The sequence below is a fragment of the Paenibacillus sp. SEL3 genome (genome assembly GCF_054602585.1).
Window position 1 is genome coordinate 4,213,647 of the sequence record NZ_CM137725.1, and the last position, 57,671, is coordinate 4,271,317.

General features: G+C 45.0%; 52 protein-coding genes, 1 pseudogene and 2 riboswitches (2 of these 55 cut by a window edge). Of the genes and pseudogenes, 36 read left to right on the forward strand and 17 right to left on the reverse strand.

Going from position 1 to position 57,671, the window contains the following annotated elements; translation table 11 throughout:
• The 3 genes from ACYCS5_RS19430 to ACYCS5_RS19440 form a co-directional block, all read right to left on the reverse strand.
• Nucleotides 1–924: the 5' portion of a phage baseplate assembly protein V gene (locus ACYCS5_RS19430; RefSeq protein WP_340884435.1), read on the reverse strand. Its footprint begins 492 nt before the window's first position; 924 of the gene's 1,416 nt are visible here — the first part of the coding sequence; it begins with the start codon at nt 922–924; its stop codon lies off the left edge, out of view.
• On the reverse strand, nt 921–1,601 hold the full coding sequence (locus ACYCS5_RS19435) for a hypothetical protein (RefSeq protein ID WP_029517099.1): 681 nt from the start codon (nt 1,599–1,601) through the stop codon (nt 921–923). The genes ACYCS5_RS19430 and ACYCS5_RS19435 overlap by 4 nt, the downstream gene beginning before the upstream one ends.
• A 165-nt stretch (nt 1,602–1,766) precedes the next feature.
• Nucleotides 1,767–2,642, reverse strand: coding sequence for an SDR family NAD(P)-dependent oxidoreductase (locus tag ACYCS5_RS19440; protein WP_459760002.1), 876 nt, complete (start codon nt 2,640–2,642; stop codon nt 1,767–1,769).
• A 197-nt stretch (nt 2,643–2,839) separates the two neighbouring features.
• On the opposite strand from ACYCS5_RS19440, the gene ACYCS5_RS19445 reads away from it, so the two are divergent.
• The 3 genes from ACYCS5_RS19445 to ACYCS5_RS19455 all read left to right on the forward strand — a co-directional run bounded on the left by ACYCS5_RS19445 (nt 2,840) and on the right by ACYCS5_RS19455 (nt 5,563).
• Nucleotides 2,840–3,307 (forward strand): MarR family winged helix-turn-helix transcriptional regulator, encoded by a 468-nt coding sequence (locus ACYCS5_RS19445; RefSeq protein ID WP_029517097.1) that lies wholly within the window; start codon nt 2,840–2,842, stop codon nt 3,305–3,307.
• A 48-nt stretch (nt 3,308–3,355) separates the two neighbouring features.
• Nucleotides 3,356–3,787, forward strand: a complete 432-nt coding sequence (locus ACYCS5_RS19450; RefSeq protein WP_459760003.1) for a GNAT family N-acetyltransferase — start codon at nt 3,356–3,358, stop codon at nt 3,785–3,787.
• 396 nt (nt 3,788–4,183) lie between these two features.
• Nucleotides 4,184–5,563, forward strand: coding sequence for an amino acid permease (locus ACYCS5_RS19455; protein ID WP_459760004.1), 1,380 nt, complete (start codon nt 4,184–4,186; stop codon nt 5,561–5,563).
• A gap of 125 nt (nt 5,564–5,688) precedes the next feature.
• Here ACYCS5_RS19455 and ACYCS5_RS19460 read toward each other — a convergent pair whose 3' ends face one another.
• Nucleotides 5,689–5,952 (reverse strand): DUF3953 domain-containing protein, encoded by a 264-nt coding sequence (locus tag ACYCS5_RS19460; protein ID WP_342428087.1) that lies wholly within the window; start codon nt 5,950–5,952, stop codon nt 5,689–5,691.
• 192 nt (nt 5,953–6,144) lie between these two features.
• The gene (locus ACYCS5_RS19465; protein WP_459760005.1) at nt 6,145–7,185 is read right to left on the reverse strand and encodes an NAD(P)-dependent alcohol dehydrogenase; all 1,041 of its coding nucleotides are present in this window, start codon (nt 7,183–7,185) and stop codon (nt 6,145–6,147) included.
• A 340-nt stretch (nt 7,186–7,525) separates the two neighbouring features.
• On the opposite strand from ACYCS5_RS19465, the gene ACYCS5_RS19470 reads away from it, so the two are divergent.
• The 4 genes from ACYCS5_RS19470 to ACYCS5_RS19485 all read left to right on the forward strand — a co-directional run bounded on the left by ACYCS5_RS19470 (nt 7,526) and on the right by ACYCS5_RS19485 (nt 13,372).
• Nucleotides 7,526–7,942: a MerR family transcriptional regulator gene (locus ACYCS5_RS19470; RefSeq protein WP_023987117.1), complete on the forward strand. Its 417-nt coding sequence runs from the start codon at nt 7,526–7,528 to the stop codon at nt 7,940–7,942.
• A gap of 381 nt (nt 7,943–8,323) precedes the next feature.
• Nucleotides 8,324–9,250, forward strand: a complete 927-nt coding sequence (locus tag ACYCS5_RS19475) for a hypothetical protein (RefSeq protein ID WP_029517091.1) — start codon at nt 8,324–8,326, stop codon at nt 9,248–9,250.
• A 136-nt stretch (nt 9,251–9,386) separates the two neighbouring features.
• Entirely contained in the window at nt 9,387–10,094 is a 708-nt protein-coding gene (locus ACYCS5_RS19480) for a hypothetical protein (protein WP_029517090.1), read from the forward strand.
• 422 nt (nt 10,095–10,516) lie between these two features.
• Nucleotides 10,517–13,372: an S-layer homology domain-containing protein gene (locus tag ACYCS5_RS19485; protein ID WP_459760006.1), complete on the forward strand. Its 2,856-nt coding sequence runs from the start codon at nt 10,517–10,519 to the stop codon at nt 13,370–13,372.
• A gap of 101 nt (nt 13,373–13,473) precedes the next feature.
• On the opposite strand, the gene ACYCS5_RS19490 is transcribed toward ACYCS5_RS19485, so the two are convergent.
• Nucleotides 13,474–14,148 carry an NAD(P)H-dependent oxidoreductase gene (locus ACYCS5_RS19490; RefSeq protein WP_340954352.1) on the reverse strand — a complete coding sequence of 225 codons (675 nt, stop codon included), beginning with the start codon at nt 14,146–14,148 and terminating at the stop codon, nt 13,474–13,476.
• A gap of 143 nt (nt 14,149–14,291) precedes the next feature.
• On the opposite strand from ACYCS5_RS19490, the gene ACYCS5_RS19495 reads away from it, so the two are divergent.
• Together ACYCS5_RS19495 and ACYCS5_RS19500 are read left to right on the forward strand one after the other, a co-directional pair.
• Nucleotides 14,292–14,684 (forward strand): winged helix-turn-helix transcriptional regulator, encoded by a 393-nt coding sequence (locus ACYCS5_RS19495; protein WP_068938572.1) that lies wholly within the window; start codon nt 14,292–14,294, stop codon nt 14,682–14,684.
• Nucleotides 14,685–14,877: 193 nt separating this feature from the next.
• On the forward strand, nt 14,878–15,870 hold the full coding sequence (locus ACYCS5_RS19500; RefSeq protein WP_459760007.1) for an ABC transporter substrate-binding protein: 993 nt from the start codon (nt 14,878–14,880) through the stop codon (nt 15,868–15,870).
• A gap of 120 nt (nt 15,871–15,990) precedes the next feature.
• Here the strand turns inward: ACYCS5_RS19500 and ACYCS5_RS19505 are convergent, their stop codons facing one another.
• The 3 genes from ACYCS5_RS19505 to ACYCS5_RS19515 all read right to left on the reverse strand — a co-directional run bounded on the left by ACYCS5_RS19505 (nt 15,991) and on the right by ACYCS5_RS19515 (nt 19,206).
• On the reverse strand, nt 15,991–17,493 hold the full coding sequence (locus ACYCS5_RS19505) for a stalk domain-containing protein (protein WP_069012903.1): 1,503 nt from the start codon (nt 17,491–17,493) through the stop codon (nt 15,991–15,993).
• 214 nt (nt 17,494–17,707) lie between these two features.
• Nucleotides 17,708–18,343: a cyclodeaminase/cyclohydrolase family protein gene (locus ACYCS5_RS19510; RefSeq protein ID WP_322252475.1), complete on the reverse strand. Its 636-nt coding sequence runs from the start codon at nt 18,341–18,343 to the stop codon at nt 17,708–17,710.
• Nucleotides 18,340–19,206, reverse strand: a complete 867-nt coding sequence (locus ACYCS5_RS19515) for a bifunctional 5,10-methylenetetrahydrofolate dehydrogenase/5,10-methenyltetrahydrofolate cyclohydrolase (protein ID WP_029517626.1) — start codon at nt 19,204–19,206, stop codon at nt 18,340–18,342. Before ACYCS5_RS19515 ends, ACYCS5_RS19510 begins: the two co-directional genes overlap by 4 nt.
• A gap of 113 nt (nt 19,207–19,319) precedes the next feature.
• Nucleotides 19,320–19,404, reverse strand: a riboswitch (ZMP/ZTP riboswitch).
• A gap of 213 nt (nt 19,405–19,617) precedes the next feature.
• On the opposite strand from ACYCS5_RS19515, the gene desA reads away from it, so the two are divergent.
• The 8 genes from desA to ACYCS5_RS19555 all read left to right on the forward strand — a co-directional run bounded on the left by desA (nt 19,618) and on the right by ACYCS5_RS19555 (nt 28,238).
• A complete protein-coding gene (gene desA / locus ACYCS5_RS19520) occupies nt 19,618–20,679 on the forward strand; it encodes a Delta(5) desaturase DesA (RefSeq protein WP_029517625.1) in 1,062 nt (353 codons plus the stop codon).
• A gap of 68 nt (nt 20,680–20,747) precedes the next feature.
• The gene (locus ACYCS5_RS19525) at nt 20,748–21,881 is read left to right on the forward strand and encodes a sensor histidine kinase (protein ID WP_340954357.1); all 1,134 of its coding nucleotides are present in this window, start codon (nt 20,748–20,750) and stop codon (nt 21,879–21,881) included.
• Nucleotides 21,878–22,477 (forward strand): response regulator transcription factor, encoded by a 600-nt coding sequence (locus ACYCS5_RS19530; RefSeq protein ID WP_029517623.1) that lies wholly within the window; start codon nt 21,878–21,880, stop codon nt 22,475–22,477. Before ACYCS5_RS19525 ends, ACYCS5_RS19530 begins: the two co-directional genes overlap by 4 nt.
• A gap of 145 nt (nt 22,478–22,622) precedes the next feature.
• Nucleotides 22,623–23,243: a deoxynucleoside kinase gene (locus ACYCS5_RS19535; RefSeq protein ID WP_029517622.1), complete on the forward strand. Its 621-nt coding sequence runs from the start codon at nt 22,623–22,625 to the stop codon at nt 23,241–23,243.
• A complete protein-coding gene (locus tag ACYCS5_RS19540; RefSeq protein WP_013308920.1) occupies nt 23,243–23,884 on the forward strand; it encodes a deoxynucleoside kinase in 642 nt (213 codons plus the stop codon). Before ACYCS5_RS19535 ends, ACYCS5_RS19540 begins: the two co-directional genes overlap by 1 nt.
• Nucleotides 23,885–24,081: 197 nt before the next feature.
• Nucleotides 24,082–25,083, forward strand: a complete 1,002-nt coding sequence (locus ACYCS5_RS19545) for a Gfo/Idh/MocA family protein (RefSeq protein WP_029517621.1) — start codon at nt 24,082–24,084, stop codon at nt 25,081–25,083.
• Between the two features lie 248 nt (nt 25,084–25,331).
• Nucleotides 25,332–26,768 carry a purple acid phosphatase family protein gene (locus ACYCS5_RS19550; RefSeq protein ID WP_459760008.1) on the forward strand — a complete coding sequence of 479 codons (1,437 nt, stop codon included), beginning with the start codon at nt 25,332–25,334 and terminating at the stop codon, nt 26,766–26,768.
• Nucleotides 26,769–27,011: 243 nt separating this feature from the next.
• Nucleotides 27,012–28,238 (forward strand): RtcB family protein, encoded by a 1,227-nt coding sequence (locus tag ACYCS5_RS19555; RefSeq protein ID WP_165149979.1) that lies wholly within the window; start codon nt 27,012–27,014, stop codon nt 28,236–28,238.
• A 151-nt stretch (nt 28,239–28,389) separates the two neighbouring features.
• Here ACYCS5_RS19555 and ACYCS5_RS19560 read toward each other — a convergent pair whose 3' ends face one another.
• Together ACYCS5_RS19560 and ACYCS5_RS19565 are read right to left on the reverse strand one after the other, a co-directional pair.
• On the reverse strand, nt 28,390–29,280 hold the full coding sequence (locus ACYCS5_RS19560; protein WP_029517618.1) for a shikimate dehydrogenase: 891 nt from the start codon (nt 29,278–29,280) through the stop codon (nt 28,390–28,392).
• A gap of 29 nt (nt 29,281–29,309) precedes the next feature.
• Complete coding sequence (locus tag ACYCS5_RS19565) at nt 29,310–30,500, reverse strand: MFS transporter (RefSeq protein WP_459760009.1); 1,191 nt, start codon at nt 30,498–30,500, stop codon at nt 29,310–29,312.
• Nucleotides 30,501–30,716: 216 nt separating this feature from the next.
• Here ACYCS5_RS19565 and ACYCS5_RS19570 point away from each other — a divergent pair, with 216 nt between their 5' ends.
• The 3 genes from ACYCS5_RS19570 (at nt 30,717) to aroD (ending at nt 33,881) form a co-directional block, all read left to right on the forward strand.
• A complete protein-coding gene (locus ACYCS5_RS19570; RefSeq protein WP_069012907.1) occupies nt 30,717–31,628 on the forward strand; it encodes a LysR family transcriptional regulator in 912 nt (303 codons plus the stop codon).
• Nucleotides 31,629–31,757: 129 nt separating this feature from the next.
• A complete protein-coding gene (locus ACYCS5_RS19575) occupies nt 31,758–33,014 on the forward strand; it encodes an MFS transporter (protein WP_165149983.1) in 1,257 nt (418 codons plus the stop codon).
• A gap of 102 nt (nt 33,015–33,116) precedes the next feature.
• Nucleotides 33,117–33,881: a type I 3-dehydroquinate dehydratase gene (aroD, locus tag ACYCS5_RS19580; RefSeq protein WP_069012909.1), complete on the forward strand. Its 765-nt coding sequence runs from the start codon at nt 33,117–33,119 to the stop codon at nt 33,879–33,881.
• Between the two features lie 104 nt (nt 33,882–33,985).
• Here the strand turns inward: aroD and ACYCS5_RS19585 are convergent, their stop codons facing one another.
• Complete coding sequence (locus tag ACYCS5_RS19585) at nt 33,986–34,558, reverse strand: shikimate kinase (protein ID WP_029517614.1); 573 nt, start codon at nt 34,556–34,558, stop codon at nt 33,986–33,988.
• 554 nt (nt 34,559–35,112) lie between these two features.
• Between ACYCS5_RS19585 and ACYCS5_RS19590 the strand changes: the two genes are divergently transcribed.
• From ACYCS5_RS19590 to ACYCS5_RS19600, 3 genes are all read left to right on the forward strand, one after another.
• Nucleotides 35,113–35,805: a pectate lyase gene (locus ACYCS5_RS19590; protein ID WP_029517613.1), complete on the forward strand. Its 693-nt coding sequence runs from the start codon at nt 35,113–35,115 to the stop codon at nt 35,803–35,805.
• A gap of 146 nt (nt 35,806–35,951) precedes the next feature.
• The gene (locus ACYCS5_RS19595; protein WP_459761328.1) at nt 35,952–36,989 is read left to right on the forward strand and encodes an aminoglycoside phosphotransferase family protein; all 1,038 of its coding nucleotides are present in this window, start codon (nt 35,952–35,954) and stop codon (nt 36,987–36,989) included.
• A 54-nt stretch (nt 36,990–37,043) separates the two neighbouring features.
• Nucleotides 37,044–38,042, forward strand: coding sequence for a glycosyltransferase (locus tag ACYCS5_RS19600; RefSeq protein WP_025721310.1), 999 nt, complete (start codon nt 37,044–37,046; stop codon nt 38,040–38,042).
• 291 nt (nt 38,043–38,333) lie between these two features.
• On the opposite strand, the gene ACYCS5_RS19605 is transcribed toward ACYCS5_RS19600, so the two are convergent.
• From ACYCS5_RS19605 to ACYCS5_RS19615, 3 genes and pseudogenes are all read right to left on the reverse strand, one after another.
• Nucleotides 38,334–38,483, reverse strand: a complete 150-nt coding sequence (locus ACYCS5_RS19605; protein ID WP_459761362.1) for a hypothetical protein — start codon at nt 38,481–38,483, stop codon at nt 38,334–38,336.
• Between the two features lie 22 nt (nt 38,484–38,505).
• Nucleotides 38,506–38,700, reverse strand: a pseudogene (locus ACYCS5_RS19610) (hypothetical protein); the annotation flags it as partial.
• Nucleotides 38,701–38,790: 90 nt separating this feature from the next.
• Nucleotides 38,791–39,999, reverse strand: coding sequence for an MFS transporter (locus ACYCS5_RS19615; protein ID WP_459760010.1), 1,209 nt, complete (start codon nt 39,997–39,999; stop codon nt 38,791–38,793).
• Between the two features lie 216 nt (nt 40,000–40,215).
• On the opposite strand from ACYCS5_RS19615, the gene cysK reads away from it, so the two are divergent.
• Together cysK and ACYCS5_RS19625 are read left to right on the forward strand one after the other, a co-directional pair.
• On the forward strand, nt 40,216–41,139 hold the full coding sequence (gene cysK / locus ACYCS5_RS19620; protein WP_165149991.1) for a cysteine synthase A: 924 nt from the start codon (nt 40,216–40,218) through the stop codon (nt 41,137–41,139).
• A gap of 132 nt (nt 41,140–41,271) precedes the next feature.
• Complete coding sequence (locus tag ACYCS5_RS19625; protein ID WP_459760011.1) at nt 41,272–42,249, forward strand: aldo/keto reductase; 978 nt, start codon at nt 41,272–41,274, stop codon at nt 42,247–42,249.
• Between the two features lie 86 nt (nt 42,250–42,335).
• Here the strand turns inward: ACYCS5_RS19625 and ACYCS5_RS19630 are convergent, their stop codons facing one another.
• Nucleotides 42,336–43,136: a WYL domain-containing protein gene (locus ACYCS5_RS19630; RefSeq protein WP_459760012.1), complete on the reverse strand. Its 801-nt coding sequence runs from the start codon at nt 43,134–43,136 to the stop codon at nt 42,336–42,338.
• Nucleotides 43,111–44,436: a helix-turn-helix transcriptional regulator gene (locus tag ACYCS5_RS19635; RefSeq protein ID WP_459760013.1), complete on the reverse strand. Its 1,326-nt coding sequence runs from the start codon at nt 44,434–44,436 to the stop codon at nt 43,111–43,113. Before ACYCS5_RS19635 ends, ACYCS5_RS19630 begins: the two co-directional genes overlap by 26 nt.
• Nucleotides 44,437–44,635: 199 nt before the next feature.
• Here ACYCS5_RS19635 and ACYCS5_RS19640 point away from each other — a divergent pair, with 199 nt between their 5' ends.
• From ACYCS5_RS19640 to ACYCS5_RS19690, 11 genes are all read left to right on the forward strand, one after another.
• A complete protein-coding gene (locus tag ACYCS5_RS19640; protein WP_459760014.1) occupies nt 44,636–46,204 on the forward strand; it encodes a limonene hydroxylase in 1,569 nt (522 codons plus the stop codon).
• 19 nt (nt 46,205–46,223) lie between these two features.
• Nucleotides 46,224–47,042 (forward strand): nucleotidyltransferase domain-containing protein, encoded by an 819-nt coding sequence (locus ACYCS5_RS19645; protein WP_459760015.1) that lies wholly within the window; start codon nt 46,224–46,226, stop codon nt 47,040–47,042.
• Between the two features lie 21 nt (nt 47,043–47,063).
• Nucleotides 47,064–48,515 (forward strand): 3' terminal RNA ribose 2'-O-methyltransferase Hen1, encoded by a 1,452-nt coding sequence (locus ACYCS5_RS19650; protein ID WP_165150001.1) that lies wholly within the window; start codon nt 47,064–47,066, stop codon nt 48,513–48,515.
• On the forward strand, nt 48,512–51,121 hold the full coding sequence (locus ACYCS5_RS19655) for a polynucleotide kinase-phosphatase (RefSeq protein WP_459760016.1): 2,610 nt from the start codon (nt 48,512–48,514) through the stop codon (nt 51,119–51,121). The genes ACYCS5_RS19650 and ACYCS5_RS19655 overlap by 4 nt, the downstream gene beginning before the upstream one ends.
• A gap of 20 nt (nt 51,122–51,141) precedes the next feature.
• Nucleotides 51,142–51,939, forward strand: coding sequence for a TatD family hydrolase (locus tag ACYCS5_RS19660; RefSeq protein ID WP_459760017.1), 798 nt, complete (start codon nt 51,142–51,144; stop codon nt 51,937–51,939).
• A gap of 44 nt (nt 51,940–51,983) precedes the next feature.
• A riboswitch (TPP riboswitch) is annotated at nt 51,984–52,093 on the forward strand.
• Between the two features lie 250 nt (nt 52,094–52,343).
• Nucleotides 52,344–52,940, forward strand: coding sequence for an ECF transporter S component (locus ACYCS5_RS19665; protein ID WP_459760018.1), 597 nt, complete (start codon nt 52,344–52,346; stop codon nt 52,938–52,940).
• Nucleotides 52,940–54,391, forward strand: coding sequence for an ABC transporter ATP-binding protein (locus ACYCS5_RS19670; RefSeq protein ID WP_459760019.1), 1,452 nt, complete (start codon nt 52,940–52,942; stop codon nt 54,389–54,391). Before ACYCS5_RS19665 ends, ACYCS5_RS19670 begins: the two co-directional genes overlap by 1 nt.
• Entirely contained in the window at nt 54,366–55,157 is a 792-nt protein-coding gene (locus tag ACYCS5_RS19675; protein WP_459760020.1) for an energy-coupling factor transporter transmembrane component T family protein, read from the forward strand. Before ACYCS5_RS19670 ends, ACYCS5_RS19675 begins: the two co-directional genes overlap by 26 nt.
• Before the next feature lie 139 nt (nt 55,158–55,296).
• Nucleotides 55,297–56,022 (forward strand): methionine ABC transporter ATP-binding protein, encoded by a 726-nt coding sequence (locus ACYCS5_RS19680; protein WP_340954391.1) that lies wholly within the window; start codon nt 55,297–55,299, stop codon nt 56,020–56,022.
• A complete protein-coding gene (locus tag ACYCS5_RS19685; RefSeq protein WP_039272472.1) occupies nt 56,015–56,686 on the forward strand; it encodes a methionine ABC transporter permease in 672 nt (223 codons plus the stop codon). The genes ACYCS5_RS19680 and ACYCS5_RS19685 overlap by 8 nt, the downstream gene beginning before the upstream one ends.
• A gap of 202 nt (nt 56,687–56,888) precedes the next feature.
• Nucleotides 56,889–57,671, forward strand: partial view of a MetQ/NlpA family ABC transporter substrate-binding protein gene (locus ACYCS5_RS19690; RefSeq protein ID WP_029517585.1) — the 5' portion only. Its footprint extends 75 nt past the window's final position; only the first 783 of its 858 coding nucleotides appear in the window; its start codon is at nt 56,889–56,891; its stop codon lies beyond the right edge, outside the window.

Below are 57,671 nucleotides of genomic sequence, written 5' to 3' on the forward strand. Positions count from 1 at the left end.
TTCATCACAATCCAGATGAATGCGTACCTGATCCTGACGTACGTCCAGTACAACACCGCTTAATGAGGCTCCTGCCAGCTTATCCTGGTAGTAGCTTTTTTGCCGAAATCCCTGGTAAGAACCCAACACATACTGATGCCGCAGCAGTCCTTGACTCATGGCGGTGTAGGCTTCCATGACATACAGGTTATGCCCCTGAAAATTCAACTGAGCGCCCAAGTCGAGTACCTCATCCGTTTCTACCTCATAAAAAATAAAATCGTGTTCACTCAGTTTGGTCTGTTCATTTTCCTGAAAATAACGAAAAGGAAGCAATTGCTTACGTACGGTATAACGGGTATGATCCAGTATCGCCTGTGCAGGGCTGTCCTCAATACCAAAATAAAATTTGGGACTGTCAAAACGGGCTACAGGCATCAGACTCGTATGATAACGGGAGGCTATGCGTCTTAAAAAAGCCCAGTCTGTCTCCTGATACTGAATGGCAAGCCGCCCGATGGCTTCTCCCCCAGTAGCTCCGTCGATCACATCCAGTCCTTCATAGTCCTTACCTATGTGCTCCAGCATTTGAGGAATCGTCATTTTCGTATACTGAAAAGAACGAGTACGCTGCTTCATGTCCATCCGGTACGTATGGGAAATAGCTTCCACCTCCAGATAGTACACACCTCGCACGACTTTTACCTCGACCGAGAGGGCAATCCCACTAAATAGCGGTTTGCTTGCGCCAGACTCATCTTGTTGACTGACTTCAATGATGGTATTTTTTTCTGTCGTTTCCACGTAACTGTCTTGCAAGTCTTCGGGGATAACACCTGTAAAATAAAGCCGAGTATGCTCGTTAACTTTTTTCGTTAAGGTGAGCTCTTCTAAGTCCATTTGTTCATAAGGGTGAATGTGAATTTGATCGTATCCCAGACTCATGGTGTAGTCATTCCTTTCTCATTTGTAGAATAGGTGGAGGGTGGAAGGACAGAAAGGGATTGAACCCAGTATTCTGCTACAGGTAACCAGATTTCGAGATCTACCTCCAGACAGCTAAAGGAACCTATGACAACTCGTCCATTGTGGATGAAGAATAGCATTTCGTTGTATAGATTACCGTCGATCCCCGCCGCCACAAAACGAATCTGCCCAACTGAAAGTCCGGAACCGTTGATAACCATTTCGGTACCTAACCAGTTGCGAATCGGTTGTACAGACCGTAAAATATCCGCCATTTGCTCTACAAAATCGGGCAGCTCTTCCGCTTCCAGAGCAGTATCTGTAGGATTAAAAGTGATATTGATAGTCTCCTCAGATGAGGTATAAATGACCTTTGGTCGATGCTCTGAAGGATATTTGATTATAGCTTGCTCCATTGGCATAGGAGTAAAGGACTTGGGAATGTAGAAACCAATTTCTCCGTGTAGTATTGTAATGGGCTCCAATGCGAGATAATCGTTTTCAATATGAAGTAGCTTTGTTTCTTCAAACATGGAACCGTACTGTTCCGATTTCTGAGTTTGAGCTGGAATGGATTTCACATTATCGTTATTAGCTGTCTTCCGATCCACCATTTTAGCTTTGAGGCTAAGTATATGCTCGTCTAGATAGTTCATAGGAAGCCCCCTTTTAGGAAAAATACACGTTTGTACTTGAATATGTAAAGATGGAAGGAGATATTTAAGTACAGAACCAGCATATGTATTTATCGGTTAAAAGAGAGATTTAGTTTACAAAATGAACCATTCGTTGGGGGGCATTATTTGATAATAGCTCCTATTTCATGCCATAACCCCTTTTTGCCGTAACAATTCGGTAGTAGTACTCCAAAGTAGGCGTTGCATCTTGCTATCCCCACCAGGATATGTCGGCACAATCGGCTTACCAGTGCCAACATTAAAATATCCACCTGTCACTTCTCGATATTGAGATTCTGTTGCTAAACGAATAATAATCTCTGCTCCTTTCCGTGGGTCTCCGATGTGCAAAGCGTTCAATATTTTTGCAAGTACTGAAGAAAATCCCAACTCACGGCCAAGGCCAGTAACGTTAAATCCTGGATTAAGTGCGTTAACTACGATTCCGGTTCCATCCAACTGGCGTCCAAGTTCTTCTGTAAACATGATATTAAGAAGTTTAGTCTTTCCGTATATCTTAGATGAACCTCTTGCGGTAAATGCAGATATATCTGTTAAATCCTCCGGTAATTTTAATTCGCCATGGTTGCGTGACGCTTCAGAAGCCACATTGACGATCCTAGCATTTGTGGATTCCATTAGTGAATTGAGTAGGGTATGCGTTAACAGCCACGGGGCAAGATAGTTTACGGCTATCATTTCTGCCAAACCCTCTGAGGTTATTCGCTGTTCAAATCCATGTAATCCAGCATTGTTCACTAATACATCAATCTTTGGATAATTAGCTTTAATTTCATCACCAATACGCCTGACATCCTTCATAAGAGACAAGTCCCCGAAAAAAAAGTCTACCTTTGTACTTGGCGCCAGATCTTTTAGAATATTTTTAGTCGTTTCAGCACGCTTTTCATTTCTGGCTGTTAAGACTAGATGCGCTCCGCGTTGGGCTAATTCAATTGCTACTAATTGTCCAAGACCGTTAGTAGCACCAGTGATTACAATAGTCGGGTATGTCGACATATACATCATCCTCCTAATTCTCGATCCAATTACATTCTTATTCATGCTTACGCTTTACGGTTGTAGATGCTTTATACTGTAGATCTTCTGCTTGACACTTACCAAAGCCGAAAATATGATTGATATATATCAAGTATATGTATTTTAATTGATATATGTCAAATATATTCGAACTCATTCAAATAAGGTGGAGACATATGGATCATAAAACTCAACATTCAAATTCTACAAGAGAGCAATTAGAACTGAATCTTGGTGAACAACTTAATGCACTTATAAGCGCGTCACATGCACTCAATGTAAGAACAGCGGCACTTTTCGATCCATCATTACAACCTGCGGCTTTTCTGATCGTACGCTGCCTTCTTTCGTACGGTCCGGCAAGCGCTACATTTTTGGCGGAATCCACCGCTATGGATCGAAGCTCTGTCAGCCGACTTGTTACTCAGCTTAAACACTTGAATTATGTAAAAAGTGAAACTCACCCTGAGGATCGTCGGGGAGTGTTAATATCCCTGACAGCTAATGGTCGTGAAAAAGCCCTAGAAGCTTTAAAAGAAAAAGAAAATGAGTTTTATCAACGTATTTCAACATGGGAGAATTCCAAACTTGAAGCGTTTATTGGTATGCTGAATTGTTTTAACGGTCAAGATTGCGAGGAGTAATGATTCGACATAAAGCATCGGATGATGAAAATAGGGGGCTTTCAAAAAGTGAAAGAAAAAAATGTTAGGGAAATTAGGGCAACTGATTATCATGATATTTATTTGTTAAACCAAGACTTTAATCCCAATCTATATCTATTTCCTGAAGTAAAAGTAAAAGAGAAGATTGAAATGATTATAAAGGAATCAAAAGATGTAATCTTTGTTTATGAAGAAAACAACGAGGTATTAGGATATATTCATGGAAGCCCACATGAATTACTTTTTTCTGAATCTTTGGTGAATATACTAGGATTTGTTGTTAAAGAAAAGTATAGAAATCAAGGTGTAGGTAGCATGTTGATTGAGCGTCTTGAACAGTGGGGAAAGTCCCATGGATTTTCCGGGATCAAACTGTTATCTCACCCAAGTCGGATACAGGCTCACAGGTTCTATGAACGACGTGGTATATGTTTACCAAGGATCAGAAAAATTTTATAAAAAGTCTCAAATAAATACATAGGCTTAATATCGTGATATTTATCATTGAAAAACTAGTTATGTTTAGCACTCTAATGCATCGCATTAAATTGACCATTGTTCAGAAAACATGAATCACCTTCCTTTCCATTTCATGCCTAAATATGTCTGTTAATTAGCAGTTGTATTTAGGCGTTTTTTGTCATACAATGCATCTAATGCTACGGACTCGGTCTTAGAAACAGTAAGGTTTGGACGGTAAATAGGACGTGGTTTCCTTGTATATTTAAGAATCGTGGAACTACTTTGTAGTCGTTCACTCACGACCACGTCAGTCTGAAAAATTAATAATGTTTGGGGGCAGTTTTCCGGATCATTAGCGTTTGATGATGAACATATACGAAGGGGAGCGTTCTTTTGGAATCGAAACAATTAACGAGAGGGCTAAAGCCACGGCACGTTGAGTTGATTGCGCTTGGAGGCACGATTGGCGTCGGTTTGTTTATGGGGTCGGCAAGTACGATAAAATGGGCAGGTCCCTCAGTACTGTTGGCTTATCTCTTAGCTGGGATTATTATGTTTTTTGTCATGCGGATCATGGGGGAAATGCTGATTCTTGAACCGGTGACAGGCTCATTCGCTACATTTGCTCATAAATATATCAGCCCTTTAGCCGGTTTCTTGACCGCCTGGAGCTATTGGTTTTTATGGGTTACCGTAGGGATGGCAGAAGTCACTGCGATTGGGGTATATGTGGGCTACTGGTTCCCGGATATCCCGCAATGGTTGCCGGCTTTGGCAGGTGTAATTATTATTGCATTGGCCAATTTGGCGGCTGTGAAATTTTATGGGGAATTTGAGTTTTGGTTTGCGATGATTAAAATTGTCGCCATTATCTTCATGCTAGTAGTGGGTACGGGGATGATCTTCTTTGGCCTCGGTAACGGTGGACAACCGATAGGTCTATCCAATCTGTACAGCCAGGGCGGCTTCTTTGCAGGTGGTTTGAAAGGGTTTCTATTTGCACTCTGCATTGTAACAGCGGCTTACCAAGGGATAGAGATGGTGGGTATTACGGCAGGTGAAGCTGAAAATCCGAAAATGACACTGCGAAAAGCCATTAAAAACATCATCTGGCGTATTTTGATTTTCTATGTGGGTGCAATCTTTGTCATTGTTACGATTTATCCTTGGAACCAAATTGGAGAGATCGGTAGCCCATTTGTTCTGACTTTTGCCAAGGTAGGAATTGTGGCTGCTGCGGGTATCATTAACTTTGTTGTTCTTACAGCAGCGATGTCCGGCTGCAACAGTGGTATTTACAGCGCGGGCAGAATGTTATATACATTGGCTAAGAACGGACAAGCTCCCAAGTTTTTTGGGAAGGTTTCTGCAAGCGGCGTTCCTAGAAATAGTATAATAACGACCATTTCTTTGCTGCTGGTAGGAGTGTTATTTAACTACTTAATGCCTGATTCCAAACTGTTTCTGTACATTTACAGCGCGAGTGTTCTCCCGGGTATGGTACCTTGGTTTGCATTAGCCATCAGCCAATTTAAATTCAGGAAAAAGTGGAAGGACGAAATGAAGGATCACACCTTTAAGTCTCGTTTTTTTCCAATCAGTAATTACATCACCATTGTCTTTTTGTTGCTTGTGATCGTTGGAATGTGGTTTAATCCAGACACACGCTTGTCGTTGATTGTCGGGGCATCATTCATGGCGATCGTCATTATTGGATATTTTGTCTTTGGCATAGGAAAGCGGCAGAGAATTGAAGAATTAGAGGAAAACTAAAAAATTGCTAAATATGTAACATTTGCCGAGCGCAATTCAGATGATCCTGAGTTCGCTCGGCTTTTCTTTTACATGACGAGAGAGAGGGCTATGGAAGGTTATTACTGAGGTATAGAACCGTGTGGTTAGCCTGTTCGCACTATAAGTGTAAATACAAATACAAAAAAAGTGAGAAGGGAAACGATAAAGCTGGCTATTGCCATACTTTTACGATTGGCCTTAAACTCCGTGATGCCAGAACATAAAAGCACGAGACTAAGAAAAAATTGTGCGATTTTGTATGAATGCTTGTAGGTATCTGGATATACGAGGGATAAAGAAGAAAAGATCATAACAACTACAGCAAATATTAAAGTGAGGATTCTGTAAATATCCATTTTCTTAAACATAGATAAGTCCCACCTTCCTATATATTCCTATTTCATTATATTCTAAGGGTGGAATCTTTGGATTACAAATAAATACAAAAAGAGGAAATGGACAAAAAGATGGTAGACAGAATAAAGTGAAGGTGTCCCAAGTAATACTTTGGGGACACCTTCACAATTAAGATCACTTGTACAACTTATGATTTACATAGCTTACATTGTGCTAATGTCAATCACGAATCTATACTTCACATCAGAAGCTAACACCCGTTTGTAGGCTTCGTCAATCTGGTCGGCCGAAATTACTTCAATTTTAGGAACAATATTGTGTTCTGCACAAAAATCCAACATTTCCTGTGTCTCACGGATGCCTCCTATCATTGAACCAGCAAATGAACGGCGATGTCCGATAAGGGACATCACATTTAGTGACAACGGCTCCCCAGGGGCACCGACATTCACTAAAGTTCCATCTAGATTGAGTAGTGCAAAATAAGCATCCATATCGATGGCAGCACTTACCGTGTTAATAATCAAATCAAAGTGCCCAGCAAGTTTTTCAAATGTTTCTGGTTCGCTTGTAGCATAATAGTGATCCGCACCAAATTGCAAGCCATCATCTTTTTTCTTTAATGTTTGGGATAGAACGGTTACCTCAGCACCCATAGCATGTGCGATCTTGACAGCCATATGGCCAAGGCCTCCCATTCCCACAACGGCCACTTTCTTATCTGGACCAGCACCCCAGCGGTTCAACGGTGAATAAGTCGTAATACCTGCACAAAGTAATGGAGCAGCCACGTCAAGCTCAATGTTATCTGGAATTTTTACTACAAAATCCTCAGTTACGACAATGTGGGTAGAATATCCGCCTTGTGTAGGCTCGCCGTATTTGTCAACACCAGCATAGGTAGGGACATTTCCTTTAAGGCAGTATTGTTCCTCTCCTTTACGACAGTTCTCACATTCGCCACAGGAATCAACCATACAGCCAACCCCTACCCGGTCACCAACGCTGTACTTTGTAACCTCAGATCCTACCTCCGTGACAATCCCTGCAATTTCATGTCCAGGTACGAGAGGGTAGTTCACTGGCCCCCATTCGCCGTGAGCAGTGTGGATGTCAGAATGGCATATGCCGGCATATTTAATTTCAATCAGAACATCGTGTGAAACAAGATCCCGTCGTTTAATTTCAGCCGATCGAAATGGTTTGTCTGGGCCATCGACAGCTCGTGCTTTAGCAGTTATCATAAATAGCCTCCTATTATTTGTATTTTTCAAGAGAATGCAGTTATATCGGTATAAATTGAAAACTAGCTGAAGTCGGTTGAAGTTCCCCTTCATTCATTTCCATTTATACTTTTTCTCTTGCAAATCAATGTTAATCCTTATAGTTAACTCTAAGTCAAGCGCAGGTTTATAAGCGTCTATTCAGTAATGTTGTTTTCTTGCTAATTATATTTCGTTAGATAGCACCTGATTCTACTTTTCCTATAAGGGGACTTTGACATTCTACAAATACCTTGATAGAATCCCCCTTATATCATAGAGTTAACTCGAAGTCTATGTCATTAAGAATAGGAGATACATGATGAAGACGTATTCTATCAGCGAAGTTGCAAAAGAATTGAATCTTACAGCATACGCTTTGCGTTACTACGACAAGGAGGGACTTATGCCTTTTGTAGAACGGACATCTAGCGGAACAAGATTATTTAAAGAATCCGATATCGACGCTTTAAAAATAATTGAATGTCTAAAATCCACCGGGATGCCGATCAAAGAAATTAAAAATTTCATTGATTGGTGTTCTGGTGGGGATTCCACACTACAACAAAGATATGACATGTTTATGGAACGAAAAGCTACTGTAGAAGCACAAATGGAAGAACTTAAAAAAACAATGGAAGTTATTGAACATAAATGCTCATATTACAAAACTGCATTGGAAGCCGGAACGGAAAATATTCATAAAAACAATAAAATAGGGAGTCTCATTACTAACTAATAGAAAAGCATTTGTAATTCATCCATTTATATGAATTACAGGTGCTTTCGTTTGTAATATTCGATTTACTACAACCTACTGATTTAAAACAGCACGATCGGTTTTAGAAAACTAGGAACCAAATATGATGTAACTTGAACAGGCAGGAGTAGTACCGAGGATCAAGTATTCCGAAAGTCAACGGGCAATTTGCCCATTATGTAGGTTGAGAGCCACGACTTTAGTTCAGAAAACAACGAATTACTATAGAATCATCGAAGATAATCAGGAGTATGGTCCAGTATTCTCTCATTTTTATTTTTGATAAGATTAATTCCATATTATTGAAGTCTACTATCAAACCACGAAAGAATGATACATAAGGAAATGAGGAAGATACTGATGAAGGCAAAAGCGTATATTATTTTGTTGACTGCTGTAATAAGTTTAACTGCTATGCTGACCGCATGCGGTGACTCCAAGAAGCAAATTGAAGGTGAATCTACGACTGGAGCAGCAACGGCAACCACTACGACTACCCAGAATGCCAAGGCGGACAATGCGGAACAGGCTGGTGTGGATGGTGTTGTGAGCAATACTACAGACCAAGCTACAAAAAGTAATGGAAAGACGTATTCCGACGTGGCTAAAGAAGCAACGAAACCCGATCAGCCAGCAGGACAAATAGGGTTAAATACGACGCAGGAGCAGCTTCTTACCTTTGCCGATCGTTATGGACTGGTACGAGTGCAGGATCATCCGATTCGGCGGGTTTCCGATCCAACTGGGAAACATGTAAACATTGCAAATTACAGTGATTCTGTCGTGAATTTATATACAGAAGAACCCATCCACCTGAATACAGATGAATTTATTCATGAAGCTTATAATTTTTTTACAGAGGGAGTTGCTCCAGGTGAGTCCTACAAGAAGTGGGAGGAAACCTCTAATACTGAAAGAGGACTCGTCAAAATGCTCTATTTGTCACGAGAGGGACTTCATATTTTAGAAGAAGCGATGAAGACGCATGATTATTCTAGTCCATCGGTCCAAAATACGCTGGGATTTTTTAAGGTTGCCTCGAAATTTGAGTCTATGATGCCTGTTGCCCAGACACCTACAGACATCAGCTTGTACGATATGTACGATCAACGCGTTAAGCCCGAGTGGAAGAAACTAAGTGACATTAAAAACCCTGCCGCGAATGAAAAAGCCTTCGCTGCGGCCTATCAAAAAGCAAGAGATGAGACCAATAATCTTATGGGGCTATTAAACATTATGGTGTCTACAGAAATGGAAAAACGTCTCAAAGCTGCAACCGATCAGTAAAACACAGGCAAATAGTAAATTATCAAGGACATAATTTATCCACACTTTCTTCTAATATTTAACTGTCGATAGATTTATTGAAAAGCTATAATGCTAATGATGATTTGAGTGTACTTGGAGAAAAGAGGTTGAGGGTATGAAGTTGAAAAAATGGCCGTTAGTATTCATGATAGGTATTCTCATGCTGTTATCCGTAGGCTGGAACAGTGGAGTATCTTATGCGAAATATTATTACGAATACACTTGGGATCAGTACAAGGGGACTGAAATCAAGACGTACAGGCTGACACCAGTAGCTGGAAGAGCCGGATTCATGGATCAGGAAAAGGCCTTAGCTGCTATTGGCAAAACCCCGAATGTGTATGGAAAGTTCAGTGGCTATAGAACAGAGAAAACAACTGAAATTGCAACCAAGAGTGTAACAGATGAGGTTTATAAATATGCAGTTGTTGATTTTATTAGCGACAAGGAGCCAGAAACTGTAGAATACGTTAATCCAAAAGGTGGAGTTCCTCATACATGGAACGGAACCGATGAGATTCGAATTTTTATGAGAGGGTCTGAGGCAGCTTCTTTGGCAGAGCTGTTTTATGAGGGAACTCCAAGTGAAGGACGCTATCATTTTAATGCTGACGATGTCTACTTAGTTACATTCTGGTCCAACACAGTAAAATCAATCACTGGAATGTCTGCTGAAGCGCTAGTTGAGGAAGGCCCCCCTGCGTTTATAAATCGAGAGTTGGTTGGTCAAATAAAAGGCAAAGATCCTGCTGCCTATCCACAAAATGGGGCTTTAAACGGCTACTTTTATGTTTATAAGGGTTCTGAGTTTAAAGAGAATTAAAACAGCAGACAGAATTTTATAAGTATATATGTACACGAGAACGAGATAACATTTTGTATTCTTCAAGCGAATGCGGATACAGATGTTATCTCTTTTTTTATTTGTAAACGGGATCAACATAGTAACACAAAAAGATGATAAATATTTAATTACCAATGAAAACCATTGTTTAGTGATAGGGAATTACGGCTTAAAAAAAGATGGTGAATAAACAGGATAGTAGATTGCCAAAACTACTTTTTTTACTGGCTTTATTCAATCCTAGGGAGATTATTCCGATAATTCAAGTATATACAGTTTGGTGTTAACAGTAATGAAAAACCGATTGAAAACAAGAGAGATTAATTTTCAAAGTTGATATGAAAGTACAGGCGAAAGTGGCTCAGTGCTATCTAGTAAAGGAGGTGTAATGATTCCGAATAATGAATTATGAAAAAAAGTTAAAACAAATTAGGCATTACATGGCTGGTTTACTGGCTGTCTGGTTGTTCTGTATACATAGTGCGCCTGTTTTTGCGGACAGAGCCTTTAACGATATCGAACATTCCTATGCAGCTGATGCGATTGAGGCCATGGCTGCTCAAGGTTATGTTACGGGATATCAGGATGGGAGCTTTCGACCTTTACATTTTATCTCGCGACAGGAATGGGCAAGCATTTTCGCTAAAACCTTAAAGCGAACATCGAATAACAGAGGCGTAACTTCTTTTCGTGATGTGTCACCATGGGCTCTACCTTATGTACAGGCCTTACAGGAAGAGAGCATTACGAAAGGAATTAGTGATCAATTATTCGGTGCCAAGCACAATATGACTCGTCAGGATATGGCCGTTTGGTATGCCCGCTATTTTGGTGTTACTGAAGATACCCGATCGGCTGGTATATCCAGTTTTGTGGATCAATCTGATATATCAGATTATGCACAAACGAGCGTATGGCTGATGGAACGGCTGGAACTGATCGAGGGAGATACGAATCACTATTTCCATCCTAAAGAGTCTGTGAGACGGCAGGATGCCACGCTGGTTGCTTATCGAATATGGTTAGGCGGTGACGGTCTGAGAGAACGTGCCAAGCGTTTGCTAGGGTCATTAGGAGATGGAACTGCAACGATGCCTCAGACGACCAGCCAACAAGAATCGAAGAAGATCGAGGTCGATGTGACACCGGAAATTAGTCAACAACCTGTGAATTCGGAAGTCGAGGAGCCTAAAAGGCATCGCCCAAGCCCTGATTCACCAGCATCTCCGGTGACACCACCAGAACCGAAGCCGGAACCGTCGGTGACACCGCCGGGACCTAAACCCAAACCACCAGTAATTCCGGTAGATCCACCGGATCATTCTTCGGATTTTCTGGTAGATGAGGTCGTAATCAAGGCGCAGGAGCTGGTAAATCAACCGGAGACATACCCTTCGTATCAGCTATCTTTTCAGCTCTACAATAAAGGGCGACCCGTAAGCATTCCTGCTGCCAGCGTCACAAGTGTTACGTACACATTTAGTGATGGGTTAGGTATTTTTGATGAACAAGGGAAAATTGCACATCCCGAAAATATTCCGGTTGCGGACAGCTTCATTCCTGTAGAAATGAAGGTCACCGTTGCCAAACCTTATCAGGTCCTTACAGCTCAGGCCAAGCTGATCGTGAAAGGGAAGACTCCGCCGGCAGAGCCACCGAACGTAATCAGGTCCGTATACTTGGCTACGTATACCATTTCAGAGGCTGCTACTTTAGATCCTGCTGCTTGGAATATGTCCTACGTATTTCATAATGCTAATGGAGAGGTTATAGCTCCTGGATGGCTGCCCTCAGACTTGATACTTCGGGTAGAGGATTCCAGAGGGATATTTGATGAGGATGGAAAAATTGCTAACCTGCATTTGATTCCGGTAGTAAATTCGGTCATTCCATTAAAAATCACGGTTGAGTCGCCATCTCAAGGGGTTCTCTTCACATCCGATGCGGAATTAACAGTAGTACCGGGAGAACGCAAAAAGCAATACTTTGCTGTCTCCATCATGCTGCAGGGAAGCGCGACTACGGTAGATCAAATCAAGCAAGCGCGTCAATTGCTGATGGACCACTTTGGTCCCAATATCAAAGTGACGTGGGCCATGCAAAACGGTTTTGTTTTTTTAGAAACGAATCGACCGCAGCTTAAACAGGTTCTGGAATTCGTCGATCAGTATGGAGATGAAGTCGGAATTCTGGCGGGGTACCCGAACCAGACCGAGCCCGGGCTTCCTGTTTGGGAAGTAAAGATGGATGAGTGGCTATACATGTATCGTTACAATGCATTCAATGAGCTGCACCAATCCGGTACAATGGGATCACCCTCCGTGTTTGAAAGCATGGACACAGACCAATATCGGAAGTATCTGCCGAAATCATTGACCAGCTTTACGGTGAATCCCGAACAGACTCAATGGCTAGAAGATCACTATCGGATTACATCCGCGATGGGATGGTCGGCTACACAATATAATGTGAACGGTATGTATGGTGAGGGCTCTCCATTGATGCCTTACTGGTCCCATAAGGACAATCCAATTGTTCCCGCACAGGGACTAGCAGATAATAGCGGTACCGTATTCATGAACTCGGTTACGATTGATCCGATTGGATCACGCTATACGAAAGATTCCTCACGCTGGACTCTTCATCCGCTTGACCCATATGTGACTGAGACGGATGCAGCACCACAACTGTATATAGTACAGCAATATTTGGATAACCCTTATCAACGTATAAATACGGTAAACTACTTGTCCATTATTTTGGACATCAACGCACTTGCCAACACCCATAACATGGCTCCAATATGGGAGAATTTTGTGAACCACTTCCCTGTTGATCGCAAGGTTGAGATTGTAGGCGTGGACGGGCTGAAACAGATTTATGAATCGGTAGCAGGATCCAATAATGATCATACGGAGTTTACGCTCATGTTTAGAGGCTCAGGTATTAAGACGGCTATGGATTCCAATAATTCACCAGCAAATCTGCGCTATTTGTGGACCGAAAATGCCTCACAGCGGATTATTTTATCCAAAGAGGATGGAGATGCGACATGGTCCATTATTGACTTTACCGATTATACCCGAAAACCGGTTCCGAAGATGGACTACAACTTGGATGGTCACACGGACGTAAGCTATGTCACCGGAAGGAACTTCAAGCTATGTCCAACGGCTCCTTTAACAGCGGATGAAATTCAACGCGTAAAGGATCGTTTGAAGGATATTTACTTTGCAGAAGAAGTAAATTATCAGTAAGTAATTGGAAAGAGTTAAGAGCTGAGGTTTTATGAAAAGGGGGTGTCCCCACAGCCATCGAAATGGCTGTGGGGACACCCCTTTGTTTTAGAGAAAAGGTTTTACACCCACTCAATAACCTGATCTACAGATCGCCGAGTTTTGCCACGCGGCTCGTTGAGACGGTAGCCAAATGCCACCATACAAGAAATACCGAAATGCTTGGCATCCATAATGCCTTCTTCGGAGAGGATGCGTTCGATTTCCTGTTTATTAAAACCTTCGATAGGGCAGGAATCAATGCCGATTTGAGCTGCGGCAGTCATCATGTTGCCCAGTGCGATGTAGGTTTGTCGGCAGCCCCACTCGAACAAGGCTCTTTTATTTTCCTCCAGCGCAAAATCTGATTTTAGAAAGGCATCATACACTTTCTCTCTGCCTTGCATCACGTCAGCTGGTAATTGTTGCACGTTCTCCATCATACTCTTGATATAATCGGAGGAGGCTACCATATCTTCAGGAAGTCTAGAGAGGATGAGTACAAAATGGCTGGCTGTTGGCAGTTGTTTTTGGGCCCCCCAAGAGTAAGGCAGTAGCTTCTCACGCATAGCTTTACTCTGAACGACAACAAATTTCCAAGGTTCAAAGCCAAACGAGCTTGGAGATAAACGACCGGTTTCAAGAATAAAGTCGAAGTCAGAATCGCTAATTTTCTTATGACTATCGAATTCCTTCGTTGCATGTCTGAACTCGTATGCAGATAAGATTTGATCTTTAGTAGTAGCTAAGGTTTCCATCGTTATTCCACTCCTTATGGATGTGATTAAAATTGACGCTTACCAAGTGACATGCTTAATATTAGAATATACATGATCGTTTTTGAAGTACGCACATTAATGTGCTGTAGTATATAAAATGATACTAAGGAGGAGAAAAGCCTATGCGCAATCGGAAAGGCGGCTTTGGGGAATGTACCGCTGGGAATGATCAGGCGTGTCCAGTTGAGTTCACGCTGGACGTGATTGGGGGCAAATGGAAAGGAATTATTTTATATCATCTCATGTATGGGACTAAGCGATTTAGTGATTTTCGGCGGATCTGTCCGGGGATCACCCAGCGTATGCTGACACTCCAATTGCGCGAGCTGGAAGAGGATGGTGTCGTTCACCGTGAAGTATACCAGCAGGTTCCGCCTAAGGTTGAATACTCTCTCACCGAATTCGGGAAAACGCTCATACCGATTATTAACTTGATGAAAGATTGGGGAGAAGAATATAAAACAAAACAGCGATCACCAGAAAGCAGTCTTCAGCAACCTAGCCCCAATGTGTAGGTTTTTGAAGACGGCTCCACGAAAAAGACCTGGCCATCATTTTGGCAGGTCTTTTGGTTTATTAAAAAGGAATGTGCAAAGTTCGTTTTTCAGTTGACAGCAAGGACGACGCTTGATATATTTCTTACGATATTGATAATCATTATCATATGTATCGGAAGATCATCTGCACAATATATAGGGGGCTAATCAGTTGAAAAGAAAATCGTATTTTATGATGACAGCTATGTTACTTGTATTGTCTGTATTCATCAGCGCTTGCGGCGGAAATAATAATGGAAGTAATCCGGCTTCATCTTCAGGAGATAAGCAAGAGTCGGCTTCTACTGGAGAGACGAGAAGCTTTAAAACGGTTAAAGGGGATATTCAAATTCCGACCAAGCCACAGCGTATTGTAACGGATTTTTACGGTGGAGAATTGCTGTCCGTGGATGCTAACGTGGTGGGTGTAGAGCCAACTGCGTTTCAAAATCCTTTTCTGACCGATTTGCTGAAGGAACAAGGAACCAAAGAGGTGGGTGATCCGACCAATTTGGAAAAGACGTTGGAACTCAAACCTGATCTGATCGTGGTTATGAAGGATACGAATTATGAGGCTTTGTCAAAAATCGCACCTACCTTGTACATTCCGTACGGTACGACGACTAATATCTATGACACGGTCAAGCTGTTCGGTGATATCGCCGGGGAAAAGGAGAAGGCTGAGCAATTTATTGCTGCATTTGATAAAAAGGCCGCTGAAGGTCGCGCACGTCTTAAAGGTGTGATTGACGAAAAGGCAACTTTCGGTCTGTATGAGCTGACGGACAAGCACGCACTTTGGATCTTTGGCGACAATGCGGGTCGCGGCGGACAAGCCGTGTACAATGCGCTCAAACTGAACATGCCAAAGAAAACAGCTAATTCCAAGGAACAAACGGTGCAGCTTTCGATGGAGGTGTTGCCGCAGTATGATGCAGATTATATGTTCCTGACTACGTATGACCCGGAGAAAAAGGGTGACGCACTCAAACAACTGAAGTCGTCCGCTGTGTGGGGGAATCTTCCGGCGGTGAAGAACAATAGAGTGTTCTTTAACGATTTTGATACGTACTATCGCTACGATCCAATCGCTATTACAGGACAGATTGATATGATCGTAGATATGCTGGTCGAAAGAGAAAAAGAGAATAAAGCTAAACAATAGGTGTGAGATTCTGCGTTGTGACGAATTGTCCAAAACAGATAGGAAGTTGCATAATATACGTCGCAGTATATAGCTAAAACCAGTCCAACATGATTTATGTTTAGACTGGTTTTTTATTTACTATTTCGTCGTAATTTCAATAGTATCTTCTTTTTGTATCCAATCTACCTTGGCCCCCAGCGTTTCGCTGATTAGCCTTAATGGAAGATAACCAATACCATTCACCATGAAGGGCGGATTGGTAAGCTTTACAGCTTTACCGTTCACTTTTGCTTGGCTGGTTTTGAAATTTATTTCTAGAAAGACAGGGTGATCTTCTGCCTTGGACTGATCTATTTTTGCTATTTTGCTGTTGAAATCATAAGCGATCTCGGCCCCCAGTTTATCAAAAACAGAACGAAGGGGAATAAACGCTTGCCCGTTGCGGGTAATGACACCATTACTCAGAGAGACAGGCGAACCATTGAGACGGACAAGAATCGGTTTTTGTACAGGAACTGGTGAACTATACAGAAACTCATAGTCTCCTATACCTAGCTGCGCGTGTTTGTTGACACCCCAGCCCCATAAGGCCCCATCTGCTTTTTGCATGATTACGTGCCGTGGACCTGCTTTGATACTTTGAATATTTTTAGCAAGCAATGTAAAGGGGGCGTTGGATGGTAACTTTTCACCATCTAGAGACGCAACATATACATTCCCAGCTGTGGTGAGGGCGAGTATGGAGCGTTCGGCGAAAAAGGCGTCTTTAACATCTTTTACTCCTGATAATAGCACAGGGGTATTTTCATTGTGATAGGTTGTATTATCTGAGTAACCTGTGACCGTTTCACCCCAGAACCATAACCGTCCTTGTCGATCAATCGCGAGATTGGAACTTCCATTGGTCTTAATTATTTTGATGTCCGATAAGGCTTGAATCTGCGATACGGATAAAGTTTCGGACGGAGTTACATTTTTATCAAATTCTTTGGGCCATGTCCATACAGTACCGTCTTTCTTTAAGGCTATGTTTTTGGAGATAGCAGTAATATCCTTTAATGATGGAACAAGCTCGAAGCCCTGCAAGGACCTTGTATTTTTCCATACACTTCCGTCCTTCTTCAAGAAGATCCAGCGTTCCTCATATTGCGGTCTTTTTTCATAGTAACTATCCAATTCTGTAACATTTTCGATGCCGGATAGGGTTTGAAAAGGAGCAAAGTTGCCACCATTTTCGATTCGATCAGCGGATAATACGGTTCCTTCGGCGTTTAGGGCGAGCACATGATCATTCATAATACGCACGTTTATGATGTTTGGTAGTCCTTCCAGAGAAATGAATTTCACGGATTCAGAAATGTTGTTTCTTGGCACATACCAGGCGGAATGATCTTGTAAGGTAAATATCAGATCGCCTTCCTGGATTATATTCGAAAATGTTCTTACAACGTTTGGCTTATCCTCTACACGAGTCGGTACGGATTGATTATAGCCCCATAACCACAAGCTCCCATCGGATTGAATCAGACTCCCGGAATCATAGGAGCGAATACGGGACGCCGATTCATCACCGGCCGCCCATGCACTGGAGCTGAACAATAACAGCGCGATCATACTGATTAACAGAGTACGTCTTTTCATGCGTTTTTCCTCATTTCTTCATCAATGTATATAAGGTTAAATAACGCCTTGGGGAATATCTCCTTATCAATAGACGAAGAATATATAGAAAAGTTTTCCACAAATCGTTGGATTCCAATAAAATAGCCTCCAAACCCACGAGCAGAGGCGGGTTTGAGAGGCTATTTCTTGAGCATGGAAGCAGAATATGACTTGGGACGGGTTCTTCCAATGGTCAGCCCGTTATTCGGCTGCGCACCATCAATAAGGTTTGTTCTTTGATTTGTCCGATTTCACGAAGAAGTGTGGCTGTTTTGGCCTCGTAGGATTGTTTGACATCCAAGTCCTTTAAGGAGGCAAGGTTAATGTCAACAGTAAGCAGGGCAGATTGAGCAGCGGCTTCGAACAGGATCGCGCCGATGCCAAGATCCGAAATCACATTTTTATTGGACACTTCCACAATGTTATAGGCTTGCGACAATCCGTCTCGGCATACTTCCAGCAGGCGCATGGGTACCTCAATGGCAGCGATCACCGCTGTCTGTAAGGAATGAGTACGATAGCGCTTTTCTTCGTCTGTTTCCTTGGGCAAACGCAGCGCGGTCATATACTGTTCAAAGGATTGGATGTCTGCGACCATTAGTTCCTCACAATGTGTAGACAATCTTTCCATGCTGCTAATGACGTCCGTGATTTGTTCATGGATGTGTGCGTATTTTTCTCCTTGTGAAAGGTTGGCGGTCATAGAGGTCATAGCCGCGCCTAGTGCCGCAGCCAGTGCGGATACACTTCCTCCGCCAGGGGTAGGCGCTGCACTTGCAGCTTCTTTCAGAAAATGTCCGATGGAATGATTCCACGACAGTTCACTCATGAGTAAACCACCTCTCTGGAGTAGTGTTGCAGATGTATCGCTTTGAGCAGATTTTTGTACAAAATCGCAGTCGTCAAGGTCCCAACGCCGCCGGGAACCGGAGAAATGGCATGTACCTTTTCCCCCACGTCTAAAGCGGCATCTCCCACTATTTTTCCCTCTAGCGTCTCATTAATTCCCGCATCTACCAAAATCAGACCGGGATGAACCATATCTTGCGTAATCACATCAGGGCATCCGACTGCTACGAAGGCAATGTCTGCATGGCTCAGATGCTCTGCAATATCACGCGTACCTGCATGACAGGCGGTAACGGTGGCGTTTTCTCTTTGCAACATGTGGAAAAGGGGAAGTCCCACTGTCTGTCCGATGCCCACGAGCGTGACATTTTTGCCTGCCAATGTGTGACCGTAATGCTTGAGCAGCTCGATACAGGCTTGAGGTGTTGCGGGATATAGTCCGGCGTCACCTGTTACAGTAGCCAGCTTGTTATCGGGTGTAATCCCATCAATATCCTTGTAGGGGGCAATGGATTGTTTAATAACGGAGGCGGAAAGATGTTGGGGAAGCGGCAGTTCCAGCATAATGCCATGTACATGGGATGCATCGTTCAGACTGCCGATCAGGTGCAGTAGCTCGGTTTCGCTAACATGACGATCAAACGTATGGAGATGAAATGAGATGCCCAGCTTCTCCGCTATTTTTTGCTTGGTCCGTGCATAGTATGCAGATGCCGGATCACCTTCTACCAATAGGGTTGCCAGATGGGGACGGTGTCCTTGCTGCTTCATTTCTTCTACCTGTGAACGGATCGTTGCATATACTTGCTCAGCTGCTTCTTTGGATTTCATGATAATAGCCATAGTCCGAGCCTCCTCTGAATTTATTGCATAATGGAATCAACAGGGTGTCATGGTCTTGTAAAACGAAAAAAAGTATTTGCACAAGGTCGTCAAGACAGACGAATCCTCTGCAAATACTTCTCCCAGGCGAACGGTACGCTTTTTATGTATGCTCCCTCGTGGTTCATTCCACTGACTTCGCCAGTCACATACAGCGTTATTATACCTTATATTTTAACAAACAATCATCAGAAAAGAAACCCGCGAACATTTGGAAAACGGGTTATGTTACTTGTCTATATGACAAATGTCATATACACGAACTGACGTTTATGACTACAGCGCCTAGAGCGTTCTCCTTATACTGAGATTAGATCAACATGTACGCCTAACAGGATCAAGGTATAGGCGTCATCTTTAAGGAGGATCATAATGAGTATGACACAACTCCCATTAGCCCAATTGAAAAAAAATATGGCTCCCTACGAGAAAATAAACACGAAATCCAGCGTTCTGCAACTTATCAATACCTTGGGTCCACTGATCCTATTGTGGTATGCTGCTTATCTTAGCCTGTCGGTTTCGTACTGGCTGACGCTTCCCATTGCCATTGTTGCATCGGGGTTTGTGGTACGGACGTTTATTATTTTTCATGATTGTGGTCATCAATCCTTCTTCAAAAGCCGCAAGCTGAACGACATTGTGGGAACGATTACAGGTATTATTACGCTCTGCCCTTATCACCAATGGAAAAATAGTCACGCGATCCACCATGCAACCAGCAGTAATCTGGATAAAAGAGGCACAGGTGACATGTGGGTGCTTACGGTAGAAGAGTACACAGAGGCTTCCACATGGACACGGTTGGCCTATCGCATATACCGAAATCCTTGGGTTATGTTCGGACTAGGTCCGATCTATACTTTTTTGATTTCCTATCGCTTTAATATCAAGACAGCCAAACGCAAGGAAAAAATGAACACTCATGTGACGAATATATCCATCGTTGCATTGTATGCACTGTTGTGCTGGGCTATTGGATGGCAGGCCTTCCTTCTCGTACAGGCACCTATCTTTTTTGTATCCGGTATGTTGGGAATCTGGCTATTCTATGTACAACACCAATTTGAGGATTCTTATTTCGAGCACGATGAAGAGTGGAGTTATATTAATGCAGCCGTAGAAGGCAGTTCTTACTACAAGCTTCCTAAAGTATTGCAATGGATTACGGGCAATATCGGATTTCATCACGTTCATCACCTGAGTCCCAAAGTTCCAAATTATAATTTGGAAAAAGCACATGAAGCGACACCGTTACTTCAAAAGGCGACCACGATCACAGTGAGTAGCAGTCTGCAATCGTTGAAGTTCCGACTTTGGGATGAAAATACGAAAACCTTTTTGACCTTTAAACAAGTGAAGCCGCTCCTCAGCAAACGTGTTGCAGTTACGAAACCCATGCCTACACCTGTTGTAGGCACAGAAAGAAAATAACGTTGAACAAAACCTGGTATGATAAGATAAGGAATATAAGTCATGTGAAGTAGAAGAGGGTGGGCAGGATGCAAAAATGGTATCAGATCTTCCAAAGGAATACAGGGCTTAGCCCTTATGTGTGGGTCGTCTTTTATATCCTGCCCTTTTACTACTTTAGCTCTTCATCTACAAGTCATATTATTCTGGGTACTGCTATTATTTTGGTATTCTTTGCATGTTATGTACTGGCTTTTGTCTCAAAAGGCTGGCTCATATACTTTTGGACCAGTGTACAGATTGTCATATCGATTACCATGACACTGCTGTTCAGCTATATGTACTTTTCCATATTTATCGCCTATTTGATCGGTAATATTAAAAGTAAGGCTGCATTTACGACGCTGTATATTATTTTAATGGTTATTACGATTGGATTGATCAATTATGGTTTTGTTTCTCAGAATCCCGTTTTTATTAAACAGATTCCTTTTATCCTGCTTAATCTGATCGGTGTGATTCTCCTTCCGATTACGAATTTTAATCGCAACAAAAGCGATCGGCTCCAAGTCCAATTAGAGGATGCCAATAAGAAAATATCGGAATTGATTAAGCTGGAGGAACGGCAAAGAATTGCGCGTGACCTGCACGATACCTTAGGTCAGAAGTTGTCACTCATTGGGCTGAAGAGCGATTTGGCGGGCAAACTGATGGATCAGTACCCGGAGCGGGCGCATGTCGAAATTAACGATGTTCGTCTCACGGCAAGAAGCGCGTTAAAAGAGGTACGGGAAATGGTTACTCAAATGCGCGGTATGCGACTAGAGGATGAGCTACTACGTATTCGGCAGATTTTAAAGGCTGCTCACATTGAATTAACTCTAGAGGGCGACCCGAAGCTGGAGCATACATCATTAATGAATGAAAATGTTCTTAGCATGTGTATGAAGGAAGCCGTAACCAATGTAGTGAAACACAGTGGAGCTACCGCTTGCTCCATCACGATTGAGCCGTCTCGTAAGGAATTAACTCTTCGGATTCAGGATAATGGAGTCGGTATTACGAGAGAAAATGGAACCCTTCGTGGAAACGGCCTGCAAGGTATGAAGGAAAGGCTCGAATTCGTGAACGGATGTATGGAGCTGCGTTCAGATCAGGGAACGACCTTGGTCATTAAAGTGCCCAATATCCCTGAAAAGCCGAACGAGGAGGTGGGGCCATGATTCGAATTGTCATTGCAGAAGACCAGCGTATGCTGCTGGGTGCTCTAGCTTCTCTGCTAGACTTGGAAGAGGACATGAAAGTAGTCGGAAAAGCAAGCAACGGGGAAGAAGCTATAGAACTGGTGAAGCTGCATCAACCGGATATATGCATTATGGACATCGAAATGCCAATAAAGAGCGGATTGGATGCGGCTGAAGAACTCAAAGGCTTGAACTGCAAGATGCTGATTTTAACTACGTTTGCCCGCCCTGGGTATTTTGAACGAGCGATCAAGGCGGGGACACACGGTTATCTACTCAAGGACAGTCCCAGTGAAGAGCTGGCTTCCTCCATTCGCAGTATTATGGCAGGTCGGCGTATCTATGCTCCGGAACTGGTCGATGATGCTTATGCCGAAGTCAACCCGCTAACAGAGCGTGAAAAGACCGTCTTGGCGCTCATCGCTGACGGAAAGAACACAAAAGAGATTGCTGGTGAACTGTATTTAACGACAGGGACGGTGCGCAATTATATTTCAGTCATTCTCGATAAGTTGGGTGTCAGTAACCGGATCGAAGCGATTACACGTTTTAATGAAAAAGGTTGGTTTAAATGAGAAACAGAGACGCTATGAAGCAAAATATAGCGCTCTGTTTTTTTGTTTTATCCATAGATTTGGTATGCCTTTAGCGTACTACCTTGTGATACAATAGGATAGTTGTCCACAGGATGGACTGGAGTACAAGGAGGAGCAGAACCGCATGAAACAAGCCCCATTTATAGCCGTTGAAGGGCCCATCGGAGCAGGCAAAACGACGTTAGCTTCGATGCTTTCAACCGAGCTACATTGGCCGATAATCAAAGAGATTGTCGAGGAGAACCCATTTCTCGATAAATTTTATCAGAATATAGATGAGTGGAGTTTCCAGTTGGAAATGTTCTTCCTCTGCAATCGGTATAAGCAGTTGGAGGATACTGGTCTGCAATATATCGAGAAAGCTCAGCCTGTTATTTCTGATTATCATATCTACAAGAATTTGATTTTTGCTGAACGTACGCTTAAGGGTGTGAAGCTCGAAAAATATCGTCAAATCTATCATTTGCTCACAGATGATATGCCTAAGCCGGACATTATCATTTATATCAAAGCAGATTTGGATACCTTGCTGGGGAGAATTCGCAAGCGTGCACGCTCTTTTGAACAGGAGATGGACCCTGCCTATCTGGAGCAATTGATCATAGATTATGATAAAGGCATGCAGTTTCTCGCTGAACAGTCCCCTTCCCCTCGTATATTGACCGTGAACGGGAATGAAATTGATTTTGTAGAAAATCAGGCACAATTTAAACAAATTGTTTCCGATGTAAAGGAGCTTATATAGTGAATAATTACAACATTCCTGCAAATGCCTTGATTACGGTAGCGGGCACAGTGGGTGTAGGTAAATCCACGTTGACCGGTGCTTTGGCCGGACGCCTTGGTTTTAAAACCTCTTTGGAGCAGGTCGATCATAATCCCTATCTGGAGAAGTTTTATCACGATTTCGAAAGATGGAGCTTTCATTTGCAAATTTATTTTCTCGCGGAACGCTTCAAGGAACAAAAGAATATTTTCCTGTCTGGTGGAGGCTTTGTGCAGGATCGTTCTATTTATGAGGACACAGGCATTTTTGCGAAAATGCATGCCGATCAGGGAACGATGAATCCTACCGATTATGAAACGTATACTAGCCTGTTTGAGGCGATGGTGATGACACCGTTTTTCCCTCACCCTGATGTGCTGATCTATCTGGAAGGCAGTTTGCCCTCCATTCTGAGTCGGATTGAGGAGCGCGGTCGCGAGATGGAGATCCAGACCGAGCGTTCTTATTGGGAGCAAATGCATCGCAGATATTCCAATTGGATCAACGAATTTGATGCCTGTCCTGTACTGCGTCTGAACATTGATGAGTATGATGTACATGACCCTGCTTCCATGGATGCTATTTTGGAAGAAGTAGGAAAAGTAATATCAAAAAAATAGAGATATAACCCCAAATAACTGACAGGGACTGTGGTACAATCAGTATAAATTAAGCTGATAGACCGCAGTCTTTTTTTGTCGAATAAACATGTTGAAGCACGAGATATGACTAACGGTATAGTGGACAAGTTTAGGCTGGAATGCGAGAATAGGTACATATGAATTGTAATGACTCACGGGAAGGATGGGATACTGTGATGCGTTTTGGTATTGTTGGAACCAACTGGATAACAGAGAGGTTTATTCAAGCTGCGATGGAGACGGACGAATTTTCCCTGACGGCGGTATACTCACGCACAGAGGATAAGGGCAAAGCTTTTGCTGACAAATATAACAGCCAGCCGGAGGTTTTTACAGACCTGGCGCAAATGGCCGCAAGTGACCAGGTCGATGCCGTATATATTGCCAGCCCCAATTCCTTACATGCGGAGCAGGCGATCTTATGTATGAATCACGGAAAGCACGTGTTGTGTGAGAAACCTTTTGCGTCTAATGCAGCAGAGGTGAAGAGTATGATCGAAGCCGCGCGCAACAACGATGTTCTGCTGATGGAGGCCGTTAAATCCACACTTATGCCTAACTTTAAAATAATAAAGGATCATATGTATAAAATAGGCCGGGTTCGGCGTTATTTTGCAAGCTACTGTCAATACTCCTCCCGCTTTGATGCTTTTAAGCAAGGTAAGGTATTGAATGCGTTTAACCCGGCCTTTTCCAATGGTTCCCTGATGGACCTTGGCGTGTATTGTTTGTATCCTATGGTGACTTTGTTCGGCAAACCTGAGGAGGTTCGGGCGGTTGGTGTGCTTTTATCCTCTGGTGTCGATGGCGAGGGCAGTATCGTGATGAAGTATCCTGATATGGATGCTATCGTCATGTATTCCAAAATTACAGATTCCTATCTGCCTGCTGAAATTCAGGGTGAGAATGGAACGATGGTGATCGACAAAATCAGTCAGCCCTATGAGGTGAAAATTCATTATCGGGACGGCACGATTGAGGATCTGACCAAAGCTCAGACGCGTGAGCCCATGTATTATGAAATTCAGGAATTTATAGATCTGATCAAGATTGGTGAACGCAACAGTTCCATTAACTCTTTGGAGTGTTCACTTACAGTCGCTGAAGTGATGGAGGAGGCAAGACAGCAATTCGGCCTTCGTTATGAAGCAGATTTGAAAAATACTTCTGCACATTAGTCAGTGGAATGATCGAAATTGCAATGCACAAAGGGCTGCCGATTTTGCAAACTTTGCAAATATACGGTTAGCCTTATTTGGCTTTGTAGCCCTAAAAGGGTAAAGCAGTTATCCTTCTCCTCAATCGCTAGGTCACTTAACACCTCGTTTTTACAAATTACTATATTTCCTAAAACAACGTATTAACATTTGATTGATATGATCATATTTATAACTTTTACATATTAACTACACAGAGGAGTGTACACATGTTTAAGAAGTTTCAAAAATGGTCAGCAACATCTATGTCTGTTGCTCTTGCACTAGGTTTGATTACGGGCATGTCAGCCTTGCCTGTCCATGCTGAGTCATCAGGGAATACAGATCATGGTATTAGTAAAGTTACAGCTACATTTTATGGAGACACAAAAGGTTCCAAAGGATTTACCTGGTATACTTCAAAACTTTCCACGAAGAGCACTGTTCAAGTAATCAAGAAAACGGCTTCTGAAGCTGATTTTACGAGTGCTCTTACATTTGAAGGGACTTCTTCTCCATCGACCAATTCTCCAGAAGAGCTTGTCCATAAAGCTGTAGCTACAGGTCTTCAAGCGGACACAGCTTATTATTATCGTGTGGGTGATGCAGCGCGCGGGATATGGAGCGAAACAGGTACGTTTCAAACGGCTCCTAAGAGCGGCGAATTTACCTTCATTGATTTAGCTGATACACAAGCGAAAAGCGAAGATGAAGCCATATTGTCTTCACAGACGCTCGAAAAAGCACTTCAAACTGTAGGTAATGCTCAGTTTGTAGTCCACAACGGAGATATCGTAGACACCGGTACCAAAGAAGAGCAGTGGGACTGGTTGTTGGGACATTCACAAAAAAGTCTTTTGAATACAACCATTGTTCCTTCAGCAGGTAATCATGAGGATGAGAACTACGCTTTTTATGATCACTTTAATATTAATCAACCAGCTGGTTCTGCTACTAAAACAGGAGCGTACTACTCCTTTGATTACAGCAATGCTCACTTTATCGTACTGAACTCCAATGAGGACTCAGAGAAATATGCCAATTTTTCTGAAGATCAAGTCGCATGGTTAAAGAAAGATGCTGCGGCAGCCAAAAAGGCAGGTGCAAAGTGGATCATTGTTAACATTCACAAAGGTCCCTACACTACCTCTAATCATGCAACAGATTCTGACATCATGGATAACAATGGAGTTCGTAACCAAATCGCTCCACTCATGGACAAACTTGATATCGACTTTGTCGTGCAGGGGCACGATCATATTTACGCTCGTACGAAGCCAATCAACCAAGAGGGTAAAGCAACAACGCCAACCAAATTAAAAGATACATTAAATGAAAAGACGATTGAATATAGTGTGAATCCGGATGGAAGTATCTATGTCATCCCAGCAACTGCTGGCCCCAAAGTCTACTACAAGAACCCGAGTGAAAAACTTGGAGATAAGTACTATAATCTCTTTGAGCTAGCTGAAGAGAATCATGCGGCAGTATATGGCCCGGATCCGAGTGACAATCGTAGACCTGTACGAGGACAGGTACAGAATTTTGTTGGCATCACCGTAGACGAAAATAAACTTACAGCCGTAACGTACGAAATTGATCAAAACAAAAATGATGCCAAACCTTTTATTGTGGATCAATTCGGAATCATCAAAAAATATCAGTAAAATTGATTAATGGTTTCTAAATAATCATAAAAGGATATCCTACAGTCTGGTCGGCTGCATGGATATCCTTTTTCATTTTCTTATAGGGACTTTCTTATAGAGACGTCTGATGTTGTGCTTGTAATACTTACGCCCTGTTCGGAAGCGGGTAAACCGTACATAATGCTATTAAGAGATCCAAAGTTCAAAAGTAGTCAATTTTACATATAGAAATTTTCTTGCAAAATATGGAGGGATAAAGCGATGGCTTATCAAGAAATCAATGGAGTACGCGTATGGGGATCACCTGACCCGGGAGCACTATCTCAAGCCCGCACATGTGCCGAAAATGGTAATGTGATTCAGGCGCTACTGATGGCAGATCATCATAAAGGCTACAGTCAGCCGATTGGCGGTGTGATGGTGTATGACGGACAAATTTCACCTTCAGGTGTAGGGTATGATATCGGCTGCGGGAATAAGGCGGTAAGATCCAAGCTGTTTGCCGCAGATATTATGCCACGTATTTCAGCCGTGATGGATGAGATTGCACGTCATATTTCGTTTGGCGTAGGCCGTGTGAATGCAATTCAGGTAGACCATGAGCTGTTCGATGACCCGGATTGGGCAGTATATGCGGCGATTGGGAAACAAGAACATGACAAACTGAAGTCCTTGGCGAGGGAACAGCTGGGTACAGTAGGGAGTGGTAATCACTTTGTTGATGTATTTGTGGAGGAAGCGACAGGACAGGTCTGGATTGCCAATCATTTCGGCAGCCGAGGCTTTGGGCACAAAACAGCAAGCGGGTTTCTAAATTTGGCTGCAGGACGGGAGTTTCTCGGAAAGGCGCCGGGAGAACATATGGATCAGCCGCCTGTACTGCTGGATATGAACAGTGAGCTGGGAGACATGTACTACCGTGCGATGCGCCTTGCCGGACGCTATGCGTATGCGGGACGTGACTATGTGATAGAACAAGTGCTTGGTATTATGGGGACCGAAGCGGATTTTACGGTGCATAACCACCATAATTACGCGTGGAAGGAACAGCATGATGGACGCGACACCATTGTAGTCCGCAAAGGCGCAACCCCCTCGGCCCCTGGCCAAATGGGCTTTATTGGAGGAAGCATGGGCGATATCTCGGTGATTGTGCGTGGGAAAGATTCGGTAGAAAATCGGGATTCCTACTATAGTACAGTCCATGGCGCAGGTCGTATTATGAGTCGTACCCAGGCAGCCGGTAAAATGAATTGGAAAACCCGCACACGGAGTGGTGGACAAATCACGGATGTACAGATGAAGGAGGCTGTTCGGAACTACGGTGTCGAGCTGCGCGGAGCAGGTACAGACGAAAGTCCGTTCGTCTACCGCAAACTGCGCGAGGTACTGGACGCTCATTCCGAGACCGTGGAAGTTATGCATGTGCTGAAGCCAATCGGGGTATGCATGGCTGGGGCCAATGAGTTTGACCCGTATAAGGATTAATGAAAAGAGAAGGAAGAACGGGGCTGTACCCATAAAAAAGACGATGCCCGGCAGAAGTGTTCATTCGCCGAGCATCGTATTTAAAGTACATATATGCGTATATAATAGAAGGAACTCATGGCTTGATGTGCTTGTTGAGCAGCTCTAAATCTTACAGTTGATCAGCAAAAAGCTGTTCTTTAATATAAGCGACTGGCATCTCTTGGCCTGTCCACAGTTCGAAGGCTAATGCGCCCTGCCACAGCATCATGCCCAGACCGTTAATGGCGGTTGCACCTACGGATTCAGCTTGTTCCATCAGCTTGGATTTAGCTGGGCTGTATACTACATCGGTTACAATCAGATCGGAACGAAGCATGGACACATCCTCAATTACACTTTTGCCTTCCAGCGGTTTCATACCCACACCTGTACCATTAGCGAAAATATGACTTGTAAGAATCTCTTCACGCAGCTTCTCCTGATTCTCTAATGCATAGATATTCGCCTTGACTTGGGCATGTTTCATCTCTTCATTAATCATACGGACATTTTCTTCCGCCCGGGCAAAGAACTGGTCATTACGAGCGAAAATTGAAATTTCAGCGAGACCAGCTCGAGCGGCTTCAATAGCAATCGGCGTTGCAGCACCGCCTGAGCCGACGAGTGTCATTTTCTTACCTTTCAGATCAATGCCGTTCTCCTGCAAGTTACGAACATAACCTGATCCATCTGTACTGTAGCCTTTCAGCTTACCATCCGTATTCACGACAGTGTTGACGGCACCTGTAAATTTAGCGCTGTCGTCTAGCTCGTCAAGATACTGGAGTATAGCTGTTTTGTTAGGCATGGACACGTTATAACCGCGTATGTTCAGAGCGCGCATCCCCCGTACGACCTCTTCAAGCTGTTCATTGCCTACTTCAAAGGCCATATACGCGTTATTTAGGCCCAGCTTTTCAAACGCAAGATTATGCATAGCCGGGGACAAAGAGTGTCCGATCGGTGTAGCTAGCAGTCCGATTAATTGTGTTCTTCCGTCAATACGTCCAGCATTTTTCATGATATAAGCCTCCAAGTAACGTGTGTAGTTTAATGAAACACTTTTTTATATCGATAAGCAACAAACACGGCCAGCAAAATACTGACTACAGCAATCGCAATATCCAGAATGAATACGGAGGTAATTCCCAGACTTTTGGACATGCTCCCGGTAGCCAAAGGCATCAGGATGAACGATAGGCTGGCTGCTATGTTTACGAGAGAAGTCGTAGTTCCTTTGTTCTTGCGGAAAAATTCCGTCATTACCGTAAGGGCAATTTGGAATATGCCTGCGGTAGACAAGCCGATTAAGAATGAACTGATCAAGGTAGCGACAGGATTGTGCCATACAATTAAAGCCAGCAAAGAAAGCAGGGCAATAAGCGGATACACAATCATGACGGTAATGGGCCTAATGAATCTACCAAGTACCATAGCCAACAAAATAACGGAAACTAGTGAACCTATACTATAGTAGCTAAGCAGCTTAATGGCGCTGGCTTTGTCCATGCCAAGAGCCTCTTGTCCAAAGGTAGGAAGCCATAGCTGCACGATCATGAACAATACAGTTGAAGTAAAACCGATAATAATCAGAGACAAACCTTCTTGCCAAAACTTAGGCTCGCTGTGGAACGAATCCGTTGATTGACCAGTCTCGGCTGGAGCCTTTTGTTCCTCGGCTTTGTGGTTGGGGAAAGCGGTCATTGACAAGAAAATCCCGTTCAGCAGATAAATTCCTGCTGGAATAAAGAAGGAATATCCATAGAACATATCGTGATTAATAAAAAATGCAATCATGAAAGGAATAACAATGGCACCGATCGAGATGGATGCTTTGACTAGGACGGTTGCAGACCCGGCTTTTTTTCCGAACCCTTCAATGAGTGCGGGATAAGTCCCCGCATCCATCATCGAGTTGCAGAGCCCTGCGATAATGGCAAACACGAATGCCAAGGTGTAGTTAGGTGCAAGCGGAATACCGATTAGGAAGATTAAATAAGCAAATGATGCAATAACAATCAGTGGTTTCCTTCCGTATTTATCTGACATTTTTCCGGCTACTCCGAGAGCGAGCAGTTTACCGATTCCAATCGCTGACACCAGATAGCCGATGGCTGCTTTATCCGTGTTCAATTGCACGGTCAGAAAGCTCATATTCGACGAGAGAATAACATTAATCATACCCAGAAGAAAATAGTTGATATAAAGCCCTGTTGCCATTCTGATATAAGGATTTTTCATAAGTGTAACTCCCAACATAAATTTTAGATCAATGGCCTAGGTAGGCATCGTCCAGGTGTATTAAAGTACGCCCACAAACAAGTGAAAATATTCACATAATGTCTATGTCTTAATTATATAAGGGGTGATATTATAAATCCAATGCATATTTTTATCGTTTTTCATAGTTTGGGTCTATAATTTAAAATATGAATTAAAGAAGGGAATTACATAATTATGAACCTGAAGCACTTACAATATTTTCGTGTACTTGCGGAGATGGAGCATTTTACTCAGGCAGCTATGCGGCTATGTATCACTCAACCCAGTTTAAGTCATGCGATTTCAGAATTAGAAAAGGATTTGGGCGTTCATCTGTTTGAGAAGCAGGGGAGAAATATTCGATTAAACAAATACGGACGATTTTTTCTGAAGTATGTGGAGCACGCGATGGATGAATTGGAAAAGGGGGAGCATAACTTACGGGAATTAGTGAGTCCAAGTCATGGTAATATAGATTTGGCGTTCATTTACACACTAGGTTCACACTTCATTCCAGCAATAATCCAAGCCTTTTCAGCTCTGGATGCCCGTAAAGACATTTCCTTTTCGTTTCACCAAGGGAATACGAACGATATTATTCAAGGCCTGAAGCAGGAACACTATGACGTGGCGTTCTGCTCTCACGTGGAAAATGAACCGGATGTGGAGTTTATTCCGTTGGCTCAGCAGGAACTGGTGGTCATTGTTTCGCCTGATCATCCACTGGCTTCTCTGGACCAAATTGATCTCAAGGATACAGCAGATTACCCGGTGATCTTCTTCAACAAAAAGAGTGGGGTTCGGCCCATTATTGAGAATTTGTTTGCCAAGGCGGGCGTTACGCCACAGATTATTTGCGAGATTGAAGAAGATACGGCAATGGCAGGACTGGTGTCTATCAATTACGGGATCGGAGTTATGCCCCGCATTTCATCGTTAGATTATTTTAACGTCAAAACATTGCCTATTATTAATCCAGAATACGAGCGTTTTATCTACCTAGCCAGCATTAAAAATAGATATTTATCCCCGGCAGTAGTAGAGTTTCGGAACTTTGCCCTAAGTTACGGCAAGGAGTTTTATCTGAAAACGCATCAGCGTGTCTAAGCCGGAGTCTCGCAATATTTAAACTTGATAAATTTTAAATTGTGTTCTATACTTCATCATCGACACAAGCAATGTGAAATGATTCACGTTTTGATACTACAAGACTTACTTACAAAAGCAGGTGAATTCATGATGAAACGTACTTCTTTTCCAGTGGCGACAGGACTTTATGTAAACTATCTTTTGTTCGGCATGTTTAATATTATGCTGGCATCGCACATGTCCTTTTTAACAGAGCATTTGCATACAGATCAGGCGGGCATCAGTCTCTTGGTTTCTGCGATGGGATTTGGCAGGTTGTTTACCCTGTACATATCCGGGGTGCTCTCCGACCGTTATGGTCGTAAGCCGTTTATTGTGGCAGCCGGGCTACTGATGGCTGTATTCTTGGTCGGTATACCGCTGAGTTCCAGCTTTGAGATGGCGATCGTACTGGCTGTGCTGGCAGGCGTAGCGAATTCTTTTCTTGATTCAGGTACTTATCCAGCGCTGATCGAAGCTTTCCCCCAATCCTCTGGTTCGGCTACAGTATTGGTGAGAGGTTTTATATCCGTTGGGGCGGCATTTTTACCGCTAATGATTATCTTTTTTATGAATCACGATATTTTCTACGGGTTCTCTTTCTTTTTACCTGCCCTCATATTTGCTTTGAATGCAATGTACTTGTTCAAAATGAAGTTCCCAGACATGCGCGTGCAGCCCGCCAAGGGGCAAAGTGGCGGTAATTCTGTATCAAGCCTAGCGGGAAAATTGGAGGCAAATGACCGGAGTAAGCCGCGGTTTTGGCAGGAAGGGCTATGCCTTATCTTGCTCGGATTTACGGGACCTACCTTGCTTTATATTGTGCAGTTATGGTTGCCTACTTTTGGACAACAGTTTATCGGTATGACCGAATCAGAGTCTCTCAGATTATTAGTTTATTACAATATGGGTTCGCTGGTTTCCGTGTTTGTATTGGTCATTGTGTTAAGAAAATGGGTTAAACCAGTTCACATTATTCTTATTTATCCATGTATTTCCCTGTTGGCTTTTGGAGCGCTTCTCCTTTTCAAGTCAGGGGCTGCGTCCATTATTTGTGCGAGTGTTATCGGGTTTTCAATATCAGGTGTACTTCAGCTGACATTAACCGTAATGAGTGAATTTTTTAGTCAACGAAAAGGACAGATTACCGGGTTTGTTTATACAGCAACCTCGCTTTCATACACGATCATTCCTGTGTTTACAGGCTTTCTGTTGAAACATTCTCAGATATCGAGTGTTTTTATGCTAGCTATTATTGTGAATGTGCTAGGGATCGTACTGGCGGTGTTTGTTAATTTTCGGTACAGTTTAGTTTTTCCAGCAAGTCGCAAATTGTCGCCTAAAATTGCACTTGAACCCAAATAACGACGACTGGATCATATCATCTGCATGCTTATTCAGAATGCGTTATACTATGAATTATTGTACATGTTCGACTTGAAACTGTAATTTGGGAGTGAGAAAGAGATGGCTAAAATCGTAAAGGTGAAAGATGTCCTGATTGGTGAAGGAGCGCCAAAAATTTGTGTGCCCATGGTGGGAGAAACGTTGGAGCAGTTGAAGGAAGAAGCTACTTATTTACGTACGCTCGACCTGGATATCGTGGAGTGGAGAGTCGATTTTTTCGAACATGTGGAGGATCTGGAAAAGGTAAAGGCTGCCTTACATGAAATTCGGTCTATTTTAGCCAATATTCCACTCGTATTTACGTTCCGTAGCGCTCGGGAAGGCGGAGAAAAGGAAATCAGTGCGGCGAGTTATGTGGAATTGAATCGTACAATAGCCGCAACGGGGCAAGTCGAACTTATTGATGTAGAGCTTTTTAATGAGGAGGCTGATGTGAAGACGCTGGTAGAAGCAGCACATAAGCATAACGTGTATGTGATTATATCTAATCATGACTTTCATAAGACGCCGTCGAAGGAGGAGATTGTTTCCCGATTATGCAAGGCGCAGGAATTGGGAGGCGATCTGCCTAAGATAGCAGTGATGCCGACCAATACAGCCGATGTGCTCACTTTGCTGGATGCCACGCGTACTATGGCAGAAGAGCATGCAGATCGGCCGATTATTACGATGTCGATGGCGGGGAAAGGTGTCGTGAGCCGCCTGACCGGAGAACTGTTTGGTTCGGCTTTGACCTTTGGTGCCGCTAAGAAAGCTTCCGCACCGGGGCAGATTCCTGTCACTGAACTGAGAGAGATATTGACGGTGCTGCATAGCCATTCTTAAAAGACGGATGGCATGCTCGCCAGTCAGTAATATATCCGCAGTGAACCAAAAAGGAAGGCCCCCATGCGATAAGCATGCTGGAGCCCTCCTTTTTGGTGTAACTCTTAATTCAATCCCCGAGTAGGTTCATATAACTCCCAACCTAGATTCAGCGTTTGAATAATATAGTCTGCGACTTCTTCCGCATCCAACTGATCTGTATCGATCTTGGAGTGATTCACCGCGTAGATGTCCTGTCTGGAACGGAATAAATCCTCAATTTCCCCTAAAGTCTTGTTTTGTAGATTAGGACGGGTGTCAATCAGCATCTTGAGCCGATCTTTCCAGGAATCCCAATTTAAATCCAAGAAGAAAACAATCGATGAAGCCAAACAAGCTTGCTTCACCTCTTCCTGTAAAAATGCACCACCGCCAACGGAAATGATTTTAAGGCGTGTGTTGCTGCACAGCTTCAAAATATGCTCTTTTTCAATCTCACGGAAACGCTTCTCTCCATAAGTCTTGAAAATCTCTGTTGTTGGCATGTTGTACTCTTGTTCAATCTCCTGGTCAATGTCCACGAAATCGCGATACAGCTTGCGCGCTAGATGGGAACCGATCGTTGTTTTACCTACACCCATAAAGCCGATGAGCACAATATTTTGTTCTTTTAATGGAATCTCACTATTGTTTTGCACGATAACCACTCTTTTCTCACCAGTAATGTTGAGATGTAACGCTTCAAAGCACTAAATACATTATACGTTCATCAACCGTGTCATTCAATAGTATAGATCACATCAGCAATGAGGTATACGATAAAAGGGACTCTGAATACCAATTAAGTGATAAACAGCAGGCAAACGAAACAAGGTATTCAAGTATTGTTTAATGTGTAAATTGAAGAAAAACAAACTTGTACAAGTATAAAAGAGGCAATTTTATGTACTAAATTGAAAAAAAGGACATATTTTGCCGAGAAATATATTGAAATTACTGGAAGTGTGATTATAATAGAATTATACAAATTGTAAATGTAATCGCTCTATTTACAATTTGTGCTTTATATAATTTATGAGACAAAATTACTTTGAACCAAAAACCAAGTATACATATGCAAATAGTTGAATGATGCTTTATAGACGTGTATCGGTCATTGGGTTCATTGTGCGAAGGTGGTGATACGGTCTACACGTTCTAGTCAACGAAGAGTTGGAACAATGAAAAATATCTACGAGAGGGATGAATTGACATGAAAACAAACACAGCTAACGTATTGAAAAAGGGAATCAGTATCGCTTTATCAGGAATGTTGGTCGCCTTATTTGTCGGCAATTATTCTGCACATGCAGCTCCAGAAGTCGTTCATAAGACCATACTTGTTAAAGCTGGAGAAGTTTACGATGGTAAAGGCAAGACTGTAGTGGCTGATCCCGATACCTTGGGAGATGGAAGCCAGAAAGAGGCCCAAAAGCCTATTTTCAAGCTTGAAAATAATGCAACACTGAAAAATGTGATCATCGCTGCCCCTGCTGCGGATGGGGTGCATGTATATGGCAACGGCACAATCTCCAACGTAACGTGGGAGGATGTCGGTGAAGATGCCTTGACGCTTAAAGAACCAGGCACGGTAAACATTACGGGTGGTGGAGCGTTCCACGCATATGATAAAGTATTCCAAATTAATGCCGAAGGCACGATTAACATTAAAAACTTTAGAGCCGATGATATCGGTAAGCTGGTTCGCCAACTTGGGGGCTCTACTTTTAGAGTGAATATGACTTTGGATAACTCGGATATTTCCAATGTAAAGGACTCGATCCTGAGATCGGACGGTCCTAACAGCAAAGCTAAAATTACGAATACTCGTTATCATAATGTAAAACAATTGTTCAAAGGTTTTAAATCCAGTAATACGAGTGAATCCGGCAATACTCAATATTAATTGGTATAGAAGAGAGTAAGGATAGGAGTACGGATGTGATAAGGGGCTGCCCAACAGGTCGTATGATCTGCTTGGGCAAGCCCCTTTTTGGGTGCAGCGAGTTACCCCAAAATGATCTGGGCTTCGTTCGGAACGAGGACTGTGATATGATCGTGCTATTACATTTTATACAAAAAAGTTGGGTGGCTATGAATTCTTTTCATAAATATGTGAATGTTGACGGTACCTTAAATGATACGCTGGTGCGGAATCGTGAGGTTTTATATACAGGTACGAATGGCCGGCATGTGGAACGTTTTTACGTGTCATCCTCTGAAAGTTATATATTTAAACCGCTAACCAACGATGATCAGAAGGGGCGGGAGAGATGGGTGTATGAGCATGTGCTTCCTGCGTTATCACCGATCTATCCCCGATTGCTAGCCTGGTCTGATGCAGGTGTGGATGGCGGAGAAGAATGGATGGTTTTTGAGGATCTTGGTCCGTTACATCATCTACACGCAGACGAAACTTTATTGCGAGCTGTTAGACTTGTTGCATGGTGGCATGCTTTGCCGACGGATCGTTTTGCTGGGATACCGCTGCGGGGACCAAAGCCACTCATTCAGGAGATGGTGTCCGAGCTATACACGCGCAAGCCGGATGTGTTACAGCTTTGCAGCTCACTAGGATTATCTAAGCAACAGATGCAGCGTATGTATGTACAGCTGGAGCATGTATCTTTTTCACAGCAGCTTGTACTGTCTCATGGTGATCTTCATCCGGGGAACTATGCGCTGAGCGGGGAACGGCTTATGGTGCTGGATTGGGAGCATACTCATCTGAACACACCGCTGTGGGATGTATATCACCTGATCGACATGTCCCATCCGTTGTTTCCCCGACGCATGACGTCCGAATTGCGTATTCGTATACTGGACACCTACGTGGAGCAGCTGGAGCTGTTGGGGATAAGAGTGGATCGAACGGCTTTTATGCTGGAATATGACATGTTTGCTGTGGTATTTTCGCTCTGGATGCTGTTGTTAATCACAAGTGATTTGCAAAGGATTGGAACGCACCTGCATAGAAACGGCGACAAATGGTCAAAAGAGCAATTAGAGTCCCAGTTGGACGAAACGTTAGCCTGTTTGAACCAGTGTGCTGCGATGATGGATTGGGGACAAGCCCAGCGATGTAGATAGTAGCTTAAGACATAGACCGTATTTAGTTAGCCAAAGAAGGTAGGGAATATATCCATGAAAAAAGTTGGTTTGGTCATGAGAAAAATACAATTTGCTGAAGCACAGGGTCCACGTATTTTTGCAGAGCGTCTGAAGCAGATCGGGTTGGAATTGGGGGTGGACATCGTATTTGTATCACCGGAGCGCCATGTGAGCAGTCATGACTGGCTTCCGGGTTATGAACACGAAAAAGGCGACCTGGTCAATTATGACGTCGTACTGGACCAACTCCATGAGCAGCAGATTGAGCACGTTATTTATACGGTATCTGGCTTTACCTATTTGAACATGTTTTTTAAAAACAGCGTGCTTTTTCCGCATAGTTTTCCTGATCCGGCACTGACAGGCTATGAAATGATGAAGCCTTTTTATCAGATCGTGGACAAGGCTATCGTACAGACTGCCTTTCTCAAGCAGGAGATGGCTTCGAAGTTTGGCGTAACCGATGTGACAGTCATCCCGATCGGATTTAATGAGCGGCTGGTGGAAAAGCATTTTGATCCCTCGCAAGTGGTAGAGAACCGGGTGATGTGGATTGGTAGAGATGAGGAGAACCGACGTCCGGATTTGGTACTGGAGTATGCGAGGCATAATCCTGACAAGGATGTCTATATGGTATTTGGCGGTGAACGCTACAAGGAAAGTATGAAGAAATATGATATCCCGGACAATGTTAAACTTCAATTTGCGTTGACGCAAGATGAGGTGTTTGCGCTGATGAACACGGCGAAGGTGTATTGGAGCTGCTCCAAATTTGATACGTTCGCCATGCCGCTGACCGAAGCGCTCGCTATGGGTAAAATCGTCGTTAAGCCAGAGCATCCTTGCTATGGACATATCAGCTCTACGCATTCTTTTTCAGGGAATGAGAAAAACTGGTTTGAGCTGGTCAATATGGCTGCCGCCTCACCCCGCCGGGTTTCTACAGAAAATCAGGCATACGCCATGGAACAGTTTTCAAGTCAGGTGATGAAGCAGGGATACCGAGACTTTTTTGATCATTGGTTAAGCTGAGCAGCGAGGCATAATACTGTGGTTGCAACTCGCGTTTGGGTATCCAGAGTGAAATAAAAATAACCCGCAAGGGGGTCACTTTTTTTCAAAAATTCCATCTTGCGGGTTACGGTTCATCATTGACTTATCGTTTGGACTTTACTGGAACCGGGGTTCCTTTTTTAAAGCGAACCGGTCTTCTCGGAATTCTGTTAATGCCGGAGTCCTCCGATTTGGAAGGTAATGCTCTACGAGTTTTCTTTGTTGACAGTAAGCTTTGATTGGTTCTGCTGAACTCAACAGTGTAATTGTCTACAGATGAATCAATGGCAAGTCGGCGCATCCCCACTCGTCTGGATGATCCTCTGCTATCGTTCCAACACCAATGAAAGTCATGGTCAGTACTTCTCGGAAGCCGTGTGCGGTACGTACCACGCCACCTATTGGAGTGATTCTCAGCATAATAATAGAATGTGGTTCCCCCTACAGACCCGCTCCATACTTCTCTCGTATCACCAGGCTCTAGCCGATACCAGCCCATTTTAGAATAATTCATGGGATGACAGTCGGAATCGGGATAAGCATAGGCAGCATAGATCGTGCTACTCGTGTTGTTTGTGAAATAAAGGCTCATTATAATACACACTTCTTTCCTCATAATTTTGTATTGCAATATCATACTATGAGGAATTTGGAAGAAGAGAGTGGACAATATCTCTCAATCTATGAAAAATGAACCATTCGTTTACGTCCAACTTGCTAAACGATTCTATGACTGTATCTCCGCTATCGCTTCAGTATGAACTGTTTTGCGATCCACAATGTAGCTGACTAACATGAGTAGCACACCGCCGACAGTAATTAGTGATGCAACCCATGGAATAGCGGCTAGCCCCATTTGATTAATAACAACTCCCCCGATAAAAGCGCCGCCTGCGTTGCCCAGATTCAATGCGGAATGGCTGGAGGTAGAGGCAAGCAAAGGAGCCTCATAGGCCAGATTCATGATGCGAACCTGAATACCCGGCATGATGCCAAACGCGGCAATACCCCAGATAAAGACGGTAATAACCGCCAATACCTTGTTTTGAAGCGTAAACGTCAGAATGGCCAAAATAATGGCCAGTACAGCATAGTTTGCGATTAGGGATGGGAGAAGTTTCCAATCTGCGAGCTTGCCGCCAACGATGTTGCCGATCGTTACCCCTAGGCCAAACAGGACGAGAATCCAGGTAATGCTATGCTCGGCAAAGCCGCTAATATCCGTGAGTAAAGGCGTAATGTACGTAAAGACAGTGAACAGACTCCCACAACCGACTGCACCTGTGAGCAACATCAGCAGCACTTTTGGATTAAACAGGCTTTTGACTTCTTGCTTGAGACTGGAAGGCTTGTCCTGATGAATCACCGGAATATATCGAATGATACCGAAGAGAGAAATCAAGCCGATGACCACAATGGCTCCAAAGGAAGCACGCCAGCCGAGTTGTTGTCCGATAAAGGTACCAAAGGGTACGCCTATAATGTTCGCCACGGTCAAACCGGTCAGCACCATAGAAATAGCACCCGCGCGTTTGTCAGGACGAACCAATCGGGCAGCGATCAGGGAACCGGCTCCCAAAAAGGTTCCGTGCGATAATGCAGTAGCCATACGGGCAGCAATCAGAAGTTCGTAATTGGGAGCAATGACGGAAAAAAGATTACCTAAAATGAATATGGCCATGAGTAGGCATAGCAGCTTTTTCTGCGGTACCTTATGAGTTAATACGGTAAGCACAGGTGCACCAATAGCCACACCAAGTGCGTAACTGGTAATTAACTGCCCGGCTTGCGGAATTGTAACATGAAGATCATGGGCTACATTGGGCAGTAGTCCCATAATGACGAATTCGGTCATGCCAATGGCGAAGGCACCAAGGGTCAACCATAGCAAGGAGGGAGGGAAGCGGTTTGCTGTCATATTTTCTTGAGTACTCATAAGTGTCTTGTATCCTCCTGAAAAAATAGTAATGCGAGTATATCACTACAGGCGATATCTGGCGACCCATTTTGCAAGAATTTCACATACTAAGTTGATGAGTTTTATGTAATTTACAAAAGCGACAGGTAGGAAGGAGCCAAGTGTGTTATTTTGGTAGTATGATATGAAGATCGTAAATAACACTGTAAGAAACAATCTAAGGAGGATACAACGATGGCACCTAAAGTGGTACATAGTATTACAGATTTAATAGGAGATACACCTTGTGTAAGACTCCAACGGCTCACAGGGCCGCAGGATGCGGAAGTGTATGTGAAGCTGGAGTATTTTAATCCAAGCGGCAGTGTTAAAGATCGAGCGGCGGGCAACCTGATTGCCGAGGCGGAAAAGGCAGGACATCTAAAGCCGGGAGGCACCATTATTGAGCCGACGAGTGGCAACACGGGAATTGGTCTTGCGATGAATGCGGCAGCCCGAGGTTACCATGCAATTTTGGTGATGCCTTCGAATATGACGAAGGAACGGATCAATATTTTAAAAGCCTACGGGGCTGAGGTCGTACTGACACCAGCGGAAGAACGGATGCCAGGAGCGATTCGCAAGGCACTCGAACTGGGGGCAGAAATTGAAGGGAGTTTTATCCCACATCAATTTGAAAATGAGGCAAATCCCGATATCCACCGTACGACGACGGCACTGGAAATTTTGGAACAGACGGAAGGGAAGCTGGATGTGTTCGTCGCTTCTTCGGGAACGGGCGGTACCATTACGGGAACGGGTGAAGTGCTGCGTCAGCATTTGCCAGATCTGCGGATTGTTGTAGTTGAGCCGAAGGGCTCGCCAGTACTATCTGGGGGAAAACCCGGTCCACATAAGCTAGTTGGAACGAGCCCGGGCTTTGTTCCCACCGTACTGAATACGGAAGTGTATGACGAAATCGTGCAGGTTTCGGATGAGGATGCGATTGCAATGACACGGGCGATTGCTGCCCAGGAAGGGATTCTGGTGGGCCCCTCTAGCGGAGCTACGATATGGACGGCGATTCAGGAAGCTCGGCGTTTGGGAGCAGGCAAACGGGTACTTTGCATTGCCCCGGATACCGGAGAGCGATATCTGAGCATGGGGATATTCGGATAAAAAGATGTGGATTGGGACCAAAGTGATACATGAACGTAAGTAAGTGGTAAAATAGGTGTGTGATAGCGGTTCCACTAACTATTCATAGGTGGATAAAGCAGGGAATATTTTGAAGGTTGAAGGAGGAGCAGCATGAAGATTATGCCTTTACAGAAACGTGGAATCTCCGATAGTCGGCTGGCTCTTGGTTGTATGCCTTTTGGTGGAGAATGGAGCCATGCACCGTTTACGCAGGAGCATGTCGTTGAAGCGGAGAGAGCTGTAGAAGCTGCACGATCCATCGGGATTACGATGTTCGATCATGCGGATATTTATCGTATGGGGAAAGCGGAAGAGATTTTCGGTCAGATTTTAAAGGGACAGCCGGGCTTGCGTGAGCAAATCGTAATTCAGTCCAAATGTGGTATTTTTCTGCCAGATGGTACGCTCCCGGGCCGTTTTGATTTCTCATATGCTCATATTATGGAGTCCGTGGATGGGATCCTGAAGCGTCTGGGTACGGAATATTTGGACATCTTGCTGCTGCATCGCCCCGATCCGCTGGTAGAGCCGGAAGAAGTAGCGAAGGCGTTCAGCGAGCTTACGGCATCCGGCAAAGTACGGCATTTTGGCGTTTCTAATATGAATGTAAGCCAAATTCGTTTTCTGGAGCGGAGCCTGACGGAGCCGCTGATCGCTAATCAACTGGAGATGAGCCTGGCCCATCTGCATTTTGTAGATCAGACCGTACATGTGAACCAGCAGGCGGGGACGAATGTACATTTTGGTGAAGGGTTGCTAGAATATTGCCAAACCGAGGATATTCAGCTCCAAGCCTGGGGACCGCTGGCGCAGGGACGTTTTAGCGGAGGTTCTTTGGAAGGGGCGCCTGAGCATGTCGTTAAGACGGCAGAGCTGGTGCAGAAGCTGGCTTCTGAAAAGGAAACGACACGTGAAGCGATCGTCCTTGGCTGGCTTATGAAACATCCAGCACGGATTCAGCCTGTCATTGGCAGCGCCAATCCTGAACGAATCAAAGCATGTCAGGATGCGGAACGCCAGAGCGAGCTGATGACCCGTGAGGAATGGTATGAATTGTACGTCAGTGCGCGCGGACAAGCCTTGCCATAACTCGTTTAAAAGCCCCTTCTTTCGTCTCATTAACAGACGGAGGGAGGGGCTGTTCTTCATGAATGCATCTCATATTGCCTTAGCAGCTATTCCTCTTCGTATCGTGCGAGGGCCTTGGCTGTTGTTTCCTTCATTCGTGAGATCAGCCGGGAGCCTTGGACGACCTTGACACGTTTGCCCAGGAAACGGATTTTGGATAACACATATTCACATTCGTCTGCCTGGAAAGTGAGTGTAATACGATAGGTATCTGCTTCCTGAACATATTCGACCTCTTTTTCAAAGCAGGAAAAAGCATATAAAATACGAGACATTTCACCGTTATATACAGGAACAATTTCGATGATGCCCTGTTCCTTGCGCGACTCCAGTATACCGAGTATACGTTGGATGAATTTTTCGGCCTCTTCGTGTAGAAGCTCATCTTCCGTGATGTTCACGATATTAGACAGCTTGGTAGACATGAGTGCGCGGTGTCTGCGGTTATACCACAGCAGGCTCCATTCTTTTTTGACCATGGAGAACTCCAGCTTATATGGAAAACCGGACATTCGCTCATGCATGCGCCCGTTGCGCAGTTTGTAGGTCATACAGATGCCTGAACGGGACCGCAAAAGGGGACGCAATTCACGCAATAGTGGATGATATACTGAGACAGCAGGAATACCTGCTTTTTCCCGCAAACTTCCATCGGCTTCCAGCGGTTCGTCGTCTGCGAGCATCTGCTGAAGCTTATCCAGCGTAGACGGGGTGAAAGCCTCTATTGCTGCCGAGTCTGTCAGCATGGACTTAAGCCAGACCCTTTCCTGCGATGTGGTAGCAAAAGCGCCCGATTCATCCAGCCGAGAGACGATCTGGTAGTTAAATATTTTCTCGAACAGGCTCATAATAGGCTTGCAGCTCCTTCCATTCCTGTCTGAATTCCTTCCGCAGCCGCTGAGGCTCCAATACCTCACAGCTTGATCCGAAGCTGCGAATCCACGGTTTAATCTCAGTGATTCCATTCACTGTGATTTCATAGATAAAGGATTCACTTTCTTCCTCCGCAATCGTACCCCATTGTCCCTGTAACAGCACACGTTCCCGAATAAAGTTGCGCTTCGCGCCCTCAGGATTAAAAAAGCGTACCCGTACCTTCACAGGACGGCCCGTATCAACAAGCCAGCTGTACCGCATTTTTTCTTCCAATACGGCTAACAGGTCGGCATGAAGCTGCTCTGGGACAGGCTTGCCCTCCACCAATTGAGTCATGCCCTCCATACGAAATTTCATGATTCCTTTGCCGCCTACATGACCCAGCACATACCAACGTCCATATTGATGATCATAGATGACTTGTAGGGGCAGAATGGTGTGTTCACGGCCGTCGGTCTCTTTTTCAAACAGCGGGTTTGTGTTTTGTGACCCGTACATGCTTCGTTTGGATGTCGAAAAATATAAAAAAGTTACACAGCGGCGTTGCCGAATGGCGTGTAGAAGCGGATGAATATGGGCTTCGTCCAGAATGCGTGAATAATAGTGGTATTTATATAAAAAAGGTTCGGCCATCTCCCGATCTCCGAGCTGACGGCGCATGGCTTTTTTTAGATGATCTCGCAACAGATATCCCTGTACAGAGGGGAGCTGGGTGTTGGCCATAATGTCTACAAAATCATATAAGTCCAGCAGCTCCTCGTCCGTCAGTTCTGTCACCAGATCGTTGCGGACAGCATAGCGGTAAGGTCTGCCGCCGGGTTCCTTGCGAACGACGCCGACTTCAACCAGATATTTCAGATCGGAACGAATCGTTTTCTCATCCGGCAGTGAACTGTCGGAAGGCAGCCCGTTGCAGCAAGCATCCAACAGTTCCATGGTGGTCAGAGGCTGTGACTGTAGCGCTGTCAGCAGAAGGGATAAGCGGACGCTTTCCGATTCCTTGAGTGATTTGGCCCGAAACAGAAATAACAATAATGGATCAGCCGATTCGTAATAATTAAAGCGCAGCATCTCATTAAAATCATGTCCCTGTTCCGCAGGCAACTGCTGTTGTACGGATTGGACAATTTCCTTGAGACGCCGGATTGTTTTATCAAAGGTATGTACCGAAATGCCCAGTCTATCTGCGAATTGCTGCCGATTATAGGCGCCGCTTGTTAATGTGAGCATACGCAGGAATTGAATTTCTTTATCAAAACTCTCTCTCGCCATGATGCATTCCCCGTTTCTGTTGCCGTTCTCCGAAAGTAAGTATCCCTTTATTCTAACAGGGAAGGGATGCAGGAAAAAGGGAAATTATTCATCCTTGTAATACTTTCACCATGTTCACGACTTCCAAAATAAAGCATCATAGGAGTATAAGATAGCACGATGAAATAAGAAGCAATACATAACAGAAGGGTGATGCAACATGTTTGGACGACGCAAAAATGAAGTGTTATATCCATGGGTAGGTAAGCTTTCGATTTATGAAACGATTAAGCAGGGACTGGACCATCAGGGCAGGCTTACGGATGATTATTTGCCGGATGATGGAGAATACTGGGCAGGTCACAAGATGCGTTGGGTGGCAGGAGGGCTGGATGGAGCGTTTGGGCATCACGGCGCTGGCGAAGATGGAGAGACTGACAAAATTAAGGATCTGGCGCAGTTGTTGTCCAGACAATGCCGCAAGCCAGGGATGAAGACGAGACGTGAGACGTATGTACGCTTGATGGAGGAAAATGCGCTCAGCCTGATTGATCCGCTGCTAGATGCGGTGCGCGAGCATCCAGCAATTCAGCCGGATCGATTGTATGAGGAAGCACGTTGGCTGGCTGAACACGGAGCACATCGCAATGTGGTGAAGGTCGGTATTGCGCTGCTTGGATTACTGGAGACGGATCAGCACCACGAACTTATTTTAACACTAGCCAAGCATGATGAATTCACGCTATATGCAGCTGTAGCTATCCGTAATATTTCGGAGCAGGCCAATGAGCAGTTGTATAATTTAGCCTCACAGGTACATGGCTGGGGACGTATTCACGTAGTAGAACGGCTGGAGCCTGCGCGGCAGGAAATACGTGACTGGTTATTAAGGGAAGGATTCCGCAACAATGTCATGTATGAGTATCTTGCTTATGAGTGCGCTCATAAAGGCGAACTGCATACAGCTATAGCTGTACCGCACATTGATCAGGAGTTGTTTGACGGGGCAGGCGATATTCTGTCGGCTTTGCTGGCAGCAGGCGGACCTGCGGAAAGTATAGATGATTATGAGCATGCCGCTATGGTCATAGGCAACTACCTTCGCCATGCTAAGGCCATGTGTACGACTGTGAAGCATTTTACGATCATCATGGATATTGCGGATTTTCTCGATGAAGAAGACGATTCATGGGAGGCACGTTATGAGCATGAATGGACGCCGGAATTACGTAAACGTTACGCGTCAATATGCCAGCAGATGATGGACGATCCGCAGTGGGTGAAGCCGGTAGAGCAGGAACTGCAGTATGCAGATTCACCGCATCTCCACTGCGCCATTCGCGTAGCTCGAATGCTAGCACTAGATGTATGGCCCGTGATATTTGATCAATTAAGTAAATATCCAGTCAAGCCTAATCTATACTTTGAACTCATCAAGACAGAGGATGAACAGCGGGCTCGTAAGCTGGTGGCTTTTGCAGAAAAGCACTTGCCTCTGGAAGAAATTGCTTCTGGTCCTGCTGATGTGCCGGGCTTTGGACCGGAGTATGAAGCGCATCAATGTCTGGGTATTTTGCTTCAGCTATTGTCTTCTTACGAAGGAATGGGACAAGACCTAGTTGCTGCCGGACTTTGGAGTCCGGTGACCTCCAATCGTCATGCAGCGCTTCATGTACTCAAGGAATGGCCTTCTGAGATGTGGGGAGAGGAAACGACAGAGCGTCTTCGCCGCTTATCGATAGATGAAACGGAGGAGTCGATTAGAGAACAGATTCGGGAAATACTTTAATGATAAGGGAGGGAACAACATGACGGATGTGAAGCATGGGCAGGGTTTCATTCAACCGGAAATGCGTGAGACGATTTTGCGTGAGCTGCGCGCGTTGGAGCAAGCGGAGCAGGTGCGCATTGTATACGCCTGTGAATCAGGTAGTCGGGCGTGGGGGTTTCCTTCACAGGACAGTGACTATGATGTACGATTTATCTATGTAAGACCCATAGAATGGTATTTATCTATTTTTGATAAGCGGGATGTGATTGAGCGGCCAATCAGCGATTTGTTGGATATGAACGGCTGGGATTTGAAAAAGGCGCTCCATTTGTTTCACAAATCTAATCCGCCTTTGCTGGAATGGCTGCAATCTCCGATTCCCTATCTGGAGCAGTATTCAGTGGCTGATCAGATTCGTGCGATCTCGCCGTTAACCTTCTCTCCGAAGTCCTGTATGTACCATTATCTGAATATGGCGCGGGGAAATTATCGGGATTATTTGCAAGGTGAACAGGTGAAGATTAAAAAGTATTTTTACGTGCTGCGCCCGTTGCTGGCCTGTGGCTGGATTGAACGTCACAACAGCATGCCTCCAATGGAATTCGTAGAATTGCTAGAGGAATTCATTCCGGCCGAGACCGAACTTTATCAGGTGATCGAACATTTGCTGCAACGTAAAAAAGCGGGCGAGGAACTGGATATGGAGCCACGGCTTTCGGTGGTGAATGATTTTATCCAGCAGCAAATTGCTTATTTTGAACAAAAGGCGCCCTTGCTTCAGCATATGGAGAGTGGACGTGATCAGCAGTTGGATGATATGTTCCGCGCTGCGGTGAATGAAGTATGGAAAGTATAAGCTGGGAAGGAGAAGTAGAGTATGCACATCACGCTAAAAGCAACCGGAAACAATGCTGGGATGATTTCGCACTTGCTTGCCAAAAATCCCTACAATACGTATGATCGCACGGAAAAGGGTGCGCGTGTACGCATGGTGTACACCGTGTTTACCGAGGAAGAGGCAGAAATCGTCATTCAGGCTTCGCCAGATTCGATAGATTTGGTCAAAAACAGTCCAGATAGCTATGATATTACACAATATATTAATGACCGGGAGTTTGTAACCAGCAGCTTATTTTGCACCTATATTCGTGGCTCGCTTGGTACGGCACTGAACGGCAAACCCAAAGAAGAGTATGCAGAATGGGTGACGCATCCTTTCGCGCTGGAGTTATCGTTTGGGCCTGTTGCTTCGGATTTACCGGATTCTGTGGTGGAGGGACTATTTGCTCCGCTGGGCTATCAAGTGGACATAGAACGAGGGGAAGCAGACTATTCTTTTCAGCTGAAAAATCGAAGCACTGTCAGATATGTCACGTTAAGTGGCCATCAGACGGTGCAGTATGCGCTACGTCAGTTATTGCTGTTGATTCCGGTGTTGGATAACTATAAGCACTACTATATCAGTGAAGAAGAGTTTGACAAGCTGAGACGTTACGGTGAAGGCTGGCTGTCAGCGCATCCGCTACGCGAGCTTATCATTCGACGCACGCTTCGTTTTACCAATCTGATTGAGCAATTTGAGCAATCTGATTGTGATGAAATAGGTATTAAAAAACATATTGAAAAGGATACTGTCCAAGCTCAAAAGGATAAGCACGAACAGATTCAACAGCCAGAACAGCCACATGAGGAAGGGAAGCAACAGCCTACAGTACGGCTAAATGAGCTGCGGTATCAAGCTATTATGGACGTAATTCGCAAGCTGCCTCGCAGACAGAAAATCGTAGATTTGGGTTCAGGGGAAGGGAAGCTATCGGCTCGGATGGCCCGAATGACGGGCGTTGAAGAGATTTGGGCGGTGGAGCCGTCTGCGTATGCACAGTTGAGAGCCGTGGAGCGTTTTAACAAGCTGGAAAGGCATGCCGATGCGATCAGTCCTACACCCATGATGGGCTCTCTCTTTTATTATGATGAACAATTGCGGGGAAAAGATGTGATGATCCTATGTGAGGTCATTGAGCATGTGGATGAGCATCGTCTGAACCGGGTGATGAAGACGATTGTAACGGAGTATCAGCCGGGCGTGCTGATCGTGACGACTCCCAATCGTGAATATAATGAAGTGTATCGTATGAATCAGCAAGAGATGCGGCATGGCGATCACCGTTTTGAATGGAGTAGAAGCGAGTTTCAGGAACGATGTGAGCAGTGGATTGTGGAAGCTCCTTATTCGGTAGCGCTGAAGGGGATTGGAGAAGAGGTCGAAGGCTTTGGACAACCGACCCAAATGGCTATATTTACGCGCAGAAAGGAGCAGAAGGAAGCATGAGCAATTCATCCAAACGTACGATTCATTTACCGCATGCTGGACTGGTTGTGTTGGTGGGGGCCTCCAACAGTGGGAAAACCACATTATTAGACAAGCTGGTGAGCGAAGGGATTCTGCTGGAGACAGAAGTGGTATCCTCGGATCATTTTCGCAAGCTGGTCGGAGATACGGAATTTATAGACTGGAGTGGACTTCCAAGACTGGAATCGGACGTACTGTTCTATGAGTATCAGCAAATGTCAGCCAAGGCGTTTGAGGCGATGGATACGATTCTGGCTATGCGCTGTCGCTTGAATAAGCTGACGGTTGTGGATGCCACCCATTTGTATGCTGAGGACCGTCAAAAATATGTACAGTTGGCAGCCAAGGCGCATGTTCCTGTAATGGCTTTGGTACTGGATGTATCCGAAGCTGTGCTGCTGGAACGTGATTTAGGCAGGGAGCATCCGCGTGGCCGCCAACGGGTCAAGCAGCAGGCACAGCTGTTAAAGCGGAACCTGCGTGGGATCCGTGAGGAAGGCTTTAACGCTTGCTATATCCTTAAGGATATAGAAGAAATGAATTTTGTTCGCCGTGCGCAGCCACTGTTTCATGAGATTGGCTCAGGTATTGACATCATTGGTGATATCCATGGGTGCTACCGTGAGATGCTGGAAGTGATAGAGCGGCTAGGATATACGGAAGATACGGAAGGACTATACCATCATCCAGATGGCAGAAGACTGGTATCTGTCGGGGATGTGATGAGCCGTGGCCCCAAATCGTTACAAGCGGTGCAGTTCTGGAAAAAGCACGTGGATGCTGGACTAGCGTATATGATTGACAGCAATCATGGCTGGAAAATCGGCCGTTACCTTGATGGAAGAAAGGTGACTCTCAGTCATGGGGATGAACGATTTGCAGAGGAACTGGCCCAGTATGAACAAAAAGCGGGCAAGGCAGCGGCGGAACAGCTTAGAAGCGAGTTAAGGGATTTTCTGCTACATGCACCCTCACATCTTATTTTTGGCAGGAATGGATTGCGACACGTGGTCGTGGCTCATGCGGGGATTAAGGATCATTTTATCGGCAAACAGTCGGCACGTATTTCTGATTATTGCCGTTATGGAGATACGGAAGGACAGGATGCAGACGGAAAACCAATCCGCAAAGATTGGTTCGTAGACCATGAATCGGGAGAAATAGTAGTATGGGGACATGATCCTAGACCGCAGCCTACCCTTGTGAATCAGACGGTGAATATTGATCAGGGTGTGGTATTTGGCGGTATGCTGACCGCTTATCGTTTTCCGGAAAAGGAATTTGTCAGCGTTCCGGCACATGAGAATTATGCGAATGATCCCGATAGCCCACTTGTCCGGTGGCAGAGAAAACGGTTTTCCCCGCCGAATTTACGCAAGCTCATCGCTGGTTACAGTGTACTGACGGAATCGTATGGCGAAGTGCGCGTTCAAGGAGAATCGGTCAAAACCGCTATAGATGCCGTGTCACATGTGACAGTACCGATAGAGGAACTGGTGTATATTCCACCGACCATGAGTCCTGCTCCAGCGGTGTCTGCAGAGGAAGGTTATCTGGAGCATCCGCGTGAAGCGCTGGCTTATTATCGCGGGCAAGGGGTACAAACGATGGTGGCCGAGAAAAAACATATGGGTAGCCGGGCTATTTTGCTATTATTCAAAAACGAACAGGCCGCTGTCGAGTATGTAGGCTACCCGACATTGGGCACGATCTACAGTCGGAGCGGGAGAGCTTTCTTTGAACAAAGCCTTGGGAAGCAAGTGCTGGAGAAACTGAATGCGGATCTAGTGGATGCCGGATATTTTGAACGGAACCAGACGGATTTTGTGTTGCTGGATGCGGAAATTGTACCGTGGAATCTCAAGGCTCGGGAACTGATTGCTGCACAATATGCGCATGTGGGGGAAGCAGCTCTGCTGGATCGCTGTAAGCTGGTAGACAAGCTGAAGCAGGCGAAGGTTGCGGGCCGAGAGGTTGGAGACTGGTTGGAGGAAATGGAACAGAAGTACGCGAATGCCGTGACGTTTCAAGAGGCTTTTCAAAAATATTGCTGGGATGTGGACGGTCTGGATGAAATTCGTATCGCACCGTTCCATACGCTGGCACACAGTGGAAAGACTTTTTTCGACCATTCTCATATTTGGCATATGGAGCAAAACCGGGAGCTGGCTGGGCTGTCTTCCCTGTTTATGGAGACAGAGTATCGTGTCATCACGGACGAAGCAAGCGAGGAAGAGGTCATTCGCTGGTGGAACGAGATGACAGAGGATGGTCATGAGGGGATTGTGATCAAGCCGGAACGCTTTTTGATGAAAAATCGGGACAAGATGATTCAGCCTGCAATCAAGGTGAGAGGCCGGAAGTATTTGCACATTATTTACGGTATGGATTATCTTGCCCCTGAGAATTTAAAGCGTCTGAAGCAGCGTCGAACGAACAAAAAGGAGCGTCATGCCCTGATGGAAGGAGCGCTTGGTATGGAAGGCGTGGAACGTTTTGTCCGCAAGGATACGGTAGATCGTATTCATGAATGCGTCCTTGCCGCGCTATCTCTGGAATCAGAGCCGATTGATCCAAGATTGTAGTTTGCGAGGGAGGGATTAAGATGGAACGGGGTACACCGTTAATTGATATTGGTGTGAACTTGATGCGCCGTTCGTTTCATGCGGATCGGGAACAGGTGGTAGAGAGAGCCACGGCTGTAGGGATTTCACCGCTGATTATTACCGGGACCAGTGTCCGCAGTAGTCGGGAGGCTTCTCAGTATGCAGCACGTTATCCGGGCAAGCTGTATGCGACAGCTGGCGTGCATCCCCATGATGCCAAAGACTGCAGTGCAGACACGATTCAGCAGCTCCGCCAGTTGGCGGGTCAGCCGCAGGTCGTATCCATAGGGGAATGCGGATTGGACTATAACCGTGATTTTTCGCCACGTGATGTGCAGCGCCGATGGTTTGGCGAGCAAATCCAACTGGCGGGTGAGCTGAAAATGCCGTTATTTCTGCATGAACGAGATGCACATGAGGACTTTGTCGCTATGCTTCGGGAGTATCAAGGGCTTGTCGATAAAGCGGTAGTGCATTGTTTTACCGGCACGGAACAGGAATTGCGTACGTATGTAGAAATGGGACTGTATATCGGAATCACCGGCTGGATTTGCGACGAACGGCGGGGGAAGCATCTGCGTGAACTGGTCAGAGATATTCCCTTGGACCGTCTGATGATTGAAACGGATGCTCCATTTTTGACCCCGCGTAATTTGCCTGTGAAGCCTAAAGAAGGGCGTAATGAGCCCATGTATCTCGCTCACATTGCTGCTACGATAGCCGAATGCACGGGTCGAAGCATGATGGAGATCGAAATCGCGACGACGGAAACGGCTAAACGTTTCTTCGGATTATAGGATTGTCAAAGCCATAGATGTGGTATATATTATAGTGAATTAAAAAAGCATTGTCGGGAGCTTGAGAAAGTCAGGCTGAGAGGGTGGCCCTTGCCACTGACCGTGAAATCTGATCTGGGTAATGCCAGCGTAGAGAAACCAAGAACACTATACAGGAATGCCGCTTTTTTTTGCGGTTGTCGATAGATTCAATGTATGTCCTAGCATTTTACCTTGATCCTGACTTGGCTGGGTATCAGTGTAGTAGTTTAGACTACTGGTTATATAAGGCATATCGACGAATGATGTTTTGTATGGTGCTTCACCTTTTACTGCGCATAAAGCTTGCCTGGAGATTCAGCTCCAGACAAGCTTTTTTTCATGGCCAAGAGGCCAACTATAAGGAAAAAGGGGAGCACGCAATAATGAATACTGCTGTAAGAGCGTTTAAAGGGTTGAAACTGACGGATATTTTGGTCACGATTGTGATCGCTGTTGTGTTCGGGTTGATCTACAAAATATGGGGGCCTGCCTATGATTTGATGAAACCATTGGGTCTACACGCCGAGCAACTGATGTATGGCATGTGGTTTATGGCAGGTACGTTTGCTTATCTCATCATTCGCAAGCCGGGTGTTGCGATTTTGGCAGAGGTGGCAGCGGCAACGGTCAGTGCTTTTTTGGGAAGCGAATGGGGGATGTCCACCTTGTACTATGGCCTGCTGCAAGGCTTGGGAGCGGAGCTGTTTTTTGCGGCTTTTCTGTATCGGAACGCAAACCTGTGGGTTGCTTCGCTAGCTGCGGCTGGGGCGGCTGTCACTTCTCTGATTTTAGACTTCAGCTACGGGTATATTGATCAGCTATCGACTTGGAACTATGTTTTGTATATTGGATTTCGGATGATTGGCAGTATTGTGATTGCCGGGGTATTCGCGTTCTATCTGGCTAAGGCATTGGAGGTAACCGGAGTCACGCGAAGTTTGAGGCCTGCAACGGAACAAGATTATAAGGGGCTGGATTGATGAGCCGGGCAACCGAAGATGTGGTGGCTTCGATCACCCGGCTACGGTTGAAATTCCCCGGTGAGCAAGAGCTGCTTTTTCACAATATGTCTTTGTCTGTCCGCAAGGGGGAAAAGCTGCTGCTACTGGGACCGAGTGGATGCGGTAAATCAACACTGCTCCAAGTGTTAAGCGGTCTGATTCCACGCACGATAGAAGTGCCTATGAAATGCGATGCTGCTGTAATCCCAAGTGTCTCAGGTATTGTATTTCAAGATCCTGATACGCAGTTCTGTATGTCATATGCAGATGAGGAACTGGCTTTTGTGTTGGAAAATAATCAGGTTCCCCGGGAGCAGATGCGATCCCGTATTCGCGAGCTGCTGATACAGGTGGGTCTATCGACGGATGATATACATATGCCCATTGGCAGCATGTCACAGGGAATGAAGCAGCGGCTGGCGATTGCGTCTGTGCTGGCTATGGAGCCAGAAGTGCTTTTTCTGGATGAGCCCACGGCTTTGTTGGACGAGGAAGGCACTACACAGGTGTGGGATACCATTCGCAACATTTCGGTAGACCAGACACTGGTGATTGTGGAGCATAAAATTAATGAAATTGTCCATGATGTGGATCGGATTGTGGTGCTTTCTGCTCAAGGGGAGATCATTGCAGATGGAAGGGCCGAAGAAGTATTTCATGTGCACCGGCAGGCATTGTCCGAGTACGGCGTGTGGTATCCGGGAGTATGGAATGAAGCGTCTTCGCCACGTTGGAGTGAAGCAGTGACGCAACAGAATGGTGCGGGGACTGATGTGCTGGAGCTGGAACATTTTAGCGGCCTCCGCGGTTTAAGTTCAGTGATTTATGTGGAGCATGCGCAGGTGAAGCCTGGCGACTGGATTGGCGTGGTTGGTGAAAACGGGGCTGGCAAAAGCTCGCTACTGCTCTCCATGATGCGCTTACTTCGCACACAGGGACGTTATAGCGTGCGCGGAATTGAGGCAGGCAGTACAGAACAACTGGCAGAGCGTATCGGGTTCGCGTTTCAAAATCCCGAGCTGCAATTTGTAGCGCATACCGTACGAAAGGAACTAGAGTATTCGTTACCCAAGAGCTTGTATACCGTTGAACAGTGCCGGGAACGGGTCGATCGGATGCTCGTACAGTTCGGACTGGAGCGGCTGGACGAGCGGCATCCGTATCAGCTTTCGTTAGGCCAAAAAAGGCGGTTGAGTATTGCTACGGCTATGATTCGTGAGCCGGAAGTGCTGCTGCTCGATGAACCGACCTTTGGGCAGGATGCGCGTAATACCTTTGTCATGCTGGATATGTTGGAGCAGCTGAGAGCGGCAGGCACGGCCATTGTGATGGTCACCCATGACCCGGAAATTGTCCGTCGATATTGTACCGATACATGGCGGATTCAGAAAGGGGAACTACAGTATGAACCTGTCCTTTCCCCATCATGAAACATGGCTGCATCGCGTTAATCCGGGCCTAAAGCTCGTGATGTTTTCCATCCTGTTTGTGGTCGTTATAGTCATTCATGATCCGAATGTCATGTTTAATGTTGCGTGTGCTATGCTGTTGCTGCTTGTCTGGTCAGGCCATCCATGGAAGAGGCTGCTGCTGTACGGATCTCCCTTTATATTGGTGTTTATTTCAACTTCAACGGGCATGATGATGTTCGGCAAAGGGGTGACGACCTGGTGGACATGGGGCTTAATCCATGTGACGCAGGAAAGCTTTTACCGAGGCATGCATCTGGGCTTTCGTGCGCTGAGTATGGCTGCGGTAGGTTTGTTGTTTGGTTTAACGACTCGTCCAGTGGACCTTTTTTATTCACTGATGCAACAATGGAAGCTCCCTCCGAAGTATGCATACAGCTTTTTGGCAGCCATGCGGTTGATGCCTATGATGGTGGAGGAATTCCAGGCATTGAGACAAGCCCACCGTATTCGAGGTTTACATCAGCATGTGTCCAAATGGAATATGTATGCCACGCTTCGCAGGTATGCGATTCCGCTACTCGCTCAAAGTATTCGGCGTGCTCAGCGCATTGCTATTGCTATGGAAGCCAAGGGTTTTACCAATGAAACCAAGCGAACGTATTATTATGCGATCGGCTATTCGGCTATAGATATTGTATTCATATTCTATTTTGTCGTCATGCTTACGCTGGCTTGGGGACTTGGGATTTGCCTTCCTTATGTAGGGGTGTGGGATGTACGTTAATTGTTGTCAAAAGGCTTTGCCCGTTTTCTGCTCTGTGGTATATTAATGCAATGGGAATTGACGGCTCGTACAGACCCGCCTGGGCTGGCGGGCTTATTACATTTTCCCTGAGAAATGGATCATCAGGAGGCCAGGTTTCATGATTACGCTGCATCAGGTAAGCAAGCATTATACCACCTCAAGCGGCCAATTTCATGCGGTTCAATCCGTGTCCCTTCAAGTGGAGGAGGGGGAAATTCACGGTATTATAGGTGCCAGCGGTGCCGGTAAGTCTACCTTGCTCCGGTTGATGAATGTATTGGAAAGGCCAGATGAGGGAAACGTGGTTGTGAACGGGGAAGATCTGACTCGCATGCCGGAAAAACGTCTCCGTGAAGCGCGGCGATCCATAGGGATGATTTTTCAGCATTATCATCTTGTTCACAATCGGACGGTCAGTGGAAATGTAGCAATGCCGTTGGAGCTGTCAGGTGTCGCGAAAAAAGAGAGAGCAGAACGTGTGCGCGAATGCCTGCAATTCGTCGGTTTAGCTGATAAAGCAGAACAGTATCCGGCACAATTGAGCGGAGGCCAAAAGCAACGTGTAGCGATAGCCAGAGCGCTGGCGAATCGACCTGCGGTGCTGCTGTGTGATGAGCCGACCTCGGCCCTTGATCCGCAGACGACCGCGGATATTCTGGGCGTGTTACGGGAGATCAACCGTGAACTGGGAGTTACCATTGTAATTGTAACGCACGATATGGACGTGGTACGCAACATTTGTACCCATGTATCAGAAATGCGGGATGGACAGCTGCTTTCCACGCAACGTGTAGCTGACGCTGCGGTAGGTTCAACAGCGAAAGCAGGTGAAGCTGATGAATGAAATGCTGAACATCATTGCGCAATATCAGTCTGAGATATGGAAAGCCATCGGAGAGACGTTTATCATGGTAGGGATTTCCATCGCAGCAGCTGTACTGTTAGGGCTTCCGGCAGGAACGATTTTGTATTTGTGCGGCAAAGGTCAAAAATATGAAAATCGACTGCTGTTCACCCTATTGAACAGTGTGGTCAATGTCATCCGCTCGTTCCCGTTTTTGCTGCTCGTCGTGTTTATGATTCCATTTACACGTCTGGTCGTAGGGACGGCGCTGGGTACGATGGCTGCTACGGTTCCCTTGTCAGTGGTGGCCATCGCCTATTATTCGAGGCTGGTGGAGCAATCATTGCTTGAGGTGCCGAAGGGTGTAATTGAAGCCGCTACTTCTATGGGGGCATCCACTCTTCAGCTTATCTTCAAATTTCTGTACGTGGAAGCTCGTTCTGGGCTTGTACTGGGTTTGACCACGTCCACCATTAGCTTCATCTCCTACTCCACGGTGATGGGCATTGTGGGTGGCGGCGGGGTAGGCGATTTTGCCATCCGCTACGGTTACCAGCGTTTTGAAACAGGCTTGATGGCGTTCACCATCGTCGTCATGATTATTTTCGTACAAACGATCCAGTTCACCGGAAGCACCATATCCCGCCGGATCGACAAGCGGTAAATGGTTTATGAATCTCTTCATTAACACTTGCACCGCCCACTACGGGAAATAAAAATGACTTTACAGTGCCTCCAAAGCGGAGCGGGCAGAATTGTTCTGGAGAAGCGTCAGCGATCGGAAGAACAATCCGCACGCGAAGCGGCTATGCTGTAACTCATTTTTATCTTCCCGATCACAACTAATTTTGGAGGTTCCACATCGAATGAGTCGGAAAAACAACATGAAAACGAACTTGAAATTACTTACACTATTTGCTGTCGTTATGCTACTGGTTGCCGGATGCGGTGGTCAAAAGCAGGCTGCACAAGAAACACAGTCTAAAGAAGCGACTTCCCAAAAAGAAGTGACCCTGAAAATAGCGACGCTCATCCCACCGATGACAGATGTGCTGGATATCGTGAAGCCGCTGCTTAAACAGGACGGAGTCAATCTGGAAATCGTCGTGCTTTCAGACAATATCCAACCGAACAACGCATTGGCAAGCCATGAAGTGGATGCTAACTTCTTTCAGCATGCTCCTTTTATGCAACAATATAATGAAAGCAACAAGTCTGATTTGGTAGCGATAAAACCAATTTACAACGCCATTTATGGTGCGTACTCCAAAAAATACAAGAACGTTAAAGACCTGCCCGAAGGTGCGACTATTGCCATTGCCAATGACCCGGCCAATACAGGACGTTCTTTGGTAATGATGGAGCAAAACGGTTTGATCAAGCTTAAAGAAGGCGTAGGCTATAATGCTACACAGGCTGATATTATTGAGAATAAGAAAAAGTTTGTGTTTAAAGAAGTGGATTTGTTGATGCTGGCGCGCTCACTGGATGATGTGGACATGGCTGCCATGTATCCCGCATATGCCAAGCCGCTCGGTCTGACACCGAAGAAGGACGCGCTGATTACCGAAAAAGACGATACGCACTTTGCCATTAATCTGGTAGCGCGTAAGGATAATGCAGATTCCGATGCCATTCAAAAGCTGGCA

Coding starts and splice junctions, on each gene's coding strand:
- ACYCS5_RS19635 (WP_459760013.1), bottom strand. CDS start 44,436: ATGGCGAGAGAGAGTTTTGATAAAGAAATTCAATTCCTGCGTATGCTC.
- ACYCS5_RS19445 (WP_029517097.1), top strand. CDS start 2,840: ATGGATCATAAAACTCAACATTCAAATTCTACAAGAGAGCAATTAGAA.
- desA (WP_029517625.1), top strand. CDS start 19,618: ATGAGTATGACACAACTCCCATTAGCCCAATTGAAAAAAAATATGGCT.
- ACYCS5_RS19680 (WP_340954391.1), top strand. CDS start 55,297: ATGATTACGCTGCATCAGGTAAGCAAGCATTATACCACCTCAAGCGGC.
- ACYCS5_RS19495 (WP_068938572.1), top strand. CDS start 14,292: ATGCGCAATCGGAAAGGCGGCTTTGGGGAATGTACCGCTGGGAATGAT.
- ACYCS5_RS19465 (WP_459760005.1), bottom strand. CDS start 7,185: ATGATAACTGCTAAAGCACGAGCTGTCGATGGCCCAGACAAACCATTT.
- ACYCS5_RS19565 (WP_459760009.1), bottom strand. CDS start 30,500: ATGAAAAATCCTTATATCAGAATGGCAACAGGGCTTTATATCAACTAT.
- ACYCS5_RS19490 (WP_340954352.1), bottom strand. CDS start 14,148: ATGGAAACCTTAGCTACTACTAAAGATCAAATCTTATCTGCATACGAG.
- ACYCS5_RS19645 (WP_459760015.1), top strand. CDS start 46,224: ATGACGGATGTGAAGCATGGGCAGGGTTTCATTCAACCGGAAATGCGT.
- ACYCS5_RS19605 (WP_459761362.1), bottom strand. CDS start 38,483: ATGCTGAGAATCACTCCAATAGGTGGCGTGGTACGTACCGCACACGGC.
- ACYCS5_RS19660 (WP_459760017.1), top strand. CDS start 51,142: ATGGAACGGGGTACACCGTTAATTGATATTGGTGTGAACTTGATGCGC.
- ACYCS5_RS19655 (WP_459760016.1), top strand. CDS start 48,512: ATGAGCAATTCATCCAAACGTACGATTCATTTACCGCATGCTGGACTG.
- ACYCS5_RS19575 (WP_165149983.1), top strand. CDS start 31,758: ATGATGAAACGTACTTCTTTTCCAGTGGCGACAGGACTTTATGTAAAC.
- ACYCS5_RS19530 (WP_029517623.1), top strand. CDS start 21,878: ATGATTCGAATTGTCATTGCAGAAGACCAGCGTATGCTGCTGGGTGCT.
- ACYCS5_RS19595 (WP_459761328.1), top strand. CDS start 35,952: ATGATCGTGCTATTACATTTTATACAAAAAAGTTGGGTGGCTATGAAT.
- ACYCS5_RS19675 (WP_459760020.1), top strand. CDS start 54,366: ATGAACCTGTCCTTTCCCCATCATGAAACATGGCTGCATCGCGTTAAT.
- ACYCS5_RS19685 (WP_039272472.1), top strand. CDS start 56,015: ATGAATGAAATGCTGAACATCATTGCGCAATATCAGTCTGAGATATGG.
- ACYCS5_RS19505 (WP_069012903.1), bottom strand. CDS start 17,493: ATGAAAAGACGTACTCTGTTAATCAGTATGATCGCGCTGTTATTGTTC.
- ACYCS5_RS19535 (WP_029517622.1), top strand. CDS start 22,623: ATGAAACAAGCCCCATTTATAGCCGTTGAAGGGCCCATCGGAGCAGGC.
- ACYCS5_RS19480 (WP_029517090.1), top strand. CDS start 9,387: ATGAAGTTGAAAAAATGGCCGTTAGTATTCATGATAGGTATTCTCATG.
- ACYCS5_RS19665 (WP_459760018.1), top strand. CDS start 52,344: ATGAATACTGCTGTAAGAGCGTTTAAAGGGTTGAAACTGACGGATATT.
- ACYCS5_RS19600 (WP_025721310.1), top strand. CDS start 37,044: ATGAAAAAAGTTGGTTTGGTCATGAGAAAAATACAATTTGCTGAAGCA.
- ACYCS5_RS19670 (WP_459760019.1), top strand. CDS start 52,940: ATGAGCCGGGCAACCGAAGATGTGGTGGCTTCGATCACCCGGCTACGG.
- ACYCS5_RS19640 (WP_459760014.1), top strand. CDS start 44,636: ATGTTTGGACGACGCAAAAATGAAGTGTTATATCCATGGGTAGGTAAG.
- ACYCS5_RS19485 (WP_459760006.1), top strand. CDS start 10,517: ATGAATTATGAAAAAAAGTTAAAACAAATTAGGCATTACATGGCTGGT.
- ACYCS5_RS19560 (WP_029517618.1), bottom strand. CDS start 29,280: ATGAAAAATGCTGGACGTATTGACGGAAGAACACAATTAATCGGACTG.
- ACYCS5_RS19590 (WP_029517613.1), top strand. CDS start 35,113: ATGAAAACAAACACAGCTAACGTATTGAAAAAGGGAATCAGTATCGCT.
- cysK (WP_165149991.1), top strand. CDS start 40,216: ATGGCACCTAAAGTGGTACATAGTATTACAGATTTAATAGGAGATACA.
- ACYCS5_RS19440 (WP_459760002.1), bottom strand. CDS start 2,642: ATGTCGACATACCCGACTATTGTAATCACTGGTGCTACTAACGGTCTT.
- ACYCS5_RS19555 (WP_165149979.1), top strand. CDS start 27,012: ATGGCTTATCAAGAAATCAATGGAGTACGCGTATGGGGATCACCTGAC.
- ACYCS5_RS19650 (WP_165150001.1), top strand. CDS start 47,064: ATGCACATCACGCTAAAAGCAACCGGAAACAATGCTGGGATGATTTCG.
- ACYCS5_RS19510 (WP_322252475.1), bottom strand. CDS start 18,343: ATGAGTGAACTGTCGTGGAATCATTCCATCGGACATTTTCTGAAAGAA.
- ACYCS5_RS19570 (WP_069012907.1), top strand. CDS start 30,717: ATGAACCTGAAGCACTTACAATATTTTCGTGTACTTGCGGAGATGGAG.
- aroD (WP_069012909.1), top strand. CDS start 33,117: ATGGCTAAAATCGTAAAGGTGAAAGATGTCCTGATTGGTGAAGGAGCG.
- ACYCS5_RS19435 (WP_029517099.1), bottom strand. CDS start 1,601: ATGAACTATCTAGACGAGCATATACTTAGCCTCAAAGCTAAAATGGTG.
- ACYCS5_RS19525 (WP_340954357.1), top strand. CDS start 20,748: ATGCAAAAATGGTATCAGATCTTCCAAAGGAATACAGGGCTTAGCCCT.
- ACYCS5_RS19475 (WP_029517091.1), top strand. CDS start 8,324: ATGAAGGCAAAAGCGTATATTATTTTGTTGACTGCTGTAATAAGTTTA.
- ACYCS5_RS19515 (WP_029517626.1), bottom strand. CDS start 19,206: ATGGCTATTATCATGAAATCCAAAGAAGCAGCTGAGCAAGTATATGCA.
- ACYCS5_RS19460 (WP_342428087.1), bottom strand. CDS start 5,952: ATGTTTAAGAAAATGGATATTTACAGAATCCTCACTTTAATATTTGCT.
- ACYCS5_RS19545 (WP_029517621.1), top strand. CDS start 24,082: ATGCGTTTTGGTATTGTTGGAACCAACTGGATAACAGAGAGGTTTATT.
- ACYCS5_RS19625 (WP_459760011.1), top strand. CDS start 41,272: ATGAAGATTATGCCTTTACAGAAACGTGGAATCTCCGATAGTCGGCTG.
- ACYCS5_RS19470 (WP_023987117.1), top strand. CDS start 7,526: ATGAAGACGTATTCTATCAGCGAAGTTGCAAAAGAATTGAATCTTACA.
- ACYCS5_RS19630 (WP_459760012.1), bottom strand. CDS start 43,136: ATGAGCCTGTTCGAGAAAATATTTAACTACCAGATCGTCTCTCGGCTG.
- ACYCS5_RS19550 (WP_459760008.1), top strand. CDS start 25,332: ATGTTTAAGAAGTTTCAAAAATGGTCAGCAACATCTATGTCTGTTGCT.
- ACYCS5_RS19615 (WP_459760010.1), bottom strand. CDS start 39,999: ATGAGTACTCAAGAAAATATGACAGCAAACCGCTTCCCTCCCTCCTTG.